53 protein-coding genes and 4 pseudogenes are annotated in these 57,016 nt (G+C 62.9%); 25 read left to right on the top strand and 32 right to left on the bottom strand.

All coding sequences use genetic code 11. The annotated features are described in order from the left end of the window. Positions 1-104 precede the first annotated feature (104 nt). The 4 genes from BBTA_RS37980 to BBTA_RS37965 all read left to right on the top strand — a co-directional run bounded on the left by BBTA_RS37980 (position 105) and on the right by BBTA_RS37965 (position 3,418). Positions 105-350 (top strand): type II toxin-antitoxin system VapB family antitoxin, encoded by a 246-nt coding sequence (locus BBTA_RS37980; RefSeq protein WP_011931108.1) that lies wholly within the window; start codon positions 105-107, stop codon positions 348-350. Beyond that, complete coding sequence (locus tag BBTA_RS37975) at positions 350-745, top strand: type II toxin-antitoxin system VapC family toxin (protein WP_011931107.1); 396 nt, start codon at positions 350-352, stop codon at positions 743-745. The genes BBTA_RS37980 and BBTA_RS37975 overlap by 1 nt, the downstream gene beginning before the upstream one ends. A 287-nt stretch (positions 746-1,032) precedes the next feature. Next, a complete protein-coding gene (locus BBTA_RS37970) occupies positions 1,033-2,187 on the top strand; it encodes an RHE_PE00001 family protein (protein ID WP_041751839.1) in 1,155 nt (384 codons plus the stop codon). 1 nt (position 2,188) lies between these two features. Further along, positions 2,189-3,418, top strand: coding sequence for an abortive infection family protein (locus BBTA_RS37965; RefSeq protein ID WP_011931105.1), 1,230 nt, complete (start codon positions 2,189-2,191; stop codon positions 3,416-3,418). 415 nt (positions 3,419-3,833) lie between these two features. Here BBTA_RS37965 and BBTA_RS37960 read toward each other — a convergent pair whose 3' ends face one another. The 3 genes from BBTA_RS37960 to BBTA_RS37950 form a co-directional block, all read right to left on the bottom strand. Then, positions 3,834-5,879 (bottom strand): ATP-binding protein, encoded by a 2,046-nt coding sequence (locus tag BBTA_RS37960; protein WP_011931104.1) that lies wholly within the window; start codon positions 5,877-5,879, stop codon positions 3,834-3,836. Between the two features lie 286 nt (positions 5,880-6,165). Then, positions 6,166-9,846, bottom strand: a complete 3,681-nt coding sequence (locus BBTA_RS37955; protein WP_011931103.1) for a DEAD/DEAH box helicase — start codon at positions 9,844-9,846, stop codon at positions 6,166-6,168. Beyond that, complete coding sequence (locus BBTA_RS37950; RefSeq protein WP_011931102.1) at positions 9,846-10,793, bottom strand: hypothetical protein; 948 nt, start codon at positions 10,791-10,793, stop codon at positions 9,846-9,848. Before BBTA_RS37950 ends, BBTA_RS37955 begins: the two co-directional genes overlap by 1 nt. Before the next feature lie 136 nt (positions 10,794-10,929). Here BBTA_RS37950 and BBTA_RS37945 point away from each other — a divergent pair, with 136 nt between their 5' ends. Then, positions 10,930-11,271, top strand: coding sequence for a type II toxin-antitoxin system PrlF family antitoxin (locus tag BBTA_RS37945; protein WP_011931101.1), 342 nt, complete (start codon positions 10,930-10,932; stop codon positions 11,269-11,271). Then, positions 11,268-11,771 (top strand): type II toxin-antitoxin system YhaV family toxin, encoded by a 504-nt coding sequence (locus tag BBTA_RS37940; RefSeq protein WP_011931100.1) that lies wholly within the window; start codon positions 11,268-11,270, stop codon positions 11,769-11,771. Before BBTA_RS37945 ends, BBTA_RS37940 begins: the two co-directional genes overlap by 4 nt. A gap of 146 nt (positions 11,772-11,917) precedes the next feature. Here BBTA_RS37940 and BBTA_RS37935 read toward each other — a convergent pair whose 3' ends face one another. The 20 genes and pseudogenes from BBTA_RS37935 to BBTA_RS37840 all read right to left on the bottom strand — a co-directional run bounded on the left by BBTA_RS37935 (position 11,918) and on the right by BBTA_RS37840 (position 34,631). Next, entirely contained in the window at positions 11,918-12,229 is a 312-nt protein-coding gene (locus BBTA_RS37935; protein ID WP_029083789.1) for a DUF736 domain-containing protein, read from the bottom strand. 664 nt (positions 12,230-12,893) lie between these two features. Beyond that, positions 12,894-13,820, bottom strand: a complete 927-nt coding sequence (locus tag BBTA_RS37930) for an ArdC family protein (protein WP_011931098.1) — start codon at positions 13,818-13,820, stop codon at positions 12,894-12,896. Positions 13,821-14,116: 296 nt separating this feature from the next. Next, the gene (locus tag BBTA_RS37925; RefSeq protein ID WP_041751876.1) at positions 14,117-14,704 is read right to left on the bottom strand and encodes a hypothetical protein; all 588 of its coding nucleotides are present in this window, start codon (positions 14,702-14,704) and stop codon (positions 14,117-14,119) included. A gap of 391 nt (positions 14,705-15,095) precedes the next feature. Beyond that, the gene (locus tag BBTA_RS37920) at positions 15,096-15,422 is read right to left on the bottom strand and encodes a hypothetical protein (protein ID WP_011931096.1); all 327 of its coding nucleotides are present in this window, start codon (positions 15,420-15,422) and stop codon (positions 15,096-15,098) included. Beyond that, positions 15,419-15,670 carry a hypothetical protein gene (locus tag BBTA_RS37915; RefSeq protein ID WP_011931095.1) on the bottom strand — a complete coding sequence of 84 codons (252 nt, stop codon included), beginning with the start codon at positions 15,668-15,670 and terminating at the stop codon, positions 15,419-15,421. Before BBTA_RS37915 ends, BBTA_RS37920 begins: the two co-directional genes overlap by 4 nt. After that, a complete protein-coding gene (locus BBTA_RS37910) occupies positions 15,667-15,870 on the bottom strand; it encodes a hypothetical protein (RefSeq protein ID WP_011931094.1) in 204 nt (67 codons plus the stop codon). Before BBTA_RS37910 ends, BBTA_RS37915 begins: the two co-directional genes overlap by 4 nt. 3 nt (positions 15,871-15,873) lie before the next feature. Continuing rightward, positions 15,874-16,740: a hypothetical protein gene (locus BBTA_RS37905; protein WP_011931093.1), complete on the bottom strand. Its 867-nt coding sequence runs from the start codon at positions 16,738-16,740 to the stop codon at positions 15,874-15,876. Next, positions 16,737-17,213, bottom strand: a complete 477-nt coding sequence (locus tag BBTA_RS37900) for a hypothetical protein (protein WP_011931092.1) — start codon at positions 17,211-17,213, stop codon at positions 16,737-16,739. Before BBTA_RS37900 ends, BBTA_RS37905 begins: the two co-directional genes overlap by 4 nt. 90 nt (positions 17,214-17,303) lie before the next feature. Beyond that, positions 17,304-18,677: pseudogene (locus tag BBTA_RS37895) on the bottom strand (plasmid partitioning protein); the annotation flags it as partial. Between the two features lie 115 nt (positions 18,678-18,792). Further along, on the bottom strand, positions 18,793-19,443 hold the full coding sequence (locus BBTA_RS37890; protein ID WP_041751295.1) for a plasmid pRiA4b ORF-3 family protein: 651 nt from the start codon (positions 19,441-19,443) through the stop codon (positions 18,793-18,795). An 87-nt stretch (positions 19,444-19,530) separates the two neighbouring features. After that, complete coding sequence (locus BBTA_RS37885) at positions 19,531-20,043, bottom strand: hypothetical protein (RefSeq protein WP_244424522.1); 513 nt, start codon at positions 20,041-20,043, stop codon at positions 19,531-19,533. Further along, entirely contained in the window at positions 20,003-21,877 is a 1,875-nt protein-coding gene (locus BBTA_RS37880) for an integrase (protein WP_011931089.1), read from the bottom strand. The genes BBTA_RS37885 and BBTA_RS37880 overlap by 41 nt, the downstream gene beginning before the upstream one ends. A 3-nt stretch (positions 21,878-21,880) precedes the next feature. Continuing rightward, positions 21,881-23,692: a hypothetical protein gene (locus BBTA_RS37875; protein WP_011931088.1), complete on the bottom strand. Its 1,812-nt coding sequence runs from the start codon at positions 23,690-23,692 to the stop codon at positions 21,881-21,883. Then, positions 23,682-24,839 (bottom strand): tyrosine-type recombinase/integrase, encoded by a 1,158-nt coding sequence (locus tag BBTA_RS37870; RefSeq protein WP_011931087.1) that lies wholly within the window; start codon positions 24,837-24,839, stop codon positions 23,682-23,684. Before BBTA_RS37870 ends, BBTA_RS37875 begins: the two co-directional genes overlap by 11 nt. A gap of 375 nt (positions 24,840-25,214) precedes the next feature. After that, positions 25,215-25,520, bottom strand: a pseudogene (locus BBTA_RS37865) (ParB N-terminal domain-containing protein); the annotation flags it as partial. A gap of 251 nt (positions 25,521-25,771) precedes the next feature. Continuing rightward, a complete protein-coding gene (locus BBTA_RS37860; RefSeq protein ID WP_041751836.1) occupies positions 25,772-30,871 on the bottom strand; it encodes an N-6 DNA methylase in 5,100 nt (1,699 codons plus the stop codon). A 163-nt stretch (positions 30,872-31,034) separates the two neighbouring features. Next, positions 31,035-31,640: a DUF1419 domain-containing protein gene (locus BBTA_RS37855; RefSeq protein WP_011931085.1), complete on the bottom strand. Its 606-nt coding sequence runs from the start codon at positions 31,638-31,640 to the stop codon at positions 31,035-31,037. A 200-nt stretch (positions 31,641-31,840) separates the two neighbouring features. Next, positions 31,841-32,875, bottom strand: coding sequence for a DUF3991 and toprim domain-containing protein (locus tag BBTA_RS37850; RefSeq protein WP_011931084.1), 1,035 nt, complete (start codon positions 32,873-32,875; stop codon positions 31,841-31,843). Between the two features lie 203 nt (positions 32,876-33,078). Beyond that, positions 33,079-33,255: a hypothetical protein gene (locus BBTA_RS41080; RefSeq protein ID WP_011931083.1), complete on the bottom strand. Its 177-nt coding sequence runs from the start codon at positions 33,253-33,255 to the stop codon at positions 33,079-33,081. Between the two features lie 644 nt (positions 33,256-33,899). Continuing rightward, positions 33,900-34,631, bottom strand: coding sequence for an autoinducer binding domain-containing protein (locus BBTA_RS37840; protein ID WP_011931082.1), 732 nt, complete (start codon positions 34,629-34,631; stop codon positions 33,900-33,902). A gap of 207 nt (positions 34,632-34,838) precedes the next feature. Here BBTA_RS37840 and BBTA_RS37835 point away from each other — a divergent pair, with 207 nt between their 5' ends. From BBTA_RS37835 to BBTA_RS37770, 14 genes are all read left to right on the top strand, one after another. After that, positions 34,839-35,474, top strand: coding sequence for an acyl-homoserine-lactone synthase (locus BBTA_RS37835; protein ID WP_011931081.1), 636 nt, complete (start codon positions 34,839-34,841; stop codon positions 35,472-35,474). Positions 35,475-35,530: 56 nt separating this feature from the next. Further along, on the top strand, positions 35,531-36,082 hold the full coding sequence (locus BBTA_RS37830) for a type IV secretion protein (protein ID WP_244424511.1): 552 nt from the start codon (positions 35,531-35,533) through the stop codon (positions 36,080-36,082). A 76-nt stretch (positions 36,083-36,158) separates the two neighbouring features. After that, a complete protein-coding gene (locus BBTA_RS37825) occupies positions 36,159-36,455 on the top strand; it encodes a TrbC/VirB2 family protein (protein ID WP_011931079.1) in 297 nt (98 codons plus the stop codon). Further along, the gene (locus BBTA_RS37820; protein ID WP_011931078.1) at positions 36,455-36,793 is read left to right on the top strand and encodes a type IV secretion system protein VirB3; all 339 of its coding nucleotides are present in this window, start codon (positions 36,455-36,457) and stop codon (positions 36,791-36,793) included. The genes BBTA_RS37825 and BBTA_RS37820 overlap by 1 nt, the downstream gene beginning before the upstream one ends. Beyond that, positions 36,786-39,152, top strand: coding sequence for a VirB4 family type IV secretion/conjugal transfer ATPase (locus BBTA_RS37815; RefSeq protein ID WP_011931077.1), 2,367 nt, complete (start codon positions 36,786-36,788; stop codon positions 39,150-39,152). The genes BBTA_RS37820 and BBTA_RS37815 overlap by 8 nt, the downstream gene beginning before the upstream one ends. Continuing rightward, complete coding sequence (virB5, locus tag BBTA_RS37810) at positions 39,149-39,871, top strand: P-type DNA transfer protein VirB5 (protein ID WP_011931076.1); 723 nt, start codon at positions 39,149-39,151, stop codon at positions 39,869-39,871. The genes BBTA_RS37815 and virB5 overlap by 4 nt, the downstream gene beginning before the upstream one ends. Further along, positions 39,868-40,113 carry an EexN family lipoprotein gene (locus BBTA_RS37805; protein WP_011931075.1) on the top strand — a complete coding sequence of 82 codons (246 nt, stop codon included), beginning with the start codon at positions 39,868-39,870 and terminating at the stop codon, positions 40,111-40,113. The genes virB5 and BBTA_RS37805 overlap by 4 nt, the downstream gene beginning before the upstream one ends. A 71-nt stretch (positions 40,114-40,184) precedes the next feature. Further along, a complete protein-coding gene (locus BBTA_RS37800; RefSeq protein WP_244424510.1) occupies positions 40,185-41,111 on the top strand; it encodes a type IV secretion system protein in 927 nt (308 codons plus the stop codon). Between the two features lie 350 nt (positions 41,112-41,461). Continuing rightward, complete coding sequence (locus BBTA_RS37795) at positions 41,462-42,133, top strand: virB8 family protein (RefSeq protein WP_011931072.1); 672 nt, start codon at positions 41,462-41,464, stop codon at positions 42,131-42,133. Further along, entirely contained in the window at positions 42,130-42,981 is an 852-nt protein-coding gene (virB9, locus tag BBTA_RS37790; RefSeq protein ID WP_011931071.1) for a P-type conjugative transfer protein VirB9, read from the top strand. Before BBTA_RS37795 ends, virB9 begins: the two co-directional genes overlap by 4 nt. An 11-nt stretch (positions 42,982-42,992) precedes the next feature. Continuing rightward, positions 42,993-44,138, top strand: coding sequence for a type IV secretion system protein VirB10 (virB10, locus tag BBTA_RS37785; protein ID WP_011931070.1), 1,146 nt, complete (start codon positions 42,993-42,995; stop codon positions 44,136-44,138). Further along, the gene (virB11, locus tag BBTA_RS37780) at positions 44,135-45,166 is read left to right on the top strand and encodes a P-type DNA transfer ATPase VirB11 (RefSeq protein ID WP_011931069.1); all 1,032 of its coding nucleotides are present in this window, start codon (positions 44,135-44,137) and stop codon (positions 45,164-45,166) included. The genes virB10 and virB11 overlap by 4 nt, the downstream gene beginning before the upstream one ends. Continuing rightward, on the top strand, positions 45,132-47,078 hold the full coding sequence (locus BBTA_RS37775; protein WP_011931068.1) for a type IV secretory system conjugative DNA transfer family protein: 1,947 nt from the start codon (positions 45,132-45,134) through the stop codon (positions 47,076-47,078). The genes virB11 and BBTA_RS37775 overlap by 35 nt, the downstream gene beginning before the upstream one ends. Next, positions 47,062-48,228: an LPD7 domain-containing protein gene (locus tag BBTA_RS37770; RefSeq protein WP_011931067.1), complete on the top strand. Its 1,167-nt coding sequence runs from the start codon at positions 47,062-47,064 to the stop codon at positions 48,226-48,228. The genes BBTA_RS37775 and BBTA_RS37770 overlap by 17 nt, the downstream gene beginning before the upstream one ends. A gap of 203 nt (positions 48,229-48,431) precedes the next feature. On the opposite strand, the gene BBTA_RS38460 is transcribed toward BBTA_RS37770, so the two are convergent. The 7 genes and pseudogenes from BBTA_RS38460 to BBTA_RS37730 all read right to left on the bottom strand — a co-directional run. After that, entirely contained in the window at positions 48,432-49,010 is a 579-nt protein-coding gene (locus BBTA_RS38460; RefSeq protein ID WP_148221679.1) for a hypothetical protein, read from the bottom strand. Between the two features lie 57 nt (positions 49,011-49,067). After that, positions 49,068-49,287 (bottom strand): annotated as a pseudogene (locus tag BBTA_RS41600) (hypothetical protein); the annotation flags it as partial. Positions 49,288-49,938: 651 nt separating this feature from the next. Then, positions 49,939-50,169: a hypothetical protein gene (locus BBTA_RS37750; RefSeq protein ID WP_049795547.1), complete on the bottom strand. Its 231-nt coding sequence runs from the start codon at positions 50,167-50,169 to the stop codon at positions 49,939-49,941. A 96-nt stretch (positions 50,170-50,265) separates the two neighbouring features. Further along, positions 50,266-50,688 (bottom strand): DUF5413 family protein, encoded by a 423-nt coding sequence (locus BBTA_RS37745; protein WP_011931064.1) that lies wholly within the window; start codon positions 50,686-50,688, stop codon positions 50,266-50,268. Positions 50,689-50,982: 294 nt separating this feature from the next. Then, positions 50,983-51,273, bottom strand: a complete 291-nt coding sequence (locus BBTA_RS40580) for a hypothetical protein (RefSeq protein ID WP_148221678.1) — start codon at positions 51,271-51,273, stop codon at positions 50,983-50,985. A gap of 245 nt (positions 51,274-51,518) precedes the next feature. Continuing rightward, the gene (locus BBTA_RS41075; RefSeq protein ID WP_041751832.1) at positions 51,519-51,833 is read right to left on the bottom strand and encodes a hypothetical protein; all 315 of its coding nucleotides are present in this window, start codon (positions 51,831-51,833) and stop codon (positions 51,519-51,521) included. 629 nt (positions 51,834-52,462) lie between these two features. After that, positions 52,463-52,715: pseudogene (locus BBTA_RS37730) on the bottom strand (chromosome partitioning protein ParB); the annotation flags it as partial. A 67-nt stretch (positions 52,716-52,782) separates the two neighbouring features. Between BBTA_RS37730 and BBTA_RS37725 the strand changes: the two are divergent. Then, positions 52,783-53,148 (top strand): Spy/CpxP family protein refolding chaperone, encoded by a 366-nt coding sequence (locus BBTA_RS37725; RefSeq protein WP_011931059.1) that lies wholly within the window; start codon positions 52,783-52,785, stop codon positions 53,146-53,148. A gap of 160 nt (positions 53,149-53,308) precedes the next feature. On the opposite strand, the gene BBTA_RS37720 is transcribed toward BBTA_RS37725, so the two are convergent. Next, on the bottom strand, positions 53,309-54,574 hold the full coding sequence (locus tag BBTA_RS37720; RefSeq protein ID WP_011931058.1) for a tetratricopeptide repeat protein: 1,266 nt from the start codon (positions 54,572-54,574) through the stop codon (positions 53,309-53,311). Positions 54,575-54,665: 91 nt separating this feature from the next. Further along, positions 54,666-55,187 (bottom strand): hypothetical protein, encoded by a 522-nt coding sequence (locus tag BBTA_RS38455; protein WP_049795545.1) that lies wholly within the window; start codon positions 55,185-55,187, stop codon positions 54,666-54,668. 494 nt (positions 55,188-55,681) lie between these two features. On the opposite strand from BBTA_RS38455, the gene BBTA_RS41935 reads away from it, so the two are divergent. From BBTA_RS41935 to BBTA_RS41580, 4 genes are all read left to right on the top strand, one after another. Then, positions 55,682-55,981 carry a glycoside hydrolase family 15 protein gene (locus tag BBTA_RS41935; RefSeq protein WP_041751830.1) on the top strand — a complete coding sequence of 100 codons (300 nt, stop codon included), beginning with the start codon at positions 55,682-55,684 and terminating at the stop codon, positions 55,979-55,981. 284 nt (positions 55,982-56,265) lie between these two features. Continuing rightward, positions 56,266-56,484 carry a transaldolase family protein gene (locus BBTA_RS41595; protein ID WP_244424509.1) on the top strand — a complete coding sequence of 73 codons (219 nt, stop codon included), beginning with the start codon at positions 56,266-56,268 and terminating at the stop codon, positions 56,482-56,484. Beyond that, positions 56,481-56,729: a hypothetical protein gene (locus BBTA_RS41590; protein ID WP_371260228.1), complete on the top strand. Its 249-nt coding sequence runs from the start codon at positions 56,481-56,483 to the stop codon at positions 56,727-56,729. The genes BBTA_RS41595 and BBTA_RS41590 overlap by 4 nt, the downstream gene beginning before the upstream one ends. Positions 56,730-56,838: 109 nt before the next feature. Further along, the gene (locus BBTA_RS41580) at positions 56,839-57,003 is read left to right on the top strand and encodes a hypothetical protein (protein WP_371260227.1); all 165 of its coding nucleotides are present in this window, start codon (positions 56,839-56,841) and stop codon (positions 57,001-57,003) included. The last annotated feature ends 13 nt before the right edge of the window (positions 57,004-57,016 follow it).

Raw genomic sequence — 57,016 nt, 5'->3', positions numbered from 1 at the left:
GGCGCCCAGGACCTTGTTGGTCCTGCCAACGGCGCAACCGACCCTTCCCTCTGTGTATCCGAGATGATATATACGGATACACTCCACGATCTAGAGGAATGCGCATGGCTTTCCACATCAAGAACCCGGAGACCGATGCGCTGGCCCGCAAGGTGGCGGCGCTGAAAAAAATCGGCCTCACCGAAGCCGTGCACGCCGCACTCGCCCATGAGCTCGAGCGCGAGCAGGGCAAGCCGTCTTTGGTCGACCTCGGCGTCCAGTTCTGCCGGGATCTGCGCGCCAAGGGCAATCCGGCGCAGGGCCAGCCCGCCGACAAGGCGTTCCGCGACAGCCTGTATGAGGACACCTGATGTTCATCGACGCCTCGGCGCTGACTGCGTTGTTGACCGACGAGAACGAGGCGCGTGAGCTTTTGGCCCGCCTGCAGCAGACCGGAACGCGTCTGACCTCGCCGCTGGCGGTGTGGGAGGCGGCGGTCGCGGTGGCGCGCGTGTTGAAACTTTCGGTCAGCGCCGCCGCGGAGGCGGTCGAAGACTATCTCGCGCTGATGGAGATCGCCGTGGTCGCGGTGCCGCCGGAGACGGCACGGATCGCGCTCGACGCCTTCGACCGGTTCGGCAAGGGCCGGCATCCGGCGAGCCTCAACTTCGGGGACTGCTTTGCCTATGCCTGTGCCCGGCATCTGGGCCAGCCCTTGATGTTCAAGGGCGGCGACTTTCCGCAGACCGACATCGAGGCCGCCTGAGGCAGCCGCCAGGCCGTCCCTGCAACCGGAAGGGCAGGGGACTTTGTCTTCCGGAAGGGCAAAGCGCCTCAGCATGGCGGGCTCACAGGCCGATCGGGTGCTCAGACGATCCGATGTCCGGGGCTCCCAGAGCTCAGAATCACTGATTTGCGCCGTGACGTCCAACCCTATCGATAAGGGGGTGGTTATCGATAGTGAGAGAGGTGCGCGAGGGAGCATCGCTATGACGGAAGCCAACTCCGTGTTAGCTTCCGTTTGAGCGATTCCCATTAAGGTTATCAAAGACCTTGCAATCTCGCTACGATATCCCCGATCCGCTGCCCTGGACGCTGTTGGCAGGGCCGCTCGCCGCCGCCGAGGATTCCTTGGCCCGCCTCGACGAGCGGCTGGCCAAGAGCCCGATCCGCGACGGCTGGATCGCCCGCACCCACTTCGCCGACGCCTGCGCCAGTCTGTGGCTCGAGGGCGAGCTCGTCCACCTCGACGATCTCGTTCTCCACGACGCCGGCATGGACGTCCGCGCCCCGACCCACGAGCTCACCCACGCCCACGCCGTGTTGCGGGCGCGCCGGCGCATCGCCGACGCGAAGCCCGACTGGGCGCTGTCGGCGGCCGGGCTCGCCGGGCTGCGGGCCAGGGGAGGGCGCGGCCACCAGGAAGAAGAGGCTTGCGACCGGAACGAGGAAGAGAGCGAGTTTCCAGATATGGACGACGGGCACGGCGAGGCGGACGCGACCGAGCCGTTTCGCGCGCCCCCGACCGACCAGCGGCTGGTCGACGTCTTCGCGGCCGTGGACGCCGCGATCGCCCAGGCCGACCGCACGCTCGCCAGCGAGACGAATGACCGTCGCCTGAAGCGGCCGGAGCGGGACCCGCTGGTGTACGATCTCGACTGGGACGAGGACGAACGTCTCGACGCCTGGCGCGCGGTCGTGGACCAGACACGCAACCTTCCGCCGGCGCTGGCGGCGGCGATCGCCGCCGACGCGTGGCACGCGCTCGAACCGCTGCAGCACTCGCCATGGCTCGGCCGGCTCCTCGCCGCCGCGCTCCTGCGGGCGCGCGGCAAGGCGCGCTCGCACCTGCCTTGCCTCCATGACGGCCTCAAAGCGATCCCGCGCGAGCGGCGGCGGCCGCGCGACGCGGCCTCTCGCCTCGCCGTGCAGCTGGGGGCGATCGCGGCCGCGGCCGAGGCCGGACTGAAGGACCACGACCGCTGGCTGACCGCCCGCACCCTCCTGGCCCGCAAGCTCCGCGGCCGCCGCTCGACCTCCCGGCTGCCGGCGCTGCTCGACTATGTGCTGACGCGACCGGTCGTCTCGGCCGGCATGATCGCGGAGGAGCTAAAGATCACGCCGCGCGGGGCCCAGGATCTGGTCGCGGCGCTGGGGCTGCGTGAGGCGACGGGACGTGGGCGTTATCGCGCGTGGGGTATCCTTTGACATGACATCACGCCATCCGACGCCCCTCGCCATTCCGCCCGCGATGGTGAAAGAGCTTCGCCACCTGCTGGCGTCAGCGATCTCTGACGCCAAAGCCTACGACGTACCGGGCTTATGCCGTCGTTTGAACCTGGCGGACGGCGACGAACAGGAGGCGTTCTCCAGCAAATACAAATATGCTCAGAAGCGGCTTGTGGAGGTATCGGCCGAACAGGTCGTCGCCTCCGCTCGCGAGCTTGCCGCTGAAGAGCAGCACTTCGAGCTAGCTGAGCAATTAGCCAAGATTGACGAGCTCACGGGCCCCGCGGTCACAACGCTCACGCGACGACGCCTGATCGCGCTGTTCGAAGGCCGTCCGCTGGCGCGCGAGATCGACGACATGGAGCTCATTCGCAGCCTGTGGCCCGTCGCGTCGCTGCGCCCGCCCCATCCGAGCGATGAGGCGACGCTGGAGGATTATCTGCATCGCCACACCATCCGCAACGACGACCTGACCCAGCGCGACGTGTTGGAGACGCTGGGCCTACTCAGTTGCTCGCGCGCGCAACTGTTCAAATTCCTCGCCGCGGTCACGGCGCCAGATGCGTTTTCAGGGGCTGAGCAAGTCGAGTTAGCCGAGAAGATCGACGGCCTGTTGCGGCACGACGGCTACACGTTGGCATTGGCGGGGCGAATCTCCGGAAGTCCATTTTACGCTGTTCGATCGACGCCGACCGGATCGCCGGCGGACGCGAGCATCTCTGCGACGCTGGCCGCGTTCGACCCAACGCAGGTGCATGCGCGCTGGACCATGGCGATGGAGCGGCGCGCCTCCGAGCCTGCGGGCGCGATCACGCTGGCGCGAACGCTGCTTGAGGACGTTTGCAAATGGATCCTCGATCAGGCGGGGGAGACTTGGCAGGAGGCCGACGATCTGCCGGTACTCTATCGCAAACTCGCTAAAGTCCTGAAGCTGGCGCCCGACGACCACACGGAGCAGGTCTTCAAACAGATCCTCGGAAGCTGCCAGTCTGTCGTCGAGTCCTTGGGCGCCCTGCGCAACAAACTGAGTGATGCGCACAGCTCTGGCCCAAAGCGCGCGCGCCCGCAGCCACGGCACGCGGAGCTGGCAGTCAATCTTGCTGGCGCGATGGCGACGTTTCTTGTTGCGACCTGGGAGGAGCGCAAGAGCGATGCAAGTGGCCCGACGACGCCGGCATCGCCTAGAATGGGCGGGAAAAAGAGAGAATGACGGTGCTAGCGGCGCGCAGCGCAGGCGCTGGCGCATGTCGGCCCTCTCAACAGCGCCCAGACCGCCACTGCTTTTGCGGATCGGCCGGATGCCTTGCTCGAGCGTGACTCCATAGAAGTGGTTCTGCTGCGCCTCGTGAATGAAATACAGGTTCAACGTTCCCTTCGACCAGGAAGGGAGCGGCAAACTGTCGATAGAGCTTCTGGTATTCGACCTCCTGAAAGCCGAACTCATTAAAGGGCATCGTCGCCTCTCGTGCCGTCGAAATAGCTTCGACGATTGCTCATCCAGATTGCTTTCGAAAGCCGCCATCAAAGATCTCGTGGGGCGGACGGCCAGGCCTCAGAGCCTGCAACGCGACATGGCGCGAATCCTGAACGCGAACGCAGCGCTTTCGCGGCCGGATCGGGGAGAGCTAGGCGGGCGGCGACGCGGCGTCGGCAGCGTGAGTGGACTTGGGTTCGCCGCGGGAGGGGTTTGATGCCGCTACGGCCTGATCGACGGACCTGGGCTCCTCTTTCAGGATTGAAGCTTTAAGCTGCGCGATCCGCTCTTCAATGAATTCATCCGTAACCTCGACCTGAAGCTTTTCGGCGATGAAGTGGAGCCGTGCCTCGCACTCCCGGATCAACTGAGACCACGTCTTGACCCAAACAACGTGCGTATCTTTCTGGATGAGGACGCCCGAGGGGCGTCCCTGCTGGGTGATGCGTTCCCCCACGTCGTCCTCGTATTCGCCGGTCACCAGAAAGAAATTCCAGTAGGTTGACGTGCTGTGAAAGTCGGGCTGTTTTCGGACCGCGTTGACATAGTCCTCAAGCTGGTCGGTCTCCTTGCGACCGATCTTCAACGACGGCCTCTTCAATTCGATCAAAAGGAACTCGCGGTGGAGTTGATCCTGGTGCGGCACGATGCGGCCTAGGAACGAATCGACACGTCCCGACGACCCGTCGGGCTTCGTAACCTTCCTCTTCCCCTTGTGCCCGGTGAGTTCCTCAGAGACGCGCTGCATTACGCGTGAGAGCCCAGCCTCGGCGAGCGTGATGTGGAAGTTCTCTCCGAATATCCACGTGTTGGCCTGCACGAGGACGTCGAGCTCGCCTCGCTCCTTGACGGTACGTCGGTGCGTCGGATTGAAGACAATGCTTTTGAGGACCTCCAGGGCGACGACACGGTCCGCTATCAGCGTCGACGCTGAGATGATGTTGCCCAGATTGGTCTTCTGCAGCAGGCTCGAAAACTCATCCTGACGGTTTTTCGGTAAGTTGAAAACGTGGTGAAGGATGTTGTGGATCGCCTCGGGATTGTGGCGCACCGCCTCGCGGAGCAGGCCGAGCGTGATCTTCTTCAGCGGATTCTCGGCGCGCTTGAAGTCGCGAGAATAGGAGGAGACCGCGTGGATCGCGATGTCGAGCACCTGGCGCTCGCGCTTCTCGACCTCGTCCTTCGGATCACCTTCGTACGGGTAGACGCCTGCGTTCTTAAGCTCTTGAATGAGCTCGGACGACCTTTCCGCTTGGCGCGTGCGGAAGTAGTCGCCGAGTTGATCGCGTATGTGGTCAATGACCTTGATGAAGTCGACGTCATTCAAGCCATCGAACTCGAGGAGGTTAGCGTCGGCGATCTCCTGAAAGAACGGCGCGTATGCGTAAGCCGAGAACTCGAAGCCTGGCGCGGTGACATTAGCCGGGAGGGAACCCAGGACAACGCCGCTCTGCCCACCCAGGTGGATCTTCCGACCGCCTACGCTGTGCTTCCACTCAATCACTTTGATCGATAGGTCCTTGATAACGCGTGTTGGGCAGATGACTGAGTGTGCGGGAAATTCCTTCGAGTGCGCCACAGTGGCGCTGGGATCGACGACGTGGCCGTCGAACGTTATGACGACGTCCGGATATTGCAGGATGTAAGGTGCAAAGACAGCGGCGAAATCCGTCCGCGCTTCCTCTCCTGTGAGCCAGTCAAACGTATCCTTGAGAGGGTTGAGCTCTACGATCGTGCCGGTGGCGACATCACTGTCGGCGAGGCCGACCTCGGTCACCTCGGACTTGTGGAGCGAGTCGGACGCGATTTGAATCGATAGTTTGCGTAGGGTATCGCCGTCCCTATAGACGCTCCACCAACTCGCCCGCTGCGCGACCGAAAAGAAGCGCAATCGGCCTTGCCCCTCTTTCCCGTGCAGTACGCGGTTGAGGTGGGTTCGCTGGCGGCTTCTCTTCCACGAAGCTCCGAGGTTTTCGAAGTCTTCCATCGCTCGTGCCCGGCTGATGCCGTTTCCGTCGTCCCGTACGGTAATAGCATCGAGGCCTCCAAGGGCGTTTCGGTTGAGCTCGACGGAAACGTTTGTTGCATCGGCGTCGAGCGCATTCCAGACGAACTCGGCAAGCGCCCGAATGGGGTCACGGGTCGTCGCAATCTTCTGGAGCGCATCGTGCTGCGCCTTGAGCTCCAGTACTGTCATGTCGGTTCACAACTGTAGATCGCCATCGCCAACCGCCCGTTTGCTTTGCTCCCGGCAGGTGAAACGAGCCGCGACGCACCTTTCGACTGTACCGGCCCCCTTCGGTGAAGGGTAGCCTCATTCCGCGGGTAGGCCGACCGGGGGCTTTCCTTTCGACAGAAACGCGGCGGCACGTCGGGAAGAAGGCCGCGCAAGGCGATCACGGGTCGGGTCGAGCCGGGGCAGCCGTCAGCCTGCCAGTATGGGCTTATTTCTCACTGGTTGGCGCGCTCCTGGAAAGACCCTGTCAGAACGTTCGCGTAACCTCTGGCGCTTGAATGGTTGAAAGCCGGAAATCGTGACGTTCCGGACGGTTTGTCAGGAGTGCGGGCGAGATGGCGGAGTTCGCCAGTGAATATCCCGCAGCATCTATCCAATCGACACGGTCGCCACGAACGATCGGCCGAACGTCATATACTCCCTGCCGGCCGTCCGTCCCTGTTAACGCGGCGGCATTCCCTCGAACGATCTCCTGCGCGACATTCCGATCGGCGAGGGACCTCTGCCAGGCGAGAAACCATTGCGGATCGATCAGGGTCTCGGCCTCGAGCCCCGCGCCTTGTGCTGCAAGCCAGACTTCGAACTCGGCGCGTCGCGCGGCCGCAGCCTCCCTGGTTTGAGCCAGGCCCTGCGACAGCGAGAAGGCGACGAAAGGATCCAGTGTTCCCCAGCGCAGCAGCTCCCGGAACCAGAAGGCGACCCATGGCAGGTTCGTGGTCGCGCGCCAGGTTTGCAGACTGGGCGTCTCGAGCGCTCCTGCGTTAGCATTCCACGCTTGGGCTACGGCTGCACCCACTGCGACGCCTAGTCTAAACTCAAGATTGTCTCCGACAAAACGTTGCCAGGACCGCAGTCTATCCGCGCTCGGCGCCACTGCGCCTGGGCGCTGTGTCCACCAGCCCAGGATGCCGCGCCAATCGGCGAGGAGCTGCTGGTCACCGGGGGTCGGACGAACACGAAAGCCGATCCCGGGCTCCGCACGGATGCGCTCACCCAGTCGAACAAACAAATCGAAGCGTTGTTCTGCTGTCCATGTCCCGTATTGGGCAGCCGCGAAGAGCTCTGCGACCAGTTGAGGGGCGACGAGCTCGAAGCGGCGACCGATGTAGGGTGTAAAGCCGTACTGGTAGAGCCTTCGACGCTGCAGTGCATTGGGATAGAGTCTCTCGACAAACGCTCTGCCACGCTTGATGAAGCTGCGTTCCAGCCAGGCCTCCTCGGCCGCCGACACCTGCGCAAAGGTACGTTGCCACAAGCCGCGCAAGTAGACCTCGGCACGCGGGCCGTTCACCTCTGCTTGTTCGAAGCGAGCCAGCTCTTCGATCGCTGCCAGCAAGAACCCGTCTAATTCGTCCAAGCTGTCGCCCAACAAATCGTGCGGCGTCCGCGACGCCACCCCGAGGTTCGCTCCGGCCCCCTCAGGAAGTGTCGCCTCCAGCCAAGCAAGAAATTGCTCCTCCGTCTGCAGGCCGAATTGAGTAATCGCGCGATTTGCGATCGACCGCAGCAGCACCGCGAGCGGGCTCCCGGCGCCACCGACCTCTTCGTCGGCGCGCAGGCGGAACAGGAGATTGTCATATTCTGCTGATCTCGCACGAACCTGCCTTTGCTGGGCCCGGCGTTTCGCGGGGGCCGTCGACGATATCGTCTCGGGTACAGCGACGAGCGTGATCCCTTCTATCGATTGAGCGGCGCCTGGACGCCCGGCCCTTCCAGCGAGGTTGCGAAACTCCCCCGTCGACATTGGCACGACGACCGGTTGACCGGTCTGAGGATCAAAACTGCGGCGCTCGAGGCTTGTCAGGAAGATGATGTCGAATGGCAGGTTCACCCCTTCCGTCAGTGTGGCTGTCGCCACCGTGATGGGGCAGATTCTCCGATCGATCAGGTCGGTCATCAGGCGCCTCAAGCGCTGAGGCATCTGGCCGTGGCTCGTTGCAATCCCTCTCTCGAGCAACCGAAGTTCGAAAGACTCGGGCCCGCAATAGTCGAGGCATGCCAAGCGAGCCTCCCGGTAGCGCGCAAGGCCGTCGGCGTCGGTAGGCGGCGCGAATGGCGGCACGTTCTGCCAACTGGCGAAAGCGACTGCTTCGGCATAGCGCTTCATCAGGCGCTCGGGCGCCTGGGCCACCGATATCAAGACGCGGCGTCCGCCCTCGAGGAGATGCAGAGCGGTCCACAAGACATATAGCTCGGTGAAATGCGGAAGGCTGTCGCGAACAGGTGCTGCGGGATCCGGCATCGCCGGAATCCGCAGTGGAAGGTAGACAGGTTGATCGCGCCCGCGAACGTACAACATCTGTCCGTTCATGATGTCGAGGATTGCCTCCGGCACGCGCCGCGAAGCCACTCTCAGGGCGCCAATCAGTTGGCGGCTGCTCCTGTAGCCTATCCCGACGGGCTCGGCGTCAGCCCGCCCCTCGATCCAACGAGCGACGGGGCGTGCCGCGCCGCCCGCGACCGCCGTGAGCGCGATCCGCGCCATGCCAGGTTTGGTCGCGAGCAAGCGCGTGACCATCGCTTCAATGCGCATGGCACGGCTGGTGTGGGCGGCTAGGGCCTCCCTTGTGGTGACATCGTCCTCGCTCACCACCTGATGCGCTTCATCTATTATCAACAAGCGCAGTCGCTGGGTTAGCAGGTGACCGACGTATCGCAGGAGCGCCTCAGCCTTTTCAACCGTTGCGATCAATACAACCGCTCTGTCCGCCGTTAGCCAATAGTCTGTAATGCCCCAATCCGCGCCGCCGTACAGGCCGGTGATGATGAGATCGCTACCGAGCTCCGCGGTCAGTTTTGTCTCGACTTCGCTCGCGAGTGCGCGGGAGGGGACCAAGTATAACGCAAGCGGCGCCTCGCCCGGCTGCGCATCGACAAGGAGCAATTCCTTCACGAGCGCCAAATTTGCGACGAGTGTCTTGCCGGAGCCTGTCGGCGTGCAGAGTGCGAAGCTGCTGTTCGCAATGAGGCGTTCAAGGCCTTGAACCTGCGAGGCCCACAGCACGCCACGTCCTCTGGCGAACTGCTCACGAGCGAAGCGCCACATGCGGGCCTGTTGGTTCGGCGCGTTTTCTGCAAGCCGCCGAACGCGCCCGTGCAGGCTGTTGTCGGCGAAGCGCTTCGCCGTCGATTCGGTCAGGTTGATGAGTATCCAGAGCTCCTCGCTGGAAAGCCGAGTGGCAAGCATGTTTAGGTCTGAGAGCTTACTCAGCGCCTGTTCGACCCGACCTTGATTTCCGCGTCGCATAGCGTCGCCGAGAAGCCCGAGGACGCGTATGACCTCCACGAGCACGTACCACCCGACCGGGCTTTCCGGGCGAGCTTCCCGACGGGGCGCATCCACGGCATCCGCGTCGATTGCCGGATCGTCGGTCTCGTCGTCCGCGAGGTCGGCGCCATCGAGGACCCTGGCTGAACCGGAACGACCCGTCAGCTCCGGATGATCGCTCCAAAAGAGGGCGCAATGCTCAAGCAGGCCGTCGAAATCGGCGCTTAGGAAGTCCGCGAAAATTTCAGCGATGCCAGCGCCGTACCGCCCCTGTCGCAACAAGCTCGTCGCCATGGCTGGCAAGCCCGCAAGCTGGTATGCCCCTGCGGCCAGCAGTGCCACCGGCACGTCTCTGGTGACGGGGTCGGAGGATCGAGCTAGCCATTCGAGTAGCTCCGCCGCTCGACGATAGCAGGCGAGCGAATCCGGCGAGGCCTGACCGTCCACTTCGCGAAGGATTGATGCCGCGTGGAGCAGGCGGCGTGCGTCCGCGAGCTGCTCATGCGACTCCCGCTCCGTCCATCCGATCGGTGGGACCTGCCAGGAGATCTGGAGGCTTCGAACGAACAGCCGGGCCTGCGTTGGCGTGAGCTCGTTCTCGATCGCACGAGCCCTAAGACTCAGCGCCAGTTCGCGCCTCTGCTCGTCGAGCCTAGCCATCAGCGACCGCCCCACAACGAGCGGTATAGGCTTTCTATGAGATCGACACCGCCTTCGAGAACGAGCTCGACCACCTGCAACGGACGGCCAGCGGTATATTCGACCGGGTGCGAATTCGTCGGGAGATACGTTTGCCCTTGCGCGCGGCGGGCTGCCCTGTTCCCTGCCACGAAAACGAGATCTGTGCGCGGAAGAGGATTCCCGCCGATGAGCAAGGCTCTATCGAGCGAGACGATTGCCTCCGCATAGTCGTCGCGCGCCTTTTCACACAGCAGCCGATGCATCTGCTCTAGGCCTTGGGGGGTTGGAAGTCCGCGGTTAATCTCGTTCCAAACACCATCGTTGCTTCGCACCCTGGCGCCAGCCGGACCTGTCCATTCACCGAACATCATCGTGTCCATCACGCTCGGTGTGAGATCGGCGCGCCACTTGGCTTCGCCCGCGATGAATCTGACGACCTCGCCGCTGGCCGGATCTATGGCTAAAGCAATAAAGTCGTTTCCGTGCCGGCCGGAGATTTCCCGTACGCGAGGCGGATCGCGCGCCAAGTCGAAGATGTAGGCCTCTGCTTCTGCGTGGTATCGAAAGAGAAAAACCGGAATGGTCCACTGATGCCCGCCGATAAACTGGTAGGCTTGGGTCAGCAGCCCGGTCATGACCTCCCCGAATAGACCCTTTTTTGCGGTGGGCGGGAGGCAGGTGGGATACTGGGCATGAGCGCCAGGAGCTCCGGCATCGGGGTGCAGGTCGATGCGAGCAGAGCGGTGAAAGACCTCGCGGGCGTCGAGATGTGCCGACTCAAAATAGGGGCGGAGTTCATCAACGACGGCTTGGTCGTTCGGGATGGCCTGTTCGAAAAGGAGATGGCCATAGCTTCCATTCATTCGCGCAGATCCCCGAAGCCAACGCTGGAGCAGCGGCATTGGGGGCGGGCAATTGTGCATCATTCTCGTTGAGCTCCAGCGCCAACTCCACCAGACGGCGGAATCGCCAGTTAGCGGCCATCTCGAGGCACCCAGGCAGACCTTGACTTACAATGCAAATGCATTACATGGGACGGCGTGACGACGCAAGGAGCCGGCTATGGCCAAGACCGCCGAAATCCTCGAGATTCCCGCGACTATCACAGACCGCGGGCAGACGACCGTGCCCGCCGCCATCCGCAAGATGCTCGCCCTGGGGAAGCGCGACCAAGTCGTGTTTCGGGGGCTCGCCGACGGCACCGTCGTGATCGCGAAGAAGCAGTCGAGTCTCGACGACGGCGATCCGGTGATCGGCACGTTCCTCGCGTTCCTGGCCCGTGACATGGCGAGCGAGCCAGCGCGGATCCGGCCGGTGCCGAAGTCGTTGGTCGCGCGCGGCAAGGGCCTGGTCAAGGGCGTCAAGGTTGATCTCGACGCGGCGCTCCCGGAAGACGATGCGTGAGCGACGACACCTTCGAGGTCAACGGTTGGACGGTCTACGCCCATCCGCTATTTCTCGACCAGCTCGAGACTATGATCGCGGCGGTCGAGAAGGCGCGCAAGAAGGATCCGAAGAGATACAAGAAGAAACGCGCCGCAAAGCTCCTCGCGGCTGTCTTGAAGGTGGCGTTCGACGACATCCCGAGTGACCCGACGCGTGAGGTCTATCGGCAGGGCGGCACTCTCGGCGACGAGTACAAGCACTGGTTCCCCGCGAAATTCCTGCAGCAGTTCCGGCTGTTCTTTCGCTACCAGCAGTCAGCGGACGTAAAAATCATCGTTCTTGCCTGGGTGAACGATGACTCGACGTTGCGCGCTTATGTGAGCGCCAGCGACGCCTATGCCGTGTTTCGAAAAATGCTGGATCGCGGGAATCCGCCTGGTACCTGGAACGAGCTTGTTGCCACCGCATCGAACACCGCCGCCAGACGTCGGCTTACGCATGCGAAGGGCCGGAAATAATGGCGGCAGAGGCCACGAAGCAGCTCGACATGCTACCGCATATAGCGGAGCTCGATCGGCCAGAACTTCAGTTAACCTGAGCGCATCTATACCATGATCACGCGAAGCGGCCCCGCCATCAGGCGGGGCCGTTGCCGTAGGCGAACTCAGTCCCGGCTGGGGCGGGACCAGATGAGCTGGAGACCCTCCTGGCCTTCCACCTCGATCAGGGTGGCGTAGATCGGAGCCGGGAAGCTCGGGTCGTCCAGCTTGACCGAGAGGTAATCGCGCTCGGTGTCCCTGGCGGTCTTCTGCCAAGCCGCTCCCAGTTCGACATTACCGGCGAAGATGCGGAAGTGCGGTCCCTTGTCGGAGGGGTTCTCGACCCGAACCAGCTTGGCTTTGGCATTGAGAGCGAGGGTGCGAACGGTGCCGGTGAAGCCGTTGCCAGTCGAGGTGAAGGTGCCGATGGTCGCCATTGTCGTGTCCTTTTCAGTTTCCCGGGCCGCGCCCATCGCGGCCTCGATGACTGGCGACAGACCGGAGGCGGTCGACCCGCACCCCGCAGGGGCCGGCACGCAGTAGAGGGCAGCCAGGGCACGACTTTCTTGTCTTGCGCGAGGAATGGACGCGCAGCGGTCCAGGGGAAGAAAGTCGTAACCGGCTGTTGCGGGGATAAGAGCGAGGCGGCGCTTAAGCGACGACGCCCTTCGGTCAGACACGCCAATCGAGGACGACGTGGGTGTGCCAGAAGAAACGGCCGAGAACACGAACTGCGATCATCGAAACCTTGACCGAGGAAAGAACCCGATCGCCGCACACCGCACACATCTGGCAGTTCCTCAAGTCTTGCCCGTCGAGGCCCGAACCGGGAAGGTAAGCGCACTGCTCGGCCGTCAAGGGTCACACGGCCCCGCAAAGTGAATTCGCAGGCCACGAGCGAAATTTGCTCGGCAAAGCGACGACCTCTGCAAGAGCCGGAACGTCCCCCTCGAAGGAAAGTAAGCAAGATCACCGTCAGCTCGCGATATCCCGCACGAGGAATAAATCGGCGCTGGCCGTCGAGCGCCCAAGCAAGGGGCTGCAGTCTTGCGGCTGAGCGCCGGATAGGTAAGCGCCGGCGCCAATCACGCTGTGCGCTCATCATGCTGCCTCCCTGACGCCTGCTGCCTTCGGCTGCTGGTCGTGCAGATAGGCGACGGCGCGTTGCGCATGCGCGGCAGCCGAGAAGATAAAGCGCTTCTCACTGGACAAGACCTCCAACCACGACGCGAGGTAGCTTGCATGATCCGGCCGCGGTTCGAGTTCGGGAGATATCCCGAGATCCGCGCAGAGGAAGCAGCTCCCCAGTTCGGCAATCAATTCTTCGCGCGCGCGTTCGCTGCGATCCTTGCCGTAACGGCTGAGATCACGATTGACGCGGTGAGCGGGAGCGGTCCAATGCACGGTCTCATGGGCTCTGACGGCGACATAGGAGGCCGTGTCGCGAAAACTTTCGATCGGCGGCATCTGAATATGATAGGACGAAGGCGCGTAAAACGCCATCGAGCCGCCGTGGCGAACAATCGCCCCGGTGTTGGCAAAGAAAGCGTCGGCGTGCGCGTTGCGCTCGATCGTTGATGCGACGACGGGCGGCCGACCGTAGTAATGCGCGGGCAAGCCATCGACTTGATCGACGCAGAAGACGGTATAGGCTTTTAGGAAGGGGATATCCCGTTCGATTTCGTCGCCGTGAGCGTCGGTTTCCGTTTTGGTGAAGCGGCTCGCATACACCACAGTGCTGCCGGTCTCACCCTTACGGACATGCGCGCCAAGTTCACTGGCCTGCTTGAACGTCATCCAGATCGGCGAGCAGAAGCCTCGCGCGATGGCTTCTGACCAAAGCAGCAAGACGTTGATGCCCGTATAGGGCTGGCCGTTGTGTCGCCGCGGTCGGGTGATGCGGTCCGCTATATTCGCCGCGGTCCAAGGTTGAACCCAGGGACGCACGCCACGTTCGAGCTCGGCGATAATGCGGTCCGTGATGCGGGTGTACAGGTCGCCTCGCGACTTTTCTCTGTTCCTGCTCATTATAATAACCTCCGTTCGGGAGGCCGCGCCCATCGCGGCCCCTCACGGGGTCCGCCACCGCCGGACTCGAAGTCTGAGCACCCGAAGGGCCGAAGCAGCGCGAAGGACGGCGAAGCCGTTGCGCGGACATCGGGTCCGGCGCAGGACCACGGACGGGGAGGGGCCGACGATGGCGAGCAGCACGAGCGGCGCTTCCCTTCGTTGCTAGCAGCGACACAAAAAGGGGCCGGTCTCGCCGGCCGGCCCATCAGGTGGCGGCAATGGAAGAGGCGCGGGGCCGAGGCCCCACGCCGGCGTTAGTCGAACGCCGATATCTGCGCCTTGGCCGCCTTCCGGCCGACGGTGTCGGCCGTGTTGTCGACGGGTCGCTCGAAAGGCTTCCAGGTCTCGCCGACGACCTGTTCGTAGGCGGCGACGGCGCCTTCGGCGGCCATGCGAAGCGCGTGAGCCTGCGCGCCCACGTCGGCAGCGAATTCACGCTTGCGCTGTGCCTGGCTGTCGAAGCCGACCGGACCAGCGAGGTCCTCATCGCGGCTGTCGTTCGCGAGCTTGGCGGTCGCATCTCGCGCTTCTGTGACGGCTCGGGTGTAGAACTGGCCGGCGCCGTGGGCCGAACCGACATAAGCACCGACGATCCGTTGCAGGTGGATCTGCATGGCGCGTTCGCTCAGGCCATCTTTGAGTGCGTCGGCGGTCTCGATGATGAGCCGCTCGTGCAAGTCGCGGATGCCGTCGCTGTCGAGGACCGCAAGGCCGAAGCTCTCGGAGATGCGCAGTGCCTGTGCGGAGTCGGGGCAGACGAGACGGACCATTTCGAGCGTCGTGCCGCGGCGGAGCGGGATGACACTGGCGGAGGAGCGGGCGGAGCGGGGAGTCTTGGTCATCATGAGATCCTTTCTCGGTTTCGCCTTGGGCAGCGATCGGGCCCTTGTCCGTCACTCCCTCGGGTGCGGTCGACCAGAACCGGCTTCAGCGGGCCGCTTCAGGGGGCGGTGGCTGCCAAGGCGAGCATGGGTGGGTTGCGGGCGAGCGGGCCTTCAGGCCTGCGAAGAACGCGGCCCCCATCGCGAGACGGCGGCCGCCGATCGCCTCGCGACTTGCCCTTGAAGCGGATCGCGGCCGGTTCAGACCGCAGCACAAACCGAGGGAGTGACGGCCAAGGGTCAGCACGCCGCCGAAACAGTGAGAGGTTGGACCAAACCCGCTGAACTCTCCGCCTCGACATGAAGTGTTCGCGCCCGCCGCTCGCGCTCCAATTGGTGGGTCCTTCGCCTCTCACCGCCACGCAGCGGAAACGCGATGACGCATCCGAAACTCGGCGATCGCCGTCTCCTGCCGATCGAGCTTGCGCGTGAGAGCGTCGATCTCGCCGCGACGGGCCAAGGCGAGCTCCGCGACATGCTGCTGAAACAGCCGCACATCCGCATTCGTCCAGCTCGATGCGCTCCGGCCGTGCTGCCGGCGCTTCGCCCGGTCAGTGATCGTCAGCCGTTCGGCGCGTGCCGCGATCTGGCGTTCGATGACGCCGAGATGGCGCTGCGTCTCGGCTTGCGCGGCTTCCATGCGCGTGAGGAGGAGACGTCGATCCTGGGGCTCGATCATCGCTCCGTCCCCACCGGCCACAAGGGGGACGCGGACTCGTCCGGCATGCAGTCGCCCGGGAGAGAGACAGCGGCGACGGATGAGGCGATGTCGTCGCCGGAGACCGCCCCGTCGATGAGCGCCGAATTGGCGCCGGCGTGCTTGCGCATGTCAGGCGCGAGGATGCCGCCGAGGCCGTCGGCGATAGCGCTCTTGGGATGATGGTGCGCATGCACGAGGAGATTGACGGCGCAGAAGTAGGCCTTCATGGCTGGATCTCCTTTCTGTCAACGTCAGCCGGGTAGGGCTTCGGCGCGTGGATGGATATGCGCACGGCGCGCTTCCAAGCGTCGGTGCCGGTGAAATGCCGTCTGAGCCGCGGATGCCGGACGACGAGGACCGGCGTTTCGCCGTCCTCGTCAGCGGCCGCGCGCCAGCCGAAGGCTTTGGCAATGAGGCGCCAGGGCATGGGTCACCTCCAGCCGACGAAGTCGGAGGGGCCGCCGTAGAGCTGATGGCGGGCCTCGTCGATCACGAAGCCGAAGCGGCCTACCTGATATTCGTCGGAAGGGACGAGGAAGCGACGCTCCTCCGTCCCCGGCCCGCGCTTGCCGCCCGGCGTGGCGACAGTCTCGACGAAGCCGGGCGCGTGCCTCGAGGTGATAGCCGACACGACGATCCAGTCCCGCGCGTGCGCTTGCTCGAAGGCGCGGCGGTCCTTTTCGTAGGACTCGCCCGGCGTGAGGATCGCGCCGAAGATCGTTTCCCAGGCGTCCGGCCAACTGTTCTTGAGCGTTTTCTCGGCGCAGCGCCGTTCGAACGCCGTGAAGAGATGCGGGAAGGTGATCGCCACGATCGCCCATTCGGCATCTTCCTCGTACCAGCCACTCTTCGAACGAAGCAGGGGATGGACCTTGCGGTTTCGTTCGGCCGAGAGCTTGAAACCACCGTGCCCAGCCGTGGAATGCGCCGTAACGCCTTCAGCGTAGACGGTCACCCCCTGCGAGGCGCCCCAAGGCGTGCGGTCGCGCGAATGGACTTCGACGCGACCAAGTATCCTGCGCTCGCGTTGATGCTCGGCGTTCTCGAGCACGGCGCTGCGAAACGCCGTCTCGTCGGCGAGCTCGCCGGAATGACCGTAGAAATCGCCGCGCGTCCACGCGCCCATCGGACGGGAGATGCGCCAGCCCGTCACGAGATAGTGCCGCCCGTCGCGGGCCGGCGCCATCGCAAAGGCCGTCTCGCCGACAAGCGCGACGAGAAGGCCGTCAGCGCTGCGGCCAAAAAAGATGCCCGGGGTTTCAGGGGCTTCGCCGGGAGCGGGAGATGGTGCGTTCATGCCGCGGTCCTCCCCTCGATGATGTCGGCGCCTGCCTCGTCGGCCGTCACTCCTTGCAGCGCGGCGTGCGGATAGCCGTGGCGTGTCAGCCACTCCTTCGCGTCCGCCTCGTTCGCGGCGAGATAGACGAGTTCGGCGTCATCACCGGCGCGGTCGAGCACGCGGACCGAGCCGATGGCCGGGCGTTCGATGACCGTGAAGTGGAGCTTCGACTCGAGCGAAAACGTCCGGTGGACGCGGATGGCCATGACGCCGCCGGCGCCATAGTCGACCTCGTGCAGGGTGAAACAGGCCGACAGCGAGACATTGCCGACGCCTCGTCCGCCCTGCTTTCGGATCAGGCGGCCCCTGCTATTGCTGGACTGCCAGGCGGCGAGTTTCTTCCTGAAGCGCGCCGGCGGCTGCGGCGTTCCGTCGGACCAGGCGATAATCGAGCCGATGGGTGCGTTGTCGAAGATCGTGTGCGCGGACATCGTGTCCTCCTCAGTTGCGTGTGCGTGGAAACAAAGCCACCGCCGGCTGGGCCGGCGGCGGTGGATCATTCGAAGAAAAAGCGCGTTCCTCTATTCGGCCGCCTCCCTGAATACCTCGGGTTCTTCGTTAGAGAGGTCATCTCCCATGCCGGCGGCGTCCTCTTCAGCCTCGTCGGCGTCTGCCGGCGTCTCGCTCGACGACAACCATTGCGAAAGCTTCATGGCGTCCGGCGCGAAGAGTGCTGCGGGATGGACGAAGTGGCCCTCCTTGAAATGCTCAACGAGGGCTGCGCGCGTGTCCTTCACGCGCTGGCGCGGCAAAACGGGCGTGTCCTTGCACGAGGCCTCGAGCGCTGTGCGCGACAGGCAGGAGAGAAAGTCCTCCGTGCCCATGTTCGGCAGGAAAGTGTCCGCGCCGATCACCTCGCCAGCGACGCGGGCGACGATGCCGCTATTGGTAGCGTTCTCCCGGCACGAGAATACGTTGACCAGCATGGTGCGCGCCGCGACACGAAGCGTGTCCATGTTGAAGGAGAGCTTGCCGGCGCCGTCGAACAGTGCCGCCGCGTTCTTCGCAAGCCGGCTGCGGCCGTAATAGGTCCCGCCGCTTCCCGTCGTCACGGACACGTTCTGGCCCGCGAAGGCGAGGATAAGGAGTGCCATCAGCGTGTCGTCCTCGATCGGCGCGCGGCCGAGCGCCTCGCGCAGCGCGTCGGTGCGGTAGTCGCCAATCATCTCGACGCCCTTGCGCGTCACGTCGGGACGTGGCTTCGAGACTTCGCCAACATCGTCCGGAGCGTTATCAGAACCTGAGCCGGTCTTACCCTTCGGATTCTTCGCCGCAGGCATGCGGTAGTGCACCGTCTGCACGCGGCCGTCGCGGTCGAGATACATTGCCGTGCAGTCTGACTTGGCCGGCTTGCCGTGGACGCGCTCGGCCTTCGGCGGCAGCTTCACCTCGCCGTAGTTGGTGGTCTCGGCGATAATGCCTTTCTTCGGCAGGTTGGCCGTCATCCACTCCTGCTGCGCGCCGAGGAACGCCTCGACGTTTGTGGTGTAGCGGCTGTCTTCGTCGGCGGGAGCGAAGAGATCCTCGACCCAATGAATGCCGTAGGCCTTCGCGAGGTCGTCGCCGAAGCTGGCGTGACGAGCAAACATCCGGGTCTTCTGCAACGCCTGGGCGACGCTCCACCACGAGACCTGCGGATCAGCCTTCGACGGCTTGTGCTTCTTCCAGACCTCCTTCTGCTCGTCGAGCGATGCGGCAGCGATCGTGCGGAGCTGGCGCTCGTCGGGCATGTCGCCCTTGGCCATGTGGTCGAGCATGGCGGGAAGCACGTTCGCCAGCAGGCGCAGCTTCCTGATCTGACGCACCGGCAGCGCGAGCGCGACGCCGATCGCCTCCTCCGTCCAAGCTAGCGCGACCAGACGCTCGATTGCGCGCCACTGGTCGACCGGGTTCATGTCTTAGGTTATGCGTCAAGTGTCCTGTTAGCTGGATGACGTTGATTCTTTAGTCTTCTTGGCTGCGCCTTGCGTTTTGGGTGTCTCTTTGGCACTGAAGCGCAGCCGGTTGGTGTCAATCACGATGGCTTTCTCGACGGAAGCGATAGTCGTCCTTTGATGCGTGTAGTGCTTTGGCGATAGCCTTGTTGATGTCGTCGAGATTGCAGGACTCCGGGTGGAACTTGCGGCCAGCCCATCGTTGCATCGCTTTATGTTCTTCATGGTCGGGGTCGAGCCAGGCCTCGAGGAAGTCGGCATAGCCTGAAGGCCCACCAGCGTCTTCGGGGGGTCCTGAGCGTGCGGCGGCGATACAGCGAGGATATTGGGCACTCTCCTCGCGCGCGACGCGCTCCAAGCGCAGCAGATGACGCCAATTGTCGCCGAAGTCGTATTCGTAGAGGATCGCGAGAGGGTTTTCGCTGGGATCGTCGGGAAAGTGAAGGTCGATCATCCTGACCTCGGTCGCCTCGAAGATCCTGCTGTCGGACAGACCGTCGTCATCGAACTCTGGAGCTCCGTAGATGAGACCGCCAATATTGAACTGATGCAGATGGCTGTCGGTCCAGCCAAAGGCGGCCTGCAGCACCTCGTGGAGTTGGGCTAGGTTGAGAGTGATTGGCAGTTCGAGGATGCGGCTGATCTTGGGCTCGATGCCGAGGATATGAACCTCGGCGCGCACAATGAAGCTGTCTGGATCGAAGGGGTCAAGCATGCCGCAGATCATGCCGCGCATGATTGTCGCAGGCAATAGATGGGGCGACGATTGTCCTTCGGCGACCGCACCGACACAAACCGGCAGTCGTAGACGACGTCAGGATTTTGGCCCGCGAGTGAGCGGCACTGGTTTCACGGCGCGATCGCGTTCGGCGATCAGGCGGGCATTATGACGCTTCTGCCGCTCAACCTCCGTTTCGGCGTCGAGGATGCGCTTCAGCAGGACGGCATTTTCCGTCACCATACGCCGCTCCTCGATCTGCAAGACCTGGATCAGAGCGCGCTGCTGGGCGAGTTTGTCTTCCCAGGCTGCGAGCTTCTCGGGAACGACCTTGCGATCACTGGCGCGGCGTAATTCGTCGATGATCGATCGATGATTGGCGTAGATCGCATTGCGGCCGACGCGCGCTTCGCGTGCGAGCGTCGCGACGGTCAGGCGGTAGGATCGCTTTTGCAGGTCCGGGTGTGTGGGCAGCCCCTTCACCAGCCGCTCCAGAGCATCCCGCAGCTTGCAGTGGGTGTTGCGCAGGCGCTTTTCGGCAGGCGTGAGGGCCGGCATTTTGCTGGTCTTACGCGCCATGGCGAACATCCTTTGCATGGTCGAGTTCACCAAGGATGCGATCGCATTCGGCAATCCGGGTTTCGGCGAGTTGCCGGCTGACCGGGTCCAGGCCGGGATGGCCGAGAAGATCCGTATTGCGATCGCGGCGGGCCTGCCAGACAGGCCTGTGCCTGGCGGTGACGGCGAAGTTGGCGCAGGCGAGACACGTACTTTCGGTCCTCAGAACGGGGTTGGGGCCTTTCTCATCGCCGAAGCAGGCAGCCGTTTCGACGCGGTAGACGCAATAGCCCCAATCGCAGACGCCGAGCCGCAGATCAGTCTCCTCCATCAGGAAGGAGACATAGGCCTGGACATCGCCGTCGCGCGTGCGCCCGCGGAACTGGGAGCGGGCGGCGATCATCCGTCCGCCCTTGCCCGCGAGGGCGGTTGCCGTCAGCACTTCTTCGAGAGCGGCGCGGGTTTCTTCCCGGGCATGCCGGTCGATCAGGTCGTCGAGCGCGAAGTCGGTCCCGACGTAGCCGCGATCAGTCATGGCCCGGGTCACATGACCGAAGTGGGCCTGAAGCGCATACAGGCCGGTCCGGTCGCGTTTGCCGACGAAGCGGGCAAACGTCTTGCGGCCCTGATGCGTGTTCAGATGCCAGGGCTCGCCCTCGTGGTCCGGCAGGCCGATGAACAGCGCAAACAGATCATTCAGCCGCCTTATGATCGTGGAGCCGACGGGGAGGTTGATGCGGGCCGCAGGACCAATAAGGCCGTTGCTAGCCATCGCCAGAAAGAGATCGTCTCGTCCGCTTTGGGCCCGAAGACGGGCGGTCAGCCGCTCCATGACTACGACAGCCCGCTCGACGGGTGCCGGCGCAACCCAGCGATGGGCTTCGCCATCGATGCCACGCGCCGTCTTGTAAATCCGCCCGACGAGATAGGCGAAGCTCTCGCTGCCGTCGTCGGCAGGATGCTGCTCGATGCAGCCGACCTGAAGGCCGAGGATCTCCGAGATCCGGGCGCCGACCAGATAGCTGACCACCACAAAGCAGGCGTCGTAAATGCGATCGGCGAGATTGCGCACCTGCTTGGTGCTGGTGACGGGCGCTTCATGCCAGGCAGTTTCCTCACCAGGCAGTGTCGCGAAGGTGAACGGCGCGATCGCGTCAGTCACGATGAAGCCGGCCTTGGTCTGGCTGATCCCGTTAGCGAGCGCATGGTCATAGACGGACTGCGCCTGGGCCTGCAGAGCGATGACGTCGTCGGCCGGCGTCCCGATCAGCCGCAGCGCCGCCGAGACCAGGGGCACGGCGATCGCGTCCGGCGTATAAGGCAGCCACCCCCGGTCGCGGCGAACGAACGGCGGCGCGATCCCCGGGAATGGATCGGCGATTGCGATCTCCGGGAACTTTGCTCCCTGCAGATAAAGGCGCGTCAGCAGATTGGCATGGTTTCCCAGTGTCGTGCTCTTCAGCGTACTGCCAGGCTTGTGGCCCGGACGCTGCGCCATCACCGTCATGAACCGGTCGCAGGCGTCGCGGTCGAGATCGGCAAAGCACCGATATCCCTGCGCCGCCATCCAGCGGATCAGCATCCGCAACCTATTGAAGACGGAGACGATCGTCGATTCATGAGCGTTGCGGTACCCAGGAGGCGGATCGAGCTTCAGACTCCATAGGAACAGCTTCGCCGCCTCTCGCCAGTCAGCCCATCGCGGATCACTGAACCGGCTGTCGTCAGCAAGAACAAAACCCCAGTCGAGCGAGAAGTCGCTGCGGTTGCTGCCAGGACGATGACCGTCGAGATGCCAGACCTGATCGGACCATACGGACCGCGCCGATATCCGAAGCGCCGGCCTGACGGCGGCGACAAGATTGCGCGCCGTGGAAGCCGTCATCGCTCACTCCAGCGCCGGAAGCCGTGCGAGAGCCAGCATTCGTTGTTCGGCATCACCTCGCAGTGTTTGCGGGAAGTCCGGCAGGATGTCGTCGACCAAGATGCGCAGGCTCGGCGCATACAGGAGCTCGAAGCGGCGCGGATCAATGCGTTCACGCGCGCGCTCCAGTTCGCCGATCGCCTGAAGGATGCGCGCCATGTGCTCCGCATCGATCGGGATGACCAGTCCCGGGCAGCGCAGGCATCCGCCGAAGTGCCGGCAGACCCGACCTGCTATCGAGTCTGGTGCTGTGCCCGCGAGCGGGTTGAGGCAATCATGACTGAACGGAACCGTCGCATTGCTCGCCAGCGCAATCCGGTCGCGCTGCGCCCGATTCTCGCAGTTCGCCTTCGCGCCGACGATCCAGCCGAGCATCAGCTCCTGCAATCGGGCGATTGTCTCGCGCTGGATGCGGCGCGTCTGCGGCCCCTTGATGTAAAGCTCGGTCGTGTCGGCGCGGGCATGGTTGAGCACATCCTGTGTCGCGACGATGTCGCCGCCAGACGCCTTGTAATATTCGGTGGCGACGCTGCCGCGCAGCAGAACGGCGGCAAAGTCCGGCAAGAGCTGACGTGCCCGCTCCGGTGCAGCCTTGTTCCAGATGGCGATCCGGGCATTGGAGCGTTTGATGAACGGCTTCAGGGCGTGCGACAAGGTCGCCTCCGCAATGAGCGTGACCGCGTCCTTCTTCTCGCTCTTGACCAGGAACAGGCGATTGCGGTCCTGCCGGCTGGCCCGGGAGACGAGCGGCGCCGTCATCGCCAGCAACCGGTCGATCAGGTTCGGCGCAGCATGTCGCCGACGGCGATCGAAGGACCGCCGCTGCGCTCGCTTCACCTTGGCACCGGCCCGGGGCTTGGCCCATTCGACGATGATGCGATGCTCGTCGAGCGGATGCGCCACTTGGCAATCGCGCGTTATCAGCCGCAGCGCATCCGGATTGCCCGCCGTTTGGATCGCAATGGCGATGAAGAACGCGACGACCGTTTCGCCGGTCAAGTGAAGATAACCGCCAAGATGACGAAGCCCGCCATGGCGGCTGACCGCCGATATGTTGACCTGGCTGCGGATCGCAAGCGTCCGCGATGGAAGCACCCCGTCATTCACCCGAGCAAGCGCCCGGACCATGTCGCAAAGCTCGGGATCGACGCCATCAGCCGGGCCGCTCGTCGCGAGGATGGTCCGCCCCGTGTCGAAGCGATCCCACGCCTCGTCGAGTTCTTCATAGCACGCGCGTAGGATCGCCTTGAGATCCTCCCCGCCAAGACGCGGTCGGGTGTCGGCAGTCCGGTTCGGCCAGACCCGCCAGGGGAAGTCGATCCGGGACGGCAGCCGCGACGGATGCCGGCGCTTCGTCCAGTCGATCATCTGGCGAAGCTGCATCAGCACATTCGCCCGCGCCCCCTTTGACCAGGGCTTGTTCGTCTGTCCCGCGATCTGTCGATCCAGCCAGGCGATATAGCGCCCGACCATTGCGGTGGTCAGATCCCCGGCAGAAAGAACATGCCCGTCCTCGACCGCAAAACGGGCGAAGACACGCAGTGCCATCCAGCAATGACGGTGCGTTTCGGAGCTCGATGCGGCATGATGATTGCGGAAGGCGTCCGCCAGAAGCATCGTAACGTCTGTCGGCAACCCAAGCTTGCCGAGATCGTAGCGCTTTGCGACCTCGCCCCAACCGTCGCGGAAGACGGCAATGGCATCGGCCGGCTGCTCCAGCACCTTCGCTGACGCAGCCGATAGACGCCGGTCGATACGCTCACGCTTACCGGCCATCGGGGATCAACTCGCCATAGAGATAGTCGATGCTGTCGGCGAGTTCCCGGGCATTGAGCTCGACGCAGCGCAGGTAGATCGCCGTGCTCTGGATCGAACTGTGCCCCAGCAAGACCTGGACGATCTTCAGCGGATTGAGGTCAGGCGTGATCGATGCCTGTCGCTGTAATCGCACCAGCATCGTCATCGCAAAGGTATGGCGCAACCAATGCAATGAACCCGCCACACCGGCAGCCCGGAAGGCTTCCGCAAACACCGCAGTCAATCGCGTCTTGCTGACGGCATTCCCCTGAAGATTGAGGAAGAGCGCCGATGGCGACCGATAATTTGACCGTTGGCGACGCAACGCCCGTACCTGCGGCGTGCGCACTTCGTCGATATAGCGCTGCGTGCGGTCAACCAAGCGGATCGGCGGGTAGATCGTGCGAGGCTTGTCGCCCTTGGTGATCGTCAAGGGCACGCCGACTAGCGGATGATCCTCGTCATCAAGATGTGCTGTCTCCGGGACCTGGAAGACAGCCAAGCCGCAAAGCTCCTTGCGCCGCAATCCCGTCGCCAGCGCCCATTCCGCCATCAGGCGGTAGGGCATCTCCAACAGGGCGAAGACCCGACGCAACTGATCGACCCGCAACGGTCGCGGCAAGCGCTCATGCTCGGCAACAGTCAGGATGTTTGCCGCCACGACACCGGGACGCGCATCGACATGCGCAAGGAACGCTTGTCGCCGACCAGAGCCCACCCGCACGTCGACAAAGTGGAACGGCAAGGCCTCGATCCAGCCGCGTCCCTGCGCCCAGGCATAAAACCGGCAGACCGTGCGAACCCGATCATTCACCGTCGACCGCGCGTATGGCCGCTTCGTATGCGGGCTCGGCTGTGAGAGCATGCGGTTGCGCCAGGCCGCAATCTCCGCCTCGCCGACCCCGCGCCAATTGAGCCCGGATTGCTCCAGGCTGTCGAACCAGTCATGCAGGTGCTCGCCGTAGGTCCGAATCGTTTCAGCCGCATGGCTGCGGCCCGGTATGGTCGCCAACTCCATCAGCCAGGCAAACGCCGGCTCGATGATCGCCATCCGCTCCGACACCAGAATCGGAAAGCCTGCCGGGATTGCGGCATAGCCCATCGCCGCCTTGATGATCCGCGCCATACTGTCCTCTTTGGTCCTCGCCGTCCGAAACGGCAAAAGACGCCGAGCTCGGCGCAACTCCCTGTACAGCAACAAAGAAGACAGCTTCCCGAACCAGCTGTTATTAAGCGGAGCGCCTGCGGCGCACTCTTTTGTTTAGAATGCGAGGGGTTCCCCTCGCGCTCTCCCGTTCGCCACGTGGCAGGGTTGCAGGACTTCGCCTGCAACCATTTGACTAGTTTGTGGTGTCGCCGCCGCGTCAAGCATTGTCCTCGCTACGCTGCGGGAACGCTTGACTCGGACGTCTACGTGCCCTCCTCAAAATGCCCCACGCATATGAACCATAACGATGACAGCCACACGACTCTAACAGGACAGTTCGAGCACAGAACCTAACAGCGCCTCGCGGGCGATATTCTCGACCATCGAGCGCATGGCGCCGTTGTCGTTCGCCGCCTCGTCGACGAGCACGTCGATCTCCTCGAGGCCGGCGGCGATCGCCTGCTTCACGCGGCGGTGGCCGGCATTGATGACGTAGCCATTGCCGCCGCCTGTCTCAGGCGTGATGACTGGCGGCTGGACGATGCCGACGGCCTTTATCGTGGCGAGCAGTAGAGCGTCGGCCTGGGGAGTCGATTTCGTCTGGCGCATGCGGTCGGGGTTCTCTTTCAGCGCGCGCGGATCGACCTTGATGACTTGCATGGGAAGGCTCCTTTTGGGGTTGCGGACCGGCGCCGCCGGCCCTTGCTCGTCTTCTTCCCGAAGACACCCTGGGCCCTGCGGAGCGGACGGGCCGGTGCAACTGCGGCCGAGCATCCCTGGCCGGCAGGCCCAGCGGGGCAAAGCCCTGCGCAGGACGAGGGGCAGGGATCGCGCAGGCGGCGGTTGAGCGCCAGCGTCGACGGCCCGCCCGATCTGCGAGCGGGCCTTCTCCCTTCCTCCCTCCTCATTTTTCATGCGGCCGCGGCCAGCTCGCCGGCGCTTTCGCTGTCCTCCGCCAAGGCCTTCTCCACTTCGGCCAACTGCCGGCGCTTGTCGGCAAGCTCGGTGGCAAAGGCGAAGTCCCCGCCGTCGCGCGACTCGTAGGAGGCAAGCCGTCGGCGCGCGTCGGCCAGGCGCTGGCGGTAGCGCTCCCGTTCGCCCTCGAAGTCGGCCAGCGCGTGCTCGAGACGGGCGATCGCACCGATCGGCGTGACCGTCACCGGCAGCTCGATCTCGTATTCGGCGCCGGTCCGCAGCAGCATCGTGGTGTAGCGATAGCCGTCCCGGCCGATGCGCTCTCCGCTGTACGCGACGTCGAAGCCGCCGATCGACGCGGTGACGGTCTCACCTTCCTGCTGAAGCTGCACCAGCGTCAGGATCTCCTTCATCAGCGCGCGGCCGGCGAGCTTGCGCTCGACATGAGGATCTCCCGTCACCGCCATGGTGAAGGCGTCACCGGCGGTCGGGATACGACGCTCGATGTCCCGACCGATCTCGCCGATGCGACGGATGGAGAGCTCGATGTCGCGTTCGGCATCGCGCATCTGCCGCCGCACCGCGTGCTGATCGTCAATGTGCGCAGCCCGCAGCCGTTCGAGCCGGGCGATGTCGGCTTCGAGGCCGGCTTTCTGCATCAAGCGCGGGTCGCCCGACGCGATGGCCTTTGCCATGGCGAACTGGTTGGCCTGGCTCTCTCCCATGTCCTCAAGCCGACGGATCGAGGTGTCGCCGGATAGCGCGGCGGCGATGAAGCGGGCCTTGCGCTCGTTGTTCTGCCACATCTGCGCATCGAGGCTGCCTTCGGTCGCATAGGCGAAGATGTCTATCTCGTCGTGCTGGTTGCCCTGCCGCACGATGCGGCCCTCCCGCTGCTCGATCTGCGACGGAAGCCAGGGCACGTCGAGGTGGTGCAATGCCTTCAGCCGAAGCTGCGCATTGACGCCGGTGCCCATCGTATCGGAGGAGCCGATCAGGAAGCGGACCTTGCCGGCGCGCACGTCGCCGAACAGGCGCTGCTTCGCCTCCGACTTCTTGTAGTCCTGCATGAAGGCGATCTCGCCCGGTGGCACCCCGAGGCGGACCAGCTCGTCGCGGATCCAGCGGTAGGCGGAGAAGCCGCGGCGCTTCTCGACGCTGATGGTGCCGAGATCGGAGAAGATCATCTGCGCGGCGCCGGGCAACTCGAAGGGTTTGCCGTCCGTGCGCGTGTAGCTGCTCTCGGCTGTCTCGCTCCAGATGCGGAAGGCGTTGCCGACAAGCAGATTCAGCTTGTTGTCGGCCTCGTTGTCGCTATCCGGATCAACCAGACGCAGGTCGATTGCAGCGTGGCGGCCGTCGGTGATGACCGACAGCAGGATGTCGTCGCCGGGCTCCGGCGCGCGGTCGCGCTCCTCGATCGCCTTAATGCGCTGGCCGAGCAGGGTCTGGTAGCGCTTGAACGCCGGCGATGGCTTTGCGGTCAGGATCTGCCGTTTGCCGGTCGAGATCGCCGGCACCTTCACGTACTGACGCAGGTCCTCCGGCATCACCACGTCCGCGAAGGAGCGGAACATGGCGATCAGCTCCGGCACGTTGACGAAGGTGGCGAAGCGCGTCACCGGCTTGTATTTGCCGGAGGGCTGCAGCTCAAGTTCGGTTGTGACATCGCCGAATGTACTCGCCCAGGCGTCGAACTCGTGCAGCCCGCGTTCGAGGAGCGCCGCGTAGCCGAGATAGCGCTGCACTGAGAACATCTCGCCGAGCGTGTTGGTGATCGGCGTGCCGGAGGCGAGCACGAGCGCCCGGCCTGGGTTCTTCGTCTCGATGAAGCGCGACTTGACGTAGAGGTCCCAGGCGCGCTGCGAACCGTTCGGGTCGACGCCCTTCAAGGTCGACATGTTGGTCGCGAAGGAGAGTTTCCTGAACTCCTGCGCCTCATCGACGATGATCTGGTCGACGCCGATCTCGGAGATCGTCAGCAGATCGTCCTTGCGGATCGCAAGCGATTCCAAGCGCTCCTGCAAGCCCTCCTTCAATCGCTCGAGACGCTTGCGCGAGACCCGATCATCGCTCTCGACCCTGGTCAGCAGCGTTTCGTAGAGTTCCAGCTCGTCCTGGATCATCTGCTGCTCGAACGACGACGGCACGGCGACGAAGCGGAACGCGCTGTGCGTGATGATGATCGCATCCCAGGTCGCGGTCGCAGCGCGCGCGAGGAAGCGGTGCCGCTTGTCTTTGGTAAAATTGGTCTCGTCGGCGACGAGGATGCGGGCATTCGGGTAGAGCGCTAGAAACTCGCGTGCGGCCTGCGCCAGGCAATGGCCGGGCACAACCAGCATCGCCTTGGCGATCAGGCCGAGCCGCCGCTGCTCCATAACGGCGGCGGCCATCGTCATGGTCTTGCCGGCGCCCACCGCGTGCGCCAGGTAGGTCGAGCCGGCCGAGATGATTCGCCAAATGCCGCGCTTCTGGTGCCCATAAAGAACGAAAGCTCCAGAGGCGCCCGGAAGCTTCAGGTGCGAGCCGTCGAAAGCTCTCGGCGCAATGTTGTTGAAGCGGTCGTTGTAGACGCGCGCAAGGCGGTCGGTACGATCGGGATCGGACCAGATCCAGTGCTGGAAGGCGTCCTTGATCTTTTGCAGCTTGGTCTTGGCGGCTTCGGTGTCGACGATGTTGAGGACGCGGCGCTCGCTGTCGCCATCCTTGACCGTGTCGAAGATCTGCGGGACGCGGCTGTTTAGCGCGTCGGCGAGAAGCTCGCCGGCGTGCCGGCGGTCGGTGCCCCACTCCGACGTGCCGGCCGCCGTCCAGCCGAGCTGACGTGCCTCCACGGTCCAAGAGGCGAGCTCCGGCATGTGGTGGATCCTGATCTCGGCGTCCATGGTTTCCTTCACGAAGGCGACGACGTCGACTACCGGAATCCACGGCGCGCCCAGACGCGCGGTGATGTCAGAGGGCTTGAGGTCTGCGGGCTGCACGCCTTGCAACGCCGTGACGTTGCGCTCGTAGGAGGGGTCGAGCGCGGCCGCCGCAGCAGCAGCCTTCAGCTTCTCGCGCACGTGTCCCGACAGGTAGGCGTCCGCCGTCTGCCACGAGCCGTCCGCGGGGTCTCGGAAGACGGCGCTGCCGAGTTCGCCGACGATGTCGTCGCGGTCCCGGTGCAGCAGCTCGGCGATGTGGTCGATGTCGACGCGGCCGCGCTCGTTGAGGACGACGGCGAGCGCGTCTGCCGCGCTTGTGATTTCCGGGGCCGCCGGCGGCGCGATCACCCGCTGGGTGAAAATCGGTCCGGGCTTCGCGGTGTTGGTCTCGAGGTCATAGTCCTCGATCGAGGCGACCAGCCAGCAGTCGGGGTCGTCGAGGAAGGGCTGGATGTTCGGCCGGCGGTGCGTCTCGCGCACCTCGCCGTTCTCCTCGTCCTCGGCGGTCGAGACCGTCGTGAAGTTGATCGGGCCGAAGTCCCGAACGAAGTTCGACCAGGCGATGCGCAGCCTGACCTGGGCGTCCTTCCACGGTCGATCGAGCTCCTGCGCCTTCAACACCTCGCGCACGGCGTCGCGGACCGGGATCAGCTTCCGGATGATGCGCACGTGCTTTTCCGGGATGCCGTCGGCACTGCGGCCACTGCGCGCTTTCACCGCGACCGGGTCGCCGTCGAGGACCTGCATCAAGCCGTGGGTCTTGTCGAAGAAGTAGCTGCCCTCGCGCACGTGGCGATCGGCAGGGCAATCGACGTCCGATGGATCGCCGGCTTCTTCCAGGTCGGAATCGATCACCTCCGCCTCGCCGTCGTAGACGGCTTCCGGAAGGAGGTCGATCGCGGCTTTGAGCGTCGCTTCGAGATCCTCGTCCTCGCGCGGCAGGCAGGTGTAGGCCTCCCCGAAGGGACCGGGGGCGAGCGCGTGCGCGCCGAGCACGAAATCCGGGCGCTGCGCGAACCATCGGTTCACGCGGATCGCGCTCTCGTCTTCCGCTGCCGATCGAACCTCGTCGACGTAGAGCCACGACAGGTCGCCTTCCGCGTCGCCAACCTTGCGCTTGCGGAAGAACAGGATGTCGACGACGACGTCGGTGCCGGCGCTGGCGCGAAAGCTGCCCTCGGGCAGGCGAATGGCTGCGATCAGGTCGGCCGACTTCGCGATGTGCTCACGCGCCGAGGCGTCCGCCTTGTCCATCGTGCCGGAGCTCGTGACGAAGGCGGCGAGGGCGCCGGGCTCCAGGAGGTCGATCGCCCTGGCGATGAAATAGTCGTGCAGCCGAAGGCCCATCGACCTGTACGCGCGATCCGAGCGCACGGTCCGGTCCGAGAACGGCGGATTGCCGACGGTGAGGTCAAAGGTCGCCGGCAGCTCAGTGCGTGCGAAATCGCCGGCGACGATCCGCGCCCGGGGCTGCAGCAGCCGGGCGATGCGTGCGGTGACGGGGTCGAGCTCGACGCCCGTGACGTGGGAGGTCTCGCGTAGTTGCTCCGGCATCAGCGCCGGAAACAGCCCGGTGCCGATGCCGGGCTCGAGCACGCGGCCGCCGCGCCAGCCGAGGCGCTGCAGGCCTGACCAGATCGCGCGGACAATGAACTCGGGCGTGAAGTGGGCGTACTGGGTGCACCGCGCAAGCGAGGCGTAGCCGGCGTCGTCGATCGCGTCCTCGAGGTCGGCGCCGATCTCCTCCCAGCCTTTCGCGAACTCGGATTCGCCCGGCCGGCGGAAGACGCCATTGGCGAGCTCGGAGGCGCCGAAGCCCGTGAAGCGCATCAACTGCCGCTGCTCGTCCGGCGAGGCGGGCCGCTGCTCCGCCTCGATCTGCGCGGCGAGCCGAATGGCCGCGACGCTGTCGCGGGCGCGCTGCTTCCAACCCTTTGCCAGGCCGCGGTCGCCAGCGAGGTGGAAGTTGTCGCCGCGCGTGCGAGTCCGCGGCGCGCAAGGCCGCACGGAGGCGAGCGCCGGCACGACCGCGGCCGGGGCCGACGGCGGCGGGTCGCCGTCGTGGTCGTCGCCATCCAAATCGGCGGCGAAGCCGGTGACGCCGAGGCCGAGGCCCGAGGAGAGGGCGGTGTCGCCGAAGAGGTCGATCGTGAAAGGGGCGTCCTGAGCCATTGGAAATGTCCTTCTGCTGGGCGCGCGCGACCGCGCGCCCGAACGGGGTGTGGCGGACGGCACGGCGTTGAGGGGTTGAGGGGTTGAGGGCAGGGCCGGCGGCCGAATTGCGAAGCCCGGCGCATGGCCGGGCTGCTTGTAGGTCAAGGAGGGCGGGCGGCCGCTAGGCCGCGACGGCCTCCGGCAGGTGGCGGAGCTGCACCGGCAGTTTCGCTGCGATCTCCATTTCGGTGAGGTCGTCCAGCAGCTTCAGCGCGGTGCCATGCCGGCCGGCGTAGACGAGCACGGTGCGGCGGCCGCGGACGGCGGCGGGCCAGCGCTCGCCGGCATAGCCGCGGTAGTCGTCGTGCGTGCTCGACCAGATGTGCTCGAGCCGCTCTTCGCGCGTCATCGCGCGGACAGGACGAGACTCGCGCTCGATGATCGCGGCCTTCATCCGCTCCGGCGACGCTCTGTCCGACAGGTCGCAGTAGCCGTGGAACCAGCGCATCTGCCCGTCAATCGACAGTGACAGGAAAACGCTTGTCACGCTTGCCGTCATGAATTCACGCATTGCGAACATGTCGCCTCGCATCCACAGTGGCGGCAGGATCTCGAGCATGTAGTCGTGTTCGCGCTCGGCGAGCTCGAACCATTCGCCAGCGAAGAGATGCCGTGCCTCCCCCTCGGCCATTGCCGGATCGCGGCGGTGGCGATTGAACATGCGGTGCATCTCGGGGCGCGTCGCGACGCCTTCGAAGATTTTGCGAATGGTGGGAGAGGTGTGCATTGGCGGCTCCTTTCGGCCTGGCCGGACTGAAGCGCGAGCGATCCGCCTGATCTCTTCGTCACTTCAGACCTTCATCACACCTTCTCGGCGGCCGCCTCTCCGGTCCGGCGGGTCAAGGGCCGCGGAACGCGGGCGAAGCTTCACCCTTGAGGCGCCGGCCGGGCATGCGGCAGCGGTTTTCCCTCTTCCTATTTTCTCCCTCATAATTCGGACTTGCCTTTCGCATCGCTCAGGTGCGAACCCCGCCATTTGCGATCATGTGGAAGCCTTGACGCCGCGCCACCCGCGCGGGTCCGCGCGTCAGGCGTGCCTGCGCTGTCGACTTGCTCAGCTGTTCTCAGTAACTTCGCCGGTCCGGTCAGATCCTCATTCCAGTCGCCCGCGCACGGTCGCGAGCGCGCGTACTGCACGCTCGCTTCCGCGGCGATGGCACGAACACGATCCGCGTAGACGTCACCCTGTCGATTGTTGTCGGTTGCTGCCACAAGCCGAGCGTTGGCGCGCTTGGCCAGATTGCGGATGGCACGATCCGTCGCCGGCGACCAGCCGCCTCCGGTGCTGACATAGAGGGTGTCGGAGCGGTGGATCTCGATCGCGGCAAGGCTCATGGCATCAATAGCCGCCTCAGTGATGCAAATCCGCTCGGACCTGGCCGGTCCGAAGCGAAATAGCTCCTTGGCGCCGTCACTGGCGAAGCCGCGCCATGCCGGCCCACGCTCCTCCCAGCCCGTGAGCGCTCCAGCAGAATCGCTATGTGCCGCCCACATGCTGCCCTTTGGCCCCTCACGCAAACGATCGCAGGCGACCGCCTGCTTCACGATGTCGGCCGGCAGCCCGCGTCCATCGGTGAGATAGCGCCAGGCTGGCGAGCCCGGCCGCGGCTCGACGCGATGTCCCCACCGCTCAGCAATAGACCCAAGCGCCTTGGGCCTTGCCGGACGCTGCCACACAGGCGTGCGGGGAACGAAGCCAACCGCTTCCGCAACACGGTCGCATGCGTCAGAGAAGCCCACAGATCCAAGATGCTCGGCGAGCGAAAATACGTCCCCTTTCGCCGGCGACAACGGGTCGAACCAGCCGCGGCCTTCGTGGATGACGATGATGATGTTGCTATCGCGGCGGTACTTGATCGCGCGTCGGGTGCTTTCCTTGACGTCGACCTTCCAGCCGTCCTTCTCCAGCAGAGCCGCGCAGCCAACCTTTTGACGCAGCTCTTCGATGTCTCTCTTGTCCATTTATCTGCACCAGACTCGCGCAGGCGGGTCCGCCCCTTCTCGTGTTGGTCTCTCTTGCTCCTAGCCTTGCGGAACATGCCCGACCGGCCGCGAAGCCTGCCGAATGCAAGGGCGCGCTGACCAACGGTCAGTCGTCGCATCCTCCGGCGCGGCGAAGCCTCCCTTGCGGCCGGCACGGCGCCAGCGGCAGCCGGTCACCCGGCTCAATGAGCCGGGCTCCAGGGGTCGTACTCATGAACGATGGCGTCTTGATCGCCGTCGTACTCGCTGGAGAGCATCACGCCGAATTCGTTATCAGCCTGGAAAAGAATGACCGGCACCATGAGCGTGCGAGCCAGATCGAAGGCATGGTTCTGAGCGAGAGTGAGATTGTGCGACATTGAAGGCTCCCGTCTTGCGGCGGGGACCATCCCCGCTCGACAGGCGCCGACGTGTTCGGGGGCGGCTGCGGTCACCTCGAGAGGCGAAGCCGAAGAGGTCGCACGCTTGCGTAGCGAACCCCTTGCGGGTTGATCGTGGAAGGCCGCACCAGAACCAAGGAAAGCCCATTCGAGAGCGGGGTTGGTGCTTCACCGGAAGCATGGTCTGCCGAAAACGCAGCTTTTTGGTCCCGCGGATGACCAAGCTGAGGCTGCTTTGCGAATTGTCCCATTCAAAGCACTCGAGGTCGTCGGCATCCCGCGCACGCATGGATAAAATCCCGGTCCGAGTACGTGTGAAGATGGTTCCGATCGGATCAGCAGGTGTTGTTGTTCGGAAGATACGGGCCGTTTGCGTCAGGGATGGCAGCCCGCAAGGGGAAGACCCGCTTGCGGGGCTTCAGCGCAGCCAACAGCCCGGCCCGCAGGGCGACGCCCAATTTCCGGCGGCGGAGACATGGCTACGATGAACTGCGAGCAGCGATTCGCTTTTGGCTGAATACCCGCAAATGATGCCCGCCGAGCTCACTTGACGAGGCCGCTGCAGCACGCTCAACCTGGTTAACCGCCGTATCTTGGGACCGCGCAGACGACTGTTCTGGGAATTATGGGAGCAATCCCTGCCGAAACGCGAGGGCCACAGCGTGTGGAAGGGTGAGTGCAGCAAGATTTCGCCTGGCATTATCCAGATGAAACTTCACCCCTCGCGGCGAAACCCCGAGAAGCTCCGCAATATCCTGCATTGTCTTGCCGTCAGATATCCAGGCGAGACACTGCCGTTCGCGCTGAGTCAGCGGGCTCCCCTGCTGACCGTCCGGGGGCGTGCGTCCGATTCTGGCGGCGCTCACATGCGCATGATAGGTGAGACCCACCATTTCCAACATGTCTTGCGAGGTCTCGATGAAACGATCGAGTCCAAGGCTGCGGTCGTCCGCCGCGAGCGTGAACGCCGCGAACTGGTTTTGGCTTGAGGGAATGCGAACGGTCAGGCCGGTCCTGATCTTGAAGCTGAGCGCATCGTCAAACAGACGGCGTTCTTTCGGCGACTTAGCGCTTCGCGCCTCACGTCCATCCCACAGGAACATCCGGCTTGTGTTTCGCGGCTCCTGAAGAACAGGATCGATGTTGTCGTATCCTTCGCGAAAATAGTGACTTGTCCAACTCTTCGGATAGGAAGAGATCAGTTTGGGGCCATTGGCGCGGTGGCCAAAATAGGCGAACCAGCGGAAACCCAATGCATGCGCGGTTCGTTCCGCGACACGCCGAAAATCCTCTTCTGTATGGGCAGAGTGAAGACAATCGACAAATTCATCGCATGCTCGTTTGACACCTTTCATTGCGCCCCTTTTTTGAACTGTTCTGAGTTCCCTAACGCGAACGACGCACTTGATTCGCGCGTTGCGTGTGGGGCATGTATTGCGGTGTTGCGGCAGCTTTGGGGCAAGAACAATTCCAAAGTGCCCTGTCAGAACAGACAGCGCAACGCTGTGACCACCCCTGCTTTCTTGATCTCGAAGCTGTGATTCGTAAGCGGGAGGTTAAGAATGAAGGTCATTGTGCGCACCCGTACAGCGCTCTTGCACGATCTTGACTTGGCAATGGGGATGCACCGTCTGCGAGGGCGCGTGTTCAAGGAGCGGCTCGACTGGGACGTCTCTATCGCGGGGGGATTGGAGATCGATCAGTACGACGCGCTCAAGCCGACCTATCTCTTGCTGCTCGAGCAGCGCGAGGTCGTCGGATGTGTTCGTCTGCTGCCGACCACCGGGCGCAACATGCTGGCAGATACGTTCCCGGTGTTGCTGGATGGCCACGCGGCACCAAACGAATCCAGGATCTGGGAGAGCTCGCGCTTTTGCGTTGATACCGAACAGGTCGCGACGACAGCTGAGAACGGCTTGCGGGAAGCAACGTTCCTGCTCTTTGCGGCAATGATTGAATGGGGCCAGCAGCTTGACCTTCAGGCAATCGCGACCGTCACTGATCTGCGCATGGAGCGCATCCTGCGCCGAGCTGGATGGCAGCTCAACCGCCTTGGTCCACCTCGTCAAATCGGGGCGACCCAAGCTGTCGCCGGACTGCTGCCGGTCACCGACAACGCTCTCGGGGCAATCCGAGCGGCCGGGAAGATTTCGGGGCGTGCAATTGACGCGCAGTCAAGCCTTCCGCTCGCGGCATAGCGTCCGGGTCTTCAACTCTCGAAACAAAGTCATCAACAATGGATCCAGCTGCATTCTTGGCTCTGGTCGAACAGTGCGCGCCGACGCCGAACCTCGTTCGGCCTCTGGCGGCAATTGTGCGGCAAGCGAGCTCGTTCGAGCCGCTGCTCATCACAATTCAGGGGCGGAAACCGATTCCGATTCAAGCAAATGACCGTGACGAAGCTATCCAGCTCACGACCGAGGCCATCGCCACCGGCCAGACGGTCCGGACCGGTCTCGCTCAACTTGATGCCGAGGAAACCAAGCAGGCCGGGTTGACGGCTACCACGACCTTCGACGCCTGCAAGCATATTGCGGGCCTTGGCAGATTGTTCGAGGCCCGATTGCAAGCCAAAAACGTGAACGCCTCGGGCCGCGATCAGGCTATTGCCAGGGTTGTCGCGAGCTTCGCAGCCAAAGCTCCCCGAACAACTCCCGAGCCCCGTACCCTGCCGGCCGATGCTGCCGACACTTCCAACGCTGACATGCCGACAAGCAACACGCCAGCTCCCTCCGTCAGGGAGCGTCCGAACTGGGACGTCTATCGCTCGGGCCTTGGCACGTCGGCCTTTGTCTATGAACGATGAGGACCTCTTTTGTTTTGTCTCAACTCAACACCGCGGTCCGGGCTGGTCCGGCTGCACTGCCAATCGGAGCCGGGTCATGACTTCTCCTCTTAAACACTCCGCTGCCATTCTTTGCGTGGGAGCCGTCCTCAGCATCGCCTTGGTCGAGCCTGCGCTCGCGCAAACCGCGAACATCGAGGGTGTGCTGCAAAATATCGTCAACATGTTGACTGGCAACGTGGCGCGCCTGCTGGCCACGCTGGCGGTCATCATCGTCGGCATCGCCTGGATGTTCGGCTATCTCGATCTGCGCAAGGCCGCCTATGTTGTGCTCGGTGTCGCCATCACGTTCGGCGCCTCCGAGGTGGTCTCGACCTTGACTGGAGGTCGTTGATGATCGAGGCCGCGCGTCTCACAGAGGACACCTTATTCCTCGCCTGCACACGGCCGGCCATGATTGCCGGCGTCACCATGGAAGCCATGGCGCTCAACGTGATGTTTTCCTGCATCCTATTCCTGGTGGCCGGAAGCATCATCTACGGCCTGGTCGCGATTCCGATCCATGGTCTTTGCCGCATCATCTGCCGGCACGACCCCAACATGTTCCGGATTCTCCTCGCCTGGATCGAGACCCGCGGGCGCACGCGCAACGCGTCCTTCTGGGGCGGATCATCCTGCACGCCCCTCAAGCTCGTTCGGCGATATCAGGCACGAGACCTTGGCTATGCGTAACGCAGCGCTCAAGACCCGGGAGATCGGGCCCGAAGTCTACCTCCCGTTCGGCCGACATGTCACCGATACCGTGATCAGTCTCACGACCAGGGCCATGCTCACAGTGATCCGGCTCGACGGCACCTCGTTCGAGACCGCCGAGACGGCGGATCTGAACGATCTTCACGCCAAACTGAACCTCACTCTACGCAATGTTGCCGATCCGCGGCTGGCGCTATGGACCCATCTGGTGCGGCGCCGGACGTCAGATTATCCGGACGGTGCATTCCGATCGCCATTTGCAGCCTCGCTTGACGCGCAATATCGCGACCGGCTTCGCAAAGCAGCGCTGTTTCGCAACGATCTCTACGTGACGCTGGTTTGTCATCCCGGTCGCGCGCCCGCCGATGCGGCAGCCGCGTTCTTCCGGCGGCTTGGCCGGAGCGCTGCGGCTTCTCTCGAGGTCGACAGCGACGCCTTGAAGCGGCTCAACGATGCCACGCGAGATATGGTCGCGGCGTTAGAGCGCTACGGGGCCCATGCTCTCGGATTGGCTGAGCGCGACGGCATCGTATTCTCGGAGCCAATGGAGCTGTTCCACGCCGTGGCCTCCGGCGAGTGGACGTCAATGCCGTTGCCGCAGGGGCCGATCGGCCCTGCACTCTATTCAAACCGTGTCATTTTCGGCCGCGAAGCCATCGAAACCCGCAGCGCGGGTGGCTCGCGCTTCGCTGGCATGTTTGGACTCAAGGAATATCCGGCGTCCACTAAGCCTGGCCTGTTGAACGCGCTGCTTTCTGCGCCTTTCGAACTTATCCTCACGCAATCCTTCGCGTTCTTGTCCAAATCTGATGCCAAGACGGTGCTGACGCGCAAGCAGAACCAGCTGGTCTCGGCTCAGGATCCGGCGGCCTCGCAGATCGACGAGCTCGCTGACGCCCTCGACGATCTCGAATCCAACAGGTTCGCGCTTGGAGACCATCATCTCTCGTTGTTGATCTACGCCGAGACGCCTTCGCAGCTCCAGGACCACATGAGCGTGGCGCGACGCGTCCTGGCGGATGCGGGTGCCGTGGTGGCGCGCGAAGATCTCGGCCTTGAAGCGGCCTATTGGGCGCAGCTTCCCGGGCTGTTCAAGTATCGGGCACGAACTGGGGCGATCAGCTCGCGGAATTTCGCGGCATTCTCCCCGTTCCATACCTATCCCACAGGACAGCCTTCCGGCAACCATTGGGGACCGGCGGTCGCGATGCTCAAGACCGCGTCCGGCTCTCCGTTCTATTTCTCGTTCCATCACGGCGACCTCGGCAACACGTTCATCTGTGGCCCCTCCGGGTCGGGCAAGACCGTCGTGCAGAACTTCCTGCTGTCGCAGGCCGAGCGGCTCGGCGCCACTTACGTCTTCTTCGACAAGGACCGCGGCGCCGAGATTTTCGTCCGTGCCGTCGGCGGCACCTATCTGACGCTCCACAACGGTATTGCGACCGGCTGTGCGCCGCTCAAGGCGCTGGAGCTAACGCCAGCCAATCTTTCCTTCCTGGGCGCTCTTATCCGGAAGCTCGTTACGCCAGACAACCGTCCGCTGACCGTATCCGAGGAGGAGCGGATCGATTCCGGATTGCGAGCCCTTGTTCACCTGCGGCAGGAGGAACGCTCGTTTGGGGCGCTGCGGGCTTTTCTTGGTCAACAGGACCGCGAGGGGATCGGCGCCCGGTTGGAGCGATGGTGCCGGGGCGCCCCCTTCGGCTGGGTGCTGGATGGCGAGCAGGATGCCATCGGGCTAGATGCCCGGTTCGTCGGCTTCGACATGACCGATCTCTTGGATCATCCCAGCGTTCGCACGCCGCTCATGATGTATCTGTTCCACCGCGTCGAGCGCCTGATCGACGGGCGGCGCCTGATCATCGACATCGACGAGTTCTGGAAGGCGCTTGGCGACGGGGCATTTCGGGATCTCGCCAACAACAAGCTCAAGACCATCCGCAAGCAGAATGGCGTCATGGTATTCGGCACGCAGTCGCCGCGCGACGCGCTGGCTTCCCCGATCGCACACACCATTGTCGAGCAGTGCCCGACGCAGATCTTCCTGCCTAACGCGCGGGGAACACGCTCGGACTATGTCGACGGCTTCCATCTGACCGACACTGAATTCCGCCTGATCAAGGAGGAGCTCACGCCTGAAAGCCGGCGGTTCCTGATCAAGCAAGGCCATAACTCAGTGGTCGCAGAACTTGATCTCGGCGGCTTCAACGATGCACTCGCCGTGTTGTCCGGACGGACCGAGACGGTCGAACTGCTCGACCGCATTCGGGCAGAGGTTGGCGACGATCCAGCGCAATGGCTGCCGGTATTTCACGCGGAACGGGGGACAATCCGATGACGGTTCAACGTATGCCGGGGATTCTCCCGTTCGTGCCGGTCATGATCTTCCTGATGGCATCACCTGCAGGAGCGGAGATTGTGTTCGATCCTAGCGTCTATGCGCGGCAATTTGAGCAACTGACGGAGCTGAAGAAGCAGGTCGATACCCTGACGTCCCAGCTCAAGGTGGCGCAAGATCAATTGAACCAGGCCAAGCAGCTCTATGACAGCTTCAACAAGCGGACCAACGCCAACGACATCGGCGCGCTGCTAAACACGCCCCAGTTCCGGAAAGTCCTGCCCCAACAGTTCTCTGACATCGAACGTCTCGTGGCGGGGCAGGGTGGCGGCAACTTCGCCGACGCGATGAACCAGTACCTTTCGCAGAACCGCGCGTATGCCGGCAACAGCGGCAATTCGTATTACCAGAGCGAGCTCGACCGGATCGCGCGGCAGACCGGCGCCAAGCACTCCATGGGCCAGGCGGTCTACGACACCGCCTCGCAGCGTATCGATGCGCTCGAAGAATTGAGAACCCGCATCAGCTCTGCGACCGACGTCAAGGAGACTCTCGATTTGTCAGCGCGGCTGCAGGCCGAACAGGCGCTGCTGCAGAACGATGTGCTCCGGATGCAGGGTCTTGCGATGATCCAGCAGGCCCGCACCGACATGGACGGACAGCGGGAGCGCGAAAAACAACAACAACTGATTGATGAAATGAAGGCGGCGCTGGAATGAAGCTGAAGGCATCCATCTTGCTAATCGGACTTACTGCTGTCCTTACGGGCTGCAATGAGGCCAACAAGAGTGAGCAGACGAAAACAGTCGGCTGGTATCTCGACCATCGGGACGAGCTTGCGGCGGCTCTCAATACGTGCGGCGACAATCCCGGCGAGTTCGCAAAGACGCCGAACTGCATCAATGCCAACGAAGCCCGCAACAAGATCACCGTCCAAGAGATGGAAGACGCCCTGAAGTAAGGATCGCCGCGATGGCCATAAACGTCTTTGACAGCTTTCTGAAGGAGTTCGAACAGCCGATCACGACATTCGTGTCGACCTCGGTATCGAATCTTGCCTCCTACATTGATGGTCCGCTGCGCACGGCCGTGATGCTCTATGTCATCCTCTACGGTTTTGCGGTGATGCGGGGCGCGATCTCCGAGCCCATCATGGAGTTTGCCTGGCGGGCGATGCGGATCGTGGTCGTCGTGCTGCTAGCGACCAATTCAAGCGCGTTCCAGCAATACGTCACGGGACTGTTCTTCGATTCGCTGCCGAAGGAGATTGGCAATGCATTGGCTGGTGCCGGACTGAATACCAATTCCGGAGTTCCGTTCGATCAGCTTCTGACCAAAGGAATTGACGTCGCAAATAGGATCTACAAGCAAGCCGGACTGACCAACATCGCGCCCGCACTGATTGCCGCGATTCTCCTAGTCTTCGTGGCGGTTGGCTCCTTCTTGCAGTTTGCCATCCTGCTCTATGCCAAGGTTGGTCTGGGGGTCGTGATCGCGCTTGGGCCGCTCTTCATTGCACTTGGACTATTCGAGGCCACGCGGCCCTTTACGGAAGCCTGGCTTCGGCAGGTCGCGAATTTCGTGATCCTGCTGGTGCTGGTGGTCGCACTGGTCGGGCTGATGTTGACGACCGTTAGCGGCTTCATCGACAGGTTCGCGGCAAACGCCGGCACGGCCGGCGAGATGGTGGTGGCCGCGGTCGCCATCAGCGCGGTGCTCGGTCTGTCCGGATACATCGCGCTTCAACTGCCGATCATCGCAGGAGGTCTCGCCGGGGGTGGCGCTTCGCTCGCCAGCCGGCTGGTCACGAGCCCAATGATTGCCAATGCCACGGCGGCAGCCAGTGGCGCATATGCCGGCGCCCGCTGGTCGGCCAGCCGCGGTCTCGCCGCGGTGAGAGCCAGCCGGCAGGGCGGCAGTATGCGCCGCACCCAATCGCCGGGGACCACGGCGGCGTAGGCAATGATCGTGGCAAAAGACGAGAAAGACAGACAGGGGCATCAGAACGATGTGGCGTCGACTATTCATTATTTGCATGATCGCAATTCAGCTTGGCGGCTGCGCAAGCTGGTCAAAGGGACCGCCATCTTGTGATGGCCAGGCTCGGCGGCCGCTCAATCGTTCGCTGTGGGATTGGGAGACAGGTACGCCATTGGCGACACCGGAGCCGGCACCTCCGCCATCCGCGCCGGCACCAGTCATCCGCAAAGGCGAGACCAGCCCGGCAGCGCCCTCCACGCGATTGGCTGCATCAGACCACCAGGCCGCCATTGCAGCCTCTTACCGGCCTTGCGGCAAGGAGGCGTGAGATGGTCGGTCACGATGACCTGAAAGCCTATTTCGACAATGCGCGTCGATGGGAGCAGGATCTGCTGCTGGCGGCCCATCGCTCGCGCAGAACGGCATGGGTGATTGCCGCGGGTGCCTGCGCATTAGCGATCGCCTCACTGAGTGCGGTCGCAGCGCTGGCGCCGCTGAAGACGGTCGAACCGTTCGTCATCCGGGTCGATAACGCGACCGGGATTGTGGACACCGTCTCCGCCCTCACTTCGACGCCGGCGCGCTATGATGAAGCGGTCACCAAGTATTTTCTTGGCCGCTACGTTCGCGCGCGCGAAGGCTACAGCTATCCGGAAGCCGAAACCAACTTCCGGACGATTTCGCTGCTCTCGGGGCAGGGCGAACAGGCCCGTTTTGCGGCCTGGTATCGCGGCTCCAATCCGGAAAGCCCGCAAGTCGTTCAGGGCCGTTTCGGGGTCGCCACAGTACGGATCAAGGCGATCTCGCTCCTAGCTGACAATGTCGCCTCGGTGCGTTTCATGAAAGAGAGCCGCAAGGGCGAGGAAACCCGCATCACCCACTGGGTCTCCACCCTGACGTTCTCCTATACCAACGCGCCAATGTCCTCCGCCGACCGTCTTATCAATCCGCTCGGCTTTGTGGTCTCGGAATATCGCGCCGATCCGGAGGTCGTGCCATGAAATCCTTCGTTCTCTTATTGATTTTTGCCCTGGGATTCGCAGGGCCGGTGCTGGCGCTGCAACAGCCCTCGCCAGGCCAACACGACGCCCGGGTGCGCACCGTGACCTATGATCCGGCCAATGTGGTCCGGGTCAACGGCGTGATTCGGGCATCCACCCAGGTGTTGTTTGCCGACGATGAGGAGGTCGCGCATGTCGCGATTGGCGATGCGATCGCATGGGAAGTTGCACCAGCGGGCTCGATCCTGTTCCTCAAACCGCGGGAAAAACATCCGCCGACCAACCTGCAGGTCGTCACCACGCGCCCGGATGGCCGCAAGCGCTCGTATCAGTTCGAGTTGTCGATCGCCGAGACGACGCTGGCGGACAGCTATTTCGTCGTCCGCTTCGCCTATCCCGGCGACGAGATCGAGCGTCGGCGTGCGGAGGCGGCCGCCCGTGGCGCGGAGCGGGAAGGCTCGCTGATAGACCAGACCTTTGACCTGCATCATGCGTATGGGGCACGCAACTGGCGGTTTTCGGCACAAGGCTCGGTCGACCTCGAGCCCGAAGCCGTTTTCGACGACGGCAAGGAGACCACGTTCCGCTTTGCGGGCAACCGTGAAATCCCCGCGATCTACCTAATCAATTCCGACGGCTCCGAAAGCCTGGTGCCCAAGGATGTCCGCGGCGAGCTCGTGGTGGTTCATGCCACGGCCCGGGAGTTCCGGCTGCGCAAAGGCGACAACGTCCTTTGCATTTTCAACGAAGCGTTCGATGCGGTGGGGATTAACCCTGGGACCAATACCACAAGCCCCTCGATCGAGCGGCGGGCAAAGAAATCATCTCCAATCTCAAGGCCACGATAGGCGAGCGCGATATGACCGAACATCACGATGAGACGATCGCCGGCGACCGTGGCATTACGCCCGTTGGAGGAGGCGACAATGCTCGAGCGACGATGCTCAAACGCGGCTTCGGAGCGCTGGCGCTCACCGCATTTGCCGCTCTGATCATCTGGGGGACTTGGAAAGGTGATAAGCCAGTTAGCGATTCCGCCCGCAAGCTCGTGATCCGCCAAGCGGCCGCGTTCGAGCCCATCCCGGAAGCGCCGGCCGCACCAATCACCACATCCTCTATTGGAGCCGCGCCGGTCGCAGCCACACCAGCTGCACCCGCGCCCGCCTCCGACCAGCTTCTGGAAAGCGCCCGTCGCGCACCAGTGCTGGCATACAATCGGCCGAGTTCTGCGGGACATGCAGCCCACGACAGCGTGACCGGAAGTGTCGCCTCTGATCCCTATGGGTTTTGGCGGGGCGAGCCGCGCAACGACCTTGCCGATAAGCTGAAACCCACGCCGATCGAGGGCGTTCGCGCTGCGCGGCTGCCCAACCGCAATCTGCTCATCACCCAGGGTACCTCGATCCCGTGCGTGCTGGAGACGGCGATGTCCTCGGACGTGGCGGGCTTCGTCTCCTGCGTCGTTATCCGAGACGTTATGTCGGATTCCGGCAACGTCGTACTGATGGAAAAGGGCACACAGGTCGTGGGCGAATATCGCGGTAATGTGCGGCGCGGCTCAAAACGCCTTTTCGTGCTGTGGACCCGCGCAAAGACGCCGACAGGCGTGATCGCGGCCCTGGCCTCGCCCGCCACGGATGCGCTGGGCCGCGCTGGCTTCGACGGCGACATCGACACCCACTTCTTTGAACGCTTCGGCTCGGCGCTGCTGCTGTCCATCGTTGGCGATGCCTCCTCAATCGGGCGTCAGCAGCTGCAGGACAGCTCGATCCAGATCAACAACACCACGGGAGCGACCAACACCGCCGCCGGCATCGCCGTCGAGCAGTCGATCAACATTCCACCGACTCTGAACAAGAATCAGGGCGAGCTCGTCAATATCTTTGTCGCGCGCGATGTTGATTTCTCCTCGGTCTATCAATTGCGCCGGATCGAGACCCGCACGCAGATTTTGGACCGCACCATTCCCGGAGGCCTCGTGGCGCCGGCGGTGGTGACAAAGTGAGTGCGGTACACTCCATCGAACGCGACGGCAGTCGGCTCGTGCTGGCGCGCTACCTGGAGCCGCTGGCTCCATTCCTGGCGGACAAGTCCCTGACCGAAATCGTCGTCAATCGTCCTGGCGAAATTTTCGTGGAAGGTCCTGGCGGCTGGACCCGGCACGAAGCGCCAGCACTGACGCATGCCTACCTCTCACACCTCGCAACCGCGGCCGCCGGCCACACCCGTCAGGACATCAGTCCGGAGCATCCCGTGGTGTCGACGACTCTGATCGGGGAGGAGCGCTGCCAGATCGTGGTCCCACCAGCCGTGCCAGCCGGCATGGTCAGTCTTACGATCCGCAAGCCGTCGGCTTTGACAATGACACTGGAGGCCTTCGAGCGCGCAAAACTGTTTGATGAGGTCCGTGTCGCCAATGACCGATTAACTGCCGATGAGACTCAGCTTCTGGCCCTGAAAGAAGCCGGTGCCTGGCGCGACTTCCTCCAGCTTGCCGTGGAAACTCGTCGCAACATCATCGTTTCCGGGGCGACTGGTTCGGGAAAGACGACGCTATCCAAGGCGTTGATCGCGGCGATCCCGGCTCAAGAGCGGCTCATTACAATTGAGGATACCGCCGAGCTTGTCATCCCTCATCAGAATTGCGTGCGGCTGCTCTATGCCAAGGACGGGCAGGGCGTTGCTAAAATTGGACCGCGCGAGCTCCTCGAGTCCTGCCTGAGGATGCGGCCGGATCGCATTCTGTTGCAAGAGCTGCGCGATGGGACCGCATTCTTCTATCTGAGGAATGTGAACTCGGGCCATCCGGGATCGATCACGACCGTTCATGCCGACAGTGCCCGGCTCGCCTTCGAGCAGCTGACGTTGTTGGTGAAGGAAAGCGCGGAAGGCCGAGACCTTCATCGCGACGACATCCGCTCGCTCCTGCTGCTCCTCGTCGACGTCGTCATCCAGATGCAGAAGCGGAACGGCCGCTACCGCATTTCGGAGATATATTATGACCCCGCTCGCAAACGCGACCACCTCAGTTAGGACAGCGCAGGGCCTCGCGGTCGCGCTCGCTGCTTGCGCGGTATTCCTATTGGTCGCCTCAAACGTCCTGCTGCTGGGGCTCAGGCTTCACGATGGTGGCCTGCACTGGTCAGAGATCGCCACCGGCTGGTCCCGCTACGGCGCTGACCCACGTTTCGACCGCTGGCTAACCCTGTCAACACTCGTCGGCGTGGTCGTCGTTTTCGGCCTGCTCGGTGCTATCTTTCGGCACCGTCCTTCCCCACTTCACGGCAGCGCGCGTTTCGCCTCCGAGCGGGAGATCAAGGCCGCTGGCCTGCGATCTAAGCAAGGCGTGCTACTTGGACGAAAGGACGGTGCACTGCTCTGCTTCGGCGGATCGGAACACGTCCTGGTCTACGCTCCGACTAGGGCAGGGAAGGGGGTCGGCTACGTCATTCCGAACCTGCTGAATTGGCCAGATTCGGTGGTCGTTCTGGATGTGAAGAAGGAAAACTGGGATCGCTCCGCAGGATTTCGCGCAGCCCACGGGCAGGAGGTCTATCTGTTCGATCCGCTAGAGGAACACGGTTGCACCGCACGCTACAATCCGCTTGGCTACGTGCGCAGCGATCCCGCGGACCTCTATGACGATCTGCAGCGCATCGCCGTCATGCTGTTTCCGGCCGAGACCCGGGGCGATCCGTTCTGGTTCGAGGCAGCACGCTCGGCCTTCGTGGCGATTGGCGGCTATGTCGCGGAAACGCCGGGATTGTCATTGACGATCGGCGAGATCCTGCACCAGCTGTCCGCTGCCCCCGATCTCAAGGCACATTTTGAGAAGATCATCGCCGCTCGCAAGTTTGGCTCTTCGCCATTGTCGCGGCATTGCATTGCCGCATTGAATGATTTCCTCGCCGCGTCCGAAAACACGATGAACTCGGTGCGTAAGACCGTCACGGCAAGGCTTGGTCTCTGGCTCAACCCTCGGATCGATGCTGCGACAACGACCAACGATTTCGATCTGCGGCACCTGCGGCAAAAGCCGATGTCGATCTATCTCGGCGTGACGCCTGACAATCTCGACCGCATGGCGCCACTTCTGAATCTGTTTTTCCAGCAGGTGGTCGATCTCAATACCCGCGAGCTGCCGGAACAGAACCCCAAGCTCAATCGCAAGGTGCTGCTTTTGCTGGATGAATTTCCGGCGCTCGGCAATGTCAACGTGCTGGCGAGATCAGTGGCATTCATTGCCGGTTATGGCATCCGCCTGCTGACCGTGATTCAGAGTCCGGCCCAGCTACGCGGAATCTACGGAATTGACACAGCCCGCAACTTCATGACCAACCACGCCGTCGAGGTGGTCTTTGCGCCGAAGGAACAGGATGTCGCCAATGAGCTTTCGGAGCGGATCGGTTACGACACCGTGAAAGCGCGCAGCCGCAGCGGACCGAAAGGACTGGCGATGCGCTCGACCAGCGAAACGATTTCTGAACACCGCCGCGCCCTGATGCTGCCGCAGGAGCTGAAGCTACTTCCGAAAACCAAGGCATTCATTCTCGGCACCGGCATTCCGCCCATTATCGCTGACAAGATCGTCTATTACGAAGACAAGGCTTTCCTGCGGCGTCTGTTGCCTGCGCCTACCCCCGAAATGCCCAACGGTCGCTCGAATGCGTTGCTCGACGCCGAGATCAAAGAGCTTCGCTCCGCGGTCGCTGAGCTCCGGGCGGCATTTCGGTCTCGCCCGATGACCGACGAGGAGGTGGCCGATCCCTCCACAATCCCCGCCGACGCCTCCTTCGATTTTGGGGATGTGGACGTCGATCTCGAAGGGCTCTCGGAAGACGATATGAAAGCCTGGGTCCTGAATTACATCGACGCTCAAGCCATTCCGCCGTCGCGGCGGACCGGCCGCAAGCAGAAGGGTGAGGGCCATGAACGACGGGCATAACGAGAGTGGGGAATTCAGCCTGGAGCGGCACCGTCGCGCGGGGCGCGCTTCCGCCCGAGGAAAGGGGGAAGACGAGACCGCAACTACAGCCCCCAACAAGCCTTCACCGGTGGAGGTTACCGATAGTGCGTTTCCGGACCGAATCCGTCGGAAATATTACGTGGTGGGGACTGAATCCCAAAAGGATGGATCTGGCAGGGAAGCGCGGCTCTATGCCGATGAGCGGAAAGAGTACCTCGCGTTCAAGGCCACTGATGATCGCCTAGTAACCCGCATAGCTGCCGCGGAAGTGATCCGAGACATGGTCAGCGTTGCACAACATCGCCAGTGGGAGGCACTACACGTCCGTGGCTCCGTCGAGTTCCGGCGCCAGGCCTGGCTCGAGGCTAGCGCGCGCGCAATAGAGGTGCAGGGCTATCAGCCAAACGAGCGTGATCGCCAGACGCTCGGCGACCGACGAGCCGCATGGGATCGGGCCCAGGCCCGGACCACTGATGTAGAGGCTCGCTCGGCCTCCGATAGGCCTCTGCAGGCGGATAGGCTCGATTACGACAAGGGCGTTTCCGGACGTCTGATGGAGGTCGGTTTTGGCCCGTATCGCAACCGCCCCGACGCGGAGCCGTCAACCTACGTAGCCATCGAACTGGATGATGGCCGGCGACATCGGGTGTGGGGCGTCGGCGTTGTAACTGACGTCGCAGACAGTGGGGCCAGGCCTGGCGACCGCATCTCTCTGCGAAGGGATGGTGTCGAACCCGTCATCAGGGCGATAAAGTCCATAGACGCCGCCACAGGAATCGCTGGCATTGAACGGCGCCAGATGTGGCGCAACATGTGGAGTGTGACTGTGGAGGAACGCCGTGCAGACCGGCCGGCGGCGGGGCATGATTCCGACCTGCTCGCGGCCCAATCCCAGCTTGTCGTCATCAACAAGCTTGTCGCGCGCGCTCTGCCGAACGATGAGAATGTTCGCAAGAGCATCATGGCCTTCGCCAAGGAGCGCATCGCCCAGCATCTAGAAAACGGGCATTCGTTTGCGCGGGCAACAATCAAGGAACCGGTGCGAGATCGTCATCCATCAAAAGGAGATAAGCAGATCCGGACAGCTCAGACTGGTGATCGCGCGAGAATGCGTGAGCGCGAACGCTGAGTGCACGAGGTCAATCAATGGGCCGAACTGGGCTTTCGGAAAGTAAACCTCCGCTCGAAGACAATCCAACCGTCGCGACCAAGTTCCGCGGCAGAACGAACCGGGTTTTTTGCGACGCTCTCAATGGTCGTACGCCATGCGACGAGTCGGATGATTAGGACCGAAGCCCCTCCACCTGCAACACGAGACCTACTGGTCTGCATTCAGCTCCTCATGCCTTCCTTCCGCACCTGCAATTCAAGCCTGTCGATACCGGAATTGGCGCCAGCCGCATTGCGGGCGCGGTAGTGCTTCACGATAGTCTGAGCGCTTCGGTATGAATGCCCAGTGCTGTCGCGAGCGGTCTGCGCATCCAGCCATTCCGCTAATGCGCGCTTGCGCTGATCGACCGTTCGAGCGCGCTGCGCCTTATTCTCCTCATCGAGAGGAAAGGAGGCGAACAGCTTGTCCACGTTCTTAATCAGTTCGCCCTTCAGTCGCTCCGCGCGGACAATTGCCTGGCGCGCGTTGTCGCACGCACGAAAAACCCGAAGATTGCGACGGCTCGGGCCGTCGACACGCAATGGGATAGGTACTCTCGTGGTAAGGCTCACCATTGTCCTCGTTGACCACGAGTTCGGGTGGGACCTTATCCAGTTGAAGCCGAAGCTTGAGTTCCTTATTCGTGCATGCGAGGCATTTAGCCGCGCGCTGAGTTGTGGCGCCTCTTTGATATCGACAAGCTCGCCGGTCTTGCTCTGCCGGAACGCGTGCCGGCCCTCGACGTCGCTCTCATTGCGCATAATTAGACGGTCAGTCTGGCCCTGTCCGGTGAACAACGCCAGATGGAAGTGTCCCCGGGGCGATGGATCGAACGGCGCCGTCGCTCCATATCCGCTCGTTCCAACTTTCGCAAAGCAGCCTGTCGGCTTGCGGGATCATCGCCTCGCCGTTAGCCCGCATCTCCGCCGATTGGGCGGACAGGATGTTGGCCATCGCGCGTGCCTTGCCGAGTTCCTTCGCCAGAGCCTTTCGGTCGCCGCCCCATAGCGGCGCAGGGCGATACTTCGGGGCGAGCACTGGTCGATCCGTGGCGAGGCGCCCAGCGGCGACTCGGATTGACGGGTGCACCGGGCTTGCGGCCCCGCGGCGCAAGGCCGCCATATTCTCTACTGCATTGGCGGGTTTCGTAACTGCGCATGGAATGCGCGGCAGCAAAACGAAAGTCCGCCGATCACGATTCAGTGGAGACGCGGAGAGGAAATCGGAACTCCGACGGCGTCAATGCCCGGTACTAACCGCAACGGAGGCCGGCATTGCCATGGGACCAGGCACTGAGGTCGCCATGGAGAGCGTCGGCATCACCCTGCTGAAGGGCGACTGGGGCAGCATCCTCCGCGCTATCGCGCGCGGCCAATGGCTCCATGGAGCCGGTGGCGGCGCTCGCGCTGCATATCGGTCCGGTGAGGCTAACATGCGACACGTCCTGCAGGGCGCGGGTCGGCTCAGGGCGGGCTTGGGGAAAGTTCTCGTAGCGTACGGCACGATTTTGAATGGCGTCAGTTTCCGTTCCGACGCGTAACGGCGGTCATGTTCGGGGTAGAACAAGCAAACGAAGCACCGTAAACATCGCTTCTCCGATCTTGAGCACACGTCCTTCCGTCCTTCGGCCACCTATTACTCGTTCACGATAGGGTACGAGGCGGCATGTGGACGCTGCTGATTGGCAGGTCACGCGTAGCATCGCGGTTCGATCATCTTGCAGATCTCCTCGGGCGCGGCAAAACTCACATCCGCCCGGTCGCCCGCCGTTCCTGCGGCCACGAGGGTCGGCACTCCATTTTGCGGACCTTCCTTGCTGGACTCCGTTTTCAGCCGCGGATTGCGTTCCCAAAAGGTGCGTTTCTTGCCATCGGCGGTGGTTAATCGATAGGTGTCGTGGCAATAGGTGATCGCCTTCACCTTGTCATTGACATCCGGCTACGGCGGCGCGATCGAGTCGGGCAGAATGAAATTGGGCTACCCGTATTGTTGGGTCGGCCAGCAGCCGCCATTCCTTTATGTCGAAGTCGCCGCCTGCGGGCTTTCCGAATCTTTGTGCGCCAGCCATGACGAGATCATCGCGGGCATGAAGCCGGAGAGGCCGTGCAGGATGAACTGCACCACGCCGCTGTCCGGGCCGCGCAAGCCATGCAGCAATTCGCCCGCGACGAACCCGGCCGCGCCCACGGTCAGCATCCGCACGAGCGGGCCTATCTTCCTGACGTGGAGCAGAATGTCATCGATTGCACCGAGCGTTAGCGCCGGCACGACGCCGAACAAATAGCTGTACTGCAGCGTCTTGGCGAAGGTTACGAAGAACTTTCCGACCTCCGACCAGTTGGTGTCGGTCCAGTACCCTGAAGCAACCGTCGTCGCGAACAAAAGCAGCAGGCCGCCGAAGAACGGGCCGACTGCAGCGAAGATCAGATAACGTTTCATGCCGCCTTCTCATGTCCGTACGCTCAAATACAGCAAGGTTCAACTGGAGTACACTTGTTGGGAGCGGATCAAATGATCAAATTGCGCGGCTTAGAATACATTATTCAGACACTGGCGGGACTACATTCCGGAGCGCAGGCAAGCCTTTGCCTGCGCAAATTCCAATCAAGAGTATCGAAGCTGCTAAGGGACCTTCCCGCAAATGAAGCGGCATACCGCTTTTAATCTGCTCAACGTCACGCCGCGATCATCGATCGGCGGTCTATTACCGAACCGACACCTGATTAGGTCACTTCATTCGCACACCCTGCGATAATAATGGCGACCGTACTGGTCATGCTCTACGGTCTGATAACACCGCCTCGAATAGACGTGCGCGTGGGGTATGCCGTTGTCGTGCAAATAATGATTGTATTCGTGGGCGTCGCCTTCGTAGCCATGAGAATGAGGTACGCCGTTATCGTGCAAGAAGTGATTGAATCCGTCTCCGTGGTGATGATCCTCATCATCGTAAGCATTTGCTACGCCGCCGATTAGTGCAAAGCCGAATGCAAGACTCGCGATCAGAATTTTTTGTTTCGACATTGCTGCTCTCCAAGATTTCCCGGGCAGAATGTTAAGCTGAATCGGGACACCTATAGCACCTAGTGCACTATAATGAGAGCCAATGCCACAAGTTCCCGCCCGTCGAACGCCTTGAAAACGCCGAGGGAACCCCAGAACATAGTCGCGAACCACCTTCAGATTGCAAACGTGTTGCACGCCGCGCAGCAGAATCATGTTTGCAAGGTCTGGCAGTTTTTTCGGAACCCTGCCCCTGACGCCTGTGTTTAGGTCTCACGATATGCACGAGGAGGCTCAAAATGAAATACCTTGCTCCATTCGCCCTGATTTTTGGTTTTGCGATCGCAGCTCCAACCCCCTCTCTTGCCCAGCACCTTGATATTGGGCCAGGGGGCGTCAGCGTCGGTGTGAATCACGATCATCACGATAGAGACCATCATGACCGTCCCGCCGTGCACGATGAGCATCACGACGACGGTGATCACGGCCCCGTGGTGCGCATCGATCATGATCATCCTGACGATCACCATGGTGACCGCCACGATAGCCATCACGACAGCCATCATGGCGAGGATCACCACGATTAACGCGGACCGAACTCGATGAACCGGAAGCTCGGAACCTAGACGCGTCCTCGGCATTTTGGCGGTGTGGCATAAAAAAGAGTTACTTCGCATAAGCCTGAGCGCCCCGCCACACGATCCGCCTGATCGGCACATCAGGCTGTGCCTGTATGATCGCGCTAGCGCGGACACCATCGCGCTAGCGCGGACACCGCGGTCAGAGTCTTCGCAGGGCAATGCCGTCATCGGCGGCGACGAAGGGCAAAGCGACCTAATAGGTGGCCTTGAGGCACCTCGGTCCGGCCCAGGTCGTAACCGGTCGAGATCGACGCGTGCAGCCGGGAGCGGACGCAGTCTGATGACGACGGCAGGTTGATTTTGGCAAAACTGCCAGATTTGGACCGGCGAGATCGTGGCGACGGCGTCGATCCTCCTAGCGCACTACACTTAACTTTTGAAACGATCGGCGAAGAACGTGAAGGCGACCAGGAATGTGATGCCGATCGTCAGAAAGAGAGCTCCCGTTCTCCAACCCGTCCTTACAAGTGCGCGCCCGCCACAGCGCCGATCATGGCGCCCGGCACCGCCCATACGATCAAATTGCAAGGAATAGCCGATAGACCGCCCGCGCGTCCCAGCTCGACGACATAGCCGCCGCGATCCTCGGTGAAGAGGTCTCGCAGGACCGTGGCGCCCGCTTCCGTGTAGGCCTCAACACCAACAAAGCGCGCCCGGCGATCCGTGGAGGCGAGATGGGTTTCGGTGAGCGTGTGACGGATGGTGCTCGCATCACAGTTATAGGACAGCCGCTCATAAACGCCTTCCTGCCTCGCGTGGTCATCGGTGATGGCAAAGGCCATCAATTGCTCAAGGGCCAAATCGCCGTCGATAGACCTGCATCAGTTTCGGCGAAACCGCGCCCAACCGGGGGTTTCCCGGCTCATCGCATATCTATCACGTGGGCGCGATGGGATTCTACCTCGAGTATGCCGACAAGCTCGGCCTTTCTACCCAGCAGAGGACGAGCCTCAACGATATCAAGCAGCGTGCCCTCGTCGACCAGTCAAACCAACAGCGGAAGATCGACGAAGCAGAGCAGGCCCTCTGGTTGCTGACGGCGGCAGACCAGCCGGATACCACGTCGGTCGAGGCCAAGCTCCGCGAGATCGAGAACTTGAAGGCGGATCAAAGACTGGACTTCATTCGCGCCGCGGGCGAGGCCGCTAAAGTCCTGACCGATGATCAGCGCAAGATGGTGCTGGGGATGGTGCCGATGCCTGGTTCGGCGGCCGCACCTGCGTCGGTGCCGAAGCCGATGAATATGGGCAAATAGCCGCCGCCCAGGGCTCTGGGGCCGGAGTTTGGCCGTGTCGCGCCAACTCCGCCTTGGGAAGAAACGGATTGTCGGCAATACTTTAGACTCACCACGCGGCGCGGATTTGGTTCGATCCTTGGGGTGTGCACTGTACTTTTGCAAGGTAACGAGCAACGCTTCAGTGCTGCGCCAAGCTGATCTCCGCCCGTGCGGAGCCGTAGACAAGAGCAAAAGAGCGGCAACGCGAAACAACTCCCTTCATGATGTCCAAAGCCTCGTTTGTGGCGCCTCGGTGGATACCATAATCGGCGACATAAAACTGAGCCTCGCAAAGCCGTCGCTCGGAGTCTTGCTCAACACCTTCTTGGGCCTTTTCGAGCATCTCGGTCGGCGTCAGTGCTCCCAGGTACAGATCGAGCACCGCACCAGGCCACACGTCCCGGCTCACTCTGGCGGCATTGGTGGCGAATTCATCTTTGTCGACGGTGTTGGCATGGAGGCGAGAAATGTGCAGCCAGATCGCAGCGTTGGCATCGGTGGGCCGCAGCCGCACCGCAATCTGGAGGTCGTCGATGGCGGCCGCCGTATTGTCAAGGAACAGGTTGGCGAGACCACGTCCGAAATACAGCGCGGGATTGCCAGGATCGATCTGCAAGGCTTCATCGAAGTCGGCAAGCGCATCGCCGTAGCGGGCCTCAACCAGATAGGCATTGGCACGGGCGTCATAATATCGCGCGTTGCGCGGCGCGAGCTCAAGGGCGGCGTTCAGGTCGGAAAGAGCTGCTTCGACATTTCCGTTCGCCAGATGCAGCGCCCCGCGATTGGCGATGGCATCAGCAAATGTGGGGCGAAGCTCGATCGCCTTGTCGAAATCCGCCATCGCGCGTGCGAAATCGTGCTTAACCATGTAAGCGCCCGCCCGATCGAAGTAGGCCTTGTCGAAATCCGGACGGAGCCCGATCGCCTGGCCATAGTTCTCAATTGCAAGCTCAAGCCTGCCCGTTTGAGCGTAGAGGTTGCCGAGATTCAGAAGCACGCTCGCATCGTTCGGAGCAAGCTGATGGGCTTGCTGCAAATCCATGAGCGCCTCTCCGTATCGCCGCTCAGCGATCCAGATCACGGCGCGATAGGCGTAGCCGCCAGGAAAATCAGGTAGCAGCGCGACCACCCCGTCCAGATCGGTGAGAGCGGCCTCTGTTATCCCGAGCTGCTGATAGGCGGTGCCACGGCCGAACAGCAGCAAGCCGCGTTGCTTCTTCGAAAGTTGCTCGTCCTTCATGGCCTGGTTGAACAAGCCGATCGCCATCAGGAGCTGTCCGCGATCTTTGGCCTGAAAGGCGGCTCGCGCGACCTCCGAAGTATCGGTTGCAGAAGCTGCTGCTGTCATTGCGAAGACGAGCGTCGCGGCGCAAACAACAGAAAGTGTTCGAATACAGCGATCCATGATCATCTCCAGCCAGCGAGGGACATGGGAAGTATTCTTCTACCATGCCTATCCCACCTCGCTGTCGGAGTTTTGGCATGGCTGAACGCCCTCACACATCCTCGCGAGCAGATACCACCTGGATGCGATAGTCGATCCCTTCCCAACCATCCGCCTGCCAACGGATGGTGAAATCGATGCTTTCACCCTTGTTCATCCGACCGGTGTCGAGTTCCGCCATCCAGAAGCCGAGAGTGCTATCGAGTGCTTCGAGATCCCTGACCTCACGCCAGCCATTGACAGCCCAGTGCACCATACCCGCCCCAGGCAAGGCAGTGACCAGACGGCAGCCAGCGACGGTCGACCGGATCTGCGCGTGGGGCCACCAGAACGTGTAAGCGGCGTCTTCTTCCCGCCCCGTATCGGTCCCAGACGACCCCGGTCGATCGAACGGCCGGCCATGGTTGCGGGAGACGGCAAGCTTAACAAATTCGGCATGCGCCCACGCGAGCGGCATGGCCGATCCGGTCGGGCGGCCGGGATGCAATCGCCGCTCGTGGATTGGTGACGCATCCCAGACCTGCTCGGGGATCATGCCGCCGGGGCTGGCTGACGCGGCCATCGTTTCTAGCATCGGCAAGGGATCTTTCGTCAGCGCTTAAGGCATAATGGCGCCGCTCCCCTGCGAGAAGCGGCTAGGGCCGGCCTCTGCCAGCCTCATCGTACGGCCGGCCATCATCGTACTCGCCCTAGCCATCGCCGTTATAGCGGTGCCAGACTGAACCGGAGGGTGTTTCCACCTTCAAAAACCCATCTACGAGCTTGATCGTATCAAGGATGAGCGGGTCGGCCGGATTCCTGAGGCCAAAGCGGACTGGGCGCAGGAAGTCTGTGCTGACTTGTTCGCTTGCCCGCATTCGCACCCCATCGCTTCGGTTGCGAATGGGCACGAGTTCATCGAGCGCCGCCTGGCCTTCGGAAAGCACCTTGGCGGCGACGTGCGGACATAATAGCCGGCAATGGCGAACTGTTTTGCCAGATCGGAGCCGCAGGCGGTGAAGTCTTCCAGATGGGCGTTCCAGAAGTCTGCCAGCGACCGGGATGCCTTAGGGAATCGAGCACCACGACATGATCCGTCGGGCGCTCGGCTATATCGCCCGCGTCGGCCCCTCGACCGATCAGGACCGTTGGGAAGAAAATAGCGGACTGAACACGTTCACCCTTGCCACTTGCATCGCGGCGCCTGTCGCAGGCGGCGCGCTGCTCGAGCCTATGGCTCGCCACTGGGCCACGGCCGGCGAGCAGAGCGGCCAAAAGAACCGGATACGCCGCTTCGCCGAGTTGGACTCCGCGCCAATAGGGTTCGCCGCCCAACCATTGGTTTTTTGCTGCCAGTGTCCTTCCACATTTTGTGTTGCGATCAGGTAGCGCGGGGTGTTGCGCGCTTCCGCGTCGCCTCCGAAGGCAAGCGCCCGGCGCATCGAAATGCGCGTCCGGTTCCCAGTGGTTGGTCCGGCGTGCCGTTTCTGGCAATGGGGACGTATCTGCGTATTCTGTGTATGAGAAGCTTGCGATCGAGGACATCCGCAGGCCGCCGACCAGAAGGTCTATGAGGCCACGGACGGAGTGGACGGCTATGCGAGCCTCAAGGTCTCGCCCTACCTCGCGAACGGGGCCGATGCGACCATCGAGGAGTTGCCCGCGAAAACCTCATGGTAAAGGTGCCGGCAACCCCAGCAGGCATTACCGTGATCCGCCAGCTCGTTGCCGAAGGCATCAACGTCAATGCGACGCTGCGTTTTCACAACGCGTATGCGAAGACGTCGCGAATGCGTATCTGGAGGGGTTGGAACATCGGGCGGATGCCGGCGGCGACGTCAGCCGGATCGGAAGTGTCGCGAGCTTCTTTGTCAGCCGGATCGACAGCATGATCAACGCACTGATCGACGAAAACTCACCCAAACCAAAGAGCGGCAGAACCAAAAGGCTCGAGCCGCTCAAAGGCAGAATCGCCGTCGCCAACGCAAAGCTCGCCTATCAACGTTACAAGCGTTTGTTCGCAACACCGCGCTGGAACGGCCTGGCTGCCAGGGGTGCGCGGGCGCAGCGGCTGCTGTGGGCCTCCACCGGACCAAAAACAAGGCCTATTCCGACGTGCTCTACGTCGAGGAGCTGATTGGGCCAAACACCGTCAACACCATGCCGCCGGCAACGCTGGACCCTTCCGCGACCACGGTCGGGTCCGGCAGTCACTTGAAGAGCGATCGAAAGAGGCGGAGGGCCTTTTGGAAGAGCTCAATCACCAAGGCATCTCGCTCGACGAGGTGACCACGCACCTCGTTGAAGATGGCGTCAGGCAGTTTGTCGAAGCCACCAACCAGCTAACTGACGCCCTCACGGCAAAGCTCGCGCTGCTGGGCCGGCGGCAGACTGCTGCTCTTCCCAGCTGAAACTGATTGGAGC

The organism is Bradyrhizobium sp. BTAi1 (assembly GCF_000015165.1).
Classification (GTDB): Bacteria; Pseudomonadota; Alphaproteobacteria; order Rhizobiales; family Xanthobacteraceae; genus Bradyrhizobium; species Bradyrhizobium denitrificans.
This window is presented reverse-complemented; position numbering and strand designations above follow the sequence as displayed.

Coding starts and splice junctions, on each gene's coding strand:
- BBTA_RS37835 (WP_011931081.1), top strand. CDS start 34,839: ATGAAGGTCATTGTGCGCACCCGTACAGCGCTCTTGCACGATCTTGAC.
- BBTA_RS37880 (WP_011931089.1), bottom strand. CDS start 21,877: ATGACGGCTTCCACGGCGCGCAATCTTGTCGCCGCCGTCAGGCCGGCG.
- BBTA_RS37920 (WP_011931096.1), bottom strand. CDS start 15,422: ATGATCGAGCCCCAGGATCGACGTCTCCTCCTCACGCGCATGGAAGCC.
- BBTA_RS37855 (WP_011931085.1), bottom strand. CDS start 31,640: ATGCACACCTCTCCCACCATTCGCAAAATCTTCGAAGGCGTCGCGACG.
- BBTA_RS37815 (WP_011931077.1), top strand. CDS start 36,786: ATGCGTAACGCAGCGCTCAAGACCCGGGAGATCGGGCCCGAAGTCTAC.
- virB10 (WP_011931070.1), top strand. CDS start 42,993: ATGACCGAACATCACGATGAGACGATCGCCGGCGACCGTGGCATTACG.
- BBTA_RS37900 (WP_011931092.1), bottom strand. CDS start 17,213: ATGTCCGCGCACACGATCTTCGACAACGCACCCATCGGCTCGATTATC.
- BBTA_RS37725 (WP_011931059.1), top strand. CDS start 52,783: ATGGGATTCTACCTCGAGTATGCCGACAAGCTCGGCCTTTCTACCCAG.
- BBTA_RS37805 (WP_011931075.1), top strand. CDS start 39,868: ATGAAGCTGAAGGCATCCATCTTGCTAATCGGACTTACTGCTGTCCTT.
- BBTA_RS37745 (WP_011931064.1), bottom strand. CDS start 50,688: ATGAAACGTTATCTGATCTTCGCTGCAGTCGGCCCGTTCTTCGGCGGC.
- BBTA_RS41595 (WP_244424509.1), top strand. CDS start 56,266: ATGGTAAAGGTGCCGGCAACCCCAGCAGGCATTACCGTGATCCGCCAG.
- BBTA_RS37775 (WP_011931068.1), top strand. CDS start 45,132: ATGACCCCGCTCGCAAACGCGACCACCTCAGTTAGGACAGCGCAGGGC.
- virB5 (WP_011931076.1), top strand. CDS start 39,149: ATGACGGTTCAACGTATGCCGGGGATTCTCCCGTTCGTGCCGGTCATG.
- BBTA_RS37915 (WP_011931095.1), bottom strand. CDS start 15,670: ATGAAGGCCTACTTCTGCGCCGTCAATCTCCTCGTGCATGCGCACCAT.
- BBTA_RS37720 (WP_011931058.1), bottom strand. CDS start 54,574: ATGGATCGCTGTATTCGAACACTTTCTGTTGTTTGCGCCGCGACGCTC.
- BBTA_RS40580 (WP_148221678.1), bottom strand. CDS start 51,273: ATGTCGAAACAAAAAATTCTGATCGCGAGTCTTGCATTCGGCTTTGCA.
- BBTA_RS41080 (WP_011931083.1), bottom strand. CDS start 33,255: ATGTCGCACAATCTCACTCTCGCTCAGAACCATGCCTTCGATCTGGCT.
- BBTA_RS37795 (WP_011931072.1), top strand. CDS start 41,462: ATGGTCGGTCACGATGACCTGAAAGCCTATTTCGACAATGCGCGTCGA.
- BBTA_RS37850 (WP_011931084.1), bottom strand. CDS start 32,875: ATGGACAAGAGAGACATCGAAGAGCTGCGTCAAAAGGTTGGCTGCGCG.
- BBTA_RS37965 (WP_011931105.1), top strand. CDS start 2,189: ATGACATCACGCCATCCGACGCCCCTCGCCATTCCGCCCGCGATGGTG.
- BBTA_RS41590 (WP_371260228.1), top strand. CDS start 56,481: ATGATCAACGCACTGATCGACGAAAACTCACCCAAACCAAAGAGCGGC.
- BBTA_RS37870 (WP_011931087.1), bottom strand. CDS start 24,839: ATGGCGCGGATCATCAAGGCGGCGATGGGCTATGCCGCAATCCCGGCA.
- BBTA_RS37950 (WP_011931102.1), bottom strand. CDS start 10,793: ATGATGCACAATTGCCCGCCCCCAATGCCGCTGCTCCAGCGTTGGCTT.
- virB9 (WP_011931071.1), top strand. CDS start 42,130: ATGAAATCCTTCGTTCTCTTATTGATTTTTGCCCTGGGATTCGCAGGG.
- BBTA_RS37935 (WP_029083789.1), bottom strand. CDS start 12,229: ATGGCGACCATCGGCACCTTCACCTCGACTGGCAACGGCTTCACCGGC.
- BBTA_RS41935 (WP_041751830.1), top strand. CDS start 55,682: ATGATCCGTCGGGCGCTCGGCTATATCGCCCGCGTCGGCCCCTCGACC.
- BBTA_RS37840 (WP_011931082.1), bottom strand. CDS start 34,631: ATGAAAGGTGTCAAACGAGCATGCGATGAATTTGTCGATTGTCTTCAC.
- BBTA_RS37770 (WP_011931067.1), top strand. CDS start 47,062: ATGAACGACGGGCATAACGAGAGTGGGGAATTCAGCCTGGAGCGGCAC.
- BBTA_RS38455 (WP_049795545.1), bottom strand. CDS start 55,187: ATGCTAGAAACGATGGCCGCGTCAGCCAGCCCCGGCGGCATGATCCCC.
- BBTA_RS37875 (WP_011931088.1), bottom strand. CDS start 23,692: ATGGCCGGTAAGCGTGAGCGTATCGACCGGCGTCTATCGGCTGCGTCA.
- BBTA_RS37960 (WP_011931104.1), bottom strand. CDS start 5,879: ATGACAGTACTGGAGCTCAAGGCGCAGCACGATGCGCTCCAGAAGATT.
- BBTA_RS37905 (WP_011931093.1), bottom strand. CDS start 16,740: ATGAACGCACCATCTCCCGCTCCCGGCGAAGCCCCTGAAACCCCGGGC.
- BBTA_RS37975 (WP_011931107.1), top strand. CDS start 350: ATGTTCATCGACGCCTCGGCGCTGACTGCGTTGTTGACCGACGAGAAC.
- BBTA_RS37820 (WP_011931078.1), top strand. CDS start 36,455: ATGATCGAGGCCGCGCGTCTCACAGAGGACACCTTATTCCTCGCCTGC.
- BBTA_RS38460 (WP_148221679.1), bottom strand. CDS start 49,010: ATGCGCAATGAGAGCGACGTCGAGGGCCGGCACGCGTTCCGGCAGAGC.
- BBTA_RS37890 (WP_041751295.1), bottom strand. CDS start 19,443: ATGATCTGCGGCATGCTTGACCCCTTCGATCCAGACAGCTTCATTGTG.
- BBTA_RS37945 (WP_011931101.1), top strand. CDS start 10,930: ATGGCCAAGACCGCCGAAATCCTCGAGATTCCCGCGACTATCACAGAC.
- BBTA_RS37980 (WP_011931108.1), top strand. CDS start 105: ATGGCTTTCCACATCAAGAACCCGGAGACCGATGCGCTGGCCCGCAAG.
- BBTA_RS37925 (WP_041751876.1), bottom strand. CDS start 14,704: ATGACCAAGACTCCCCGCTCCGCCCGCTCCTCCGCCAGTGTCATCCCG.
- BBTA_RS37825 (WP_011931079.1), top strand. CDS start 36,159: ATGACTTCTCCTCTTAAACACTCCGCTGCCATTCTTTGCGTGGGAGCC.
- BBTA_RS37955 (WP_011931103.1), bottom strand. CDS start 9,846: ATGGCTAGGCTCGACGAGCAGAGGCGCGAACTGGCGCTGAGTCTTAGG.
- BBTA_RS37860 (WP_041751836.1), bottom strand. CDS start 30,871: ATGGCTCAGGACGCCCCTTTCACGATCGACCTCTTCGGCGACACCGCC.
- BBTA_RS37910 (WP_011931094.1), bottom strand. CDS start 15,870: ATGCCCTGGCGCCTCATTGCCAAAGCCTTCGGCTGGCGCGCGGCCGCT.
- BBTA_RS37930 (WP_011931098.1), bottom strand. CDS start 13,820: ATGAGCAGGAACAGAGAAAAGTCGCGAGGCGACCTGTACACCCGCATC.